We start from the raw sequence: 57,671 nt of genomic DNA on the forward strand, positions 1-57,671 counted from the left end.
GAGGGCCTCGACACGCGCGTCACGGCGAGCATCGGGATCGCGCTCTATCCCTCCGACGGGACGGACATCGAGACGCTGATCAAGAGCGCCGACATGGCAATGTACCAGGCCAAGCGCGACGGACGCGGCACCGCGCGCCTCTGCACCTCGTGGATCACCTCGCGCGCGCTCGAGCGCGCCACGCTGCGGGAGCAGCTCGGCCGCGCCCAGGCACAGAACGAGCTCGAGATGTGGTACCAGCCGCTGCTCGCGCTCGACGACGGCACGGTCACCGGCGTCGAGGCCCTGCTGCGCTGGCAGCACCCTGAGCTCGGGGTGCTGGAGCCCTCGAAGTTCATCCCGATCGCTGAGGAGTCCGGCCTGATCGTGCCGATCGGCGACTGGACGATCCGCGCCGCCTGCGACCAGAGTCGCCGCTGGCAAGCGGCGGGCATGGCGCCCTTTCCGGTGGCCGTCAATGTCTCCGCCCGCCAGCTCCGCCATCCGCAGCTGGTCGACACCGTGCAGCAGGCGCTCGCCGAGGCGCGGATCGACGCGGCCTGCCTCAACCTCGAGCTGACCGAGAGCGCGGTGATGGAGGACATCGAGCGCTCGCGCGCGACCCTCGTCAAGCTGCATGAGAGCGGGGTGCGGATCATCATCGACGACTTCGGTGCCGGCTACTCCGCGCTCAGCCGCTTGAAGGAGCTACCGATCTACGCGCTCAAGATCGACCGCTTCTTCATCCACAACATCATCGACGACGACCGCGATGCGGCGATCGTCGTGGCGATCATGGCCCTCGCGCATTCGTTGAACATCCGCGTGATCGCCGAGGGGATCGAGACGCGGCAGCAGGTCGAGCGCCTGCGCGAGCTGCGCTCCCGGCCGCTGATGGAGCCCCGCTGCGACTCGATCCAGGGCTTCTTCCTCGGCCGCCCGATGCCGGATCGCGAGATCACGGCGCTGCTCAACGAGAAGCTCGGACGCTCCGTCACTGGCCACGGGCTCGCGCAGGTCGCTGCCGGCGGCGCAGCCCGCGCCGAGCGGGAGTAGGGTCGGTCGCTGGGATGCTGCGATGACACTGCGAGGCAAGCTGATCACCGTGCAGATCGCCGTCATCGCCATCCTGGCGGTGGCCTTCGGCGTGCTGATCGCCGGCTTCTTCTCGCGCACGCTGCCGATGCTGACGCAGGGCCTGGCGACGAAGACCCATTCCTGCCTGCAGGGCGTGCTGCGCGACGCGGACCTCGGACTCGGCGCGCAGGACCAGGCGCTGCTCGCCAGGGCGATGGACCGCTGCAACCACGGGCAGCTCAAGGATCCGGATCTCGCCTTCGTGGCGGTGCTCGACCGCGAGGGCAAGCTCGTGGCGTCGCGCGGCCGAGCGCCCGCGCGGCTCGGCCAGGGCCTGCCCAGCGCGCCCTACCTGGTGCTGCGCGCGGCGCACGGCTTCCGCGGCTATGCGGAGGTCGCGCTCGAGGGCATGCGCCTGGGCACGGTCGTCGCCGAATACAGCACGGCGCGGCTCGAGCAGTGGAAGCACCTGATCGTGCTCTTCTCTGCCAGCGCGCTGGTGCTGGTGCTGCTCTCGACGCTGGCCTCGGTGGGCTTCGCGATGGCGCTGGTCAAGCCGCTGCGCCACATGATCCGCTTCGTGCATCAGGTCGCGCAGGGGCGCTTGGAGAGCCGGCTCGAGGTGCAGGCCAGCGACGAGCTCGGCCTGCTCGCGGAGGACCTGAACACGATGACGACCAAGCTGCGCCGGTCGCGCGAGCTGCTCGCCGAGGCCTCGCGCGGCGCCGGCATGGCCGAGGTCGCGATCAGCGTGCTGCATAACGTCGGCAACGTGCTCAACAGCGTCAACACCTCGACCTACGTGATCGGCGACCAGGTGCGCCGGTCGAAGGCGAGCACGGTCGCACGCCTCGCGGAGCTGATCGATGGCCACGCGGCCGACCTGCCCGCGTTTCTCAGCGAGGACGAGCGCGGCAAGCGCGTCCCGGCGCTGCTCTCGGCGGTCGCCGAGCAGCTCGCCACCGAGCGGACCGCGCTGCTCGACGAGATTCGGCGCCTCCGGGAGAGCGTCACGCATATCAACACCATCGTCGCCACCCAGCAGCAATACGCTGGCGCCAGCATGATCGAGGAGGGCGTCGATCTCGCCGAGGTCGCCGATTCGGCGCTGCAGCTCAGCGACGACGCCTATCGAGAGGGGCAGGTCGCGGTCGTTCGCGACTACGTGCCTCTGCCGCGGGTCGCGACCGACCGCCACAAGGTCGTCCAGATCCTGGTCAACCTGCTGCGCAATGCGCGCGAGGCGCTGGGCGCCACCGAACCAGAGCGGCGCGAGGTCACCGTGCGCCTGCGACCCGACGGCGAGCGCGTCCTGATCTCCGTGACGGACACCGGCGTGGGCATCCGCGAGCAAGATCTGACGCGGATCTTTCGCCATGGCTTCACGACGAAGGAGCATGGTCACGGCTTCGGCCTGCACTACAGCGCCAACTCGGCCACCGACCTCGGCGGCTCGCTCGACGCGAGCAGCGCCGGCCCAGGTACCGGAGCGACCTTCACGCTGGTGCTGCCCCTGCCAGAGAGCGCGGCGGCGCCTCAGCGCGTCGACGAGACGCCGTGCTTGAGCAACAGCCGGGAGAGATAGGTCCGATCGGTCTGGGCCAGGCGGGCCGCCTGCGAGACATTGCCCCCCGTGTGGCGTAGCAGCGCTTCGAGGTAGGCGCGCTCGAAGCGGCCCACCGCCTGCTCCTTGGCCTCCCTGAACGAGACCGCGAGGTCGAGCGCCAGGCTGCTGGGCGCGGGCTGCGCGGCGCCGCCGCCCAGCCCTCCCGCCAGCGCCGCCCCCGCGCCAAGGCTCTCTGCGGCCCCGAGCGCCAGGCGACGGAGGTGATTGCGCAGCTCGCGCACGTTCCCCGGCCAGGCGTAGCCCCTGAGCTGCTCGTTGAGCGCCGGGTCGAGCGCCGCCCTCCCGCCCGCCCCCAGCTCATCGAGGAGCAGACGCGCCAGCGGCTCGAGGTCCTCGGGTCGCTCGCGCAGCGGCGGCATCCGCACCTGAAAGACGGAGAGCCGATAGTAGAGGTCGGCGCGGAAGGCACCGCGATTGACCTCCTCCTCCAGACAGCGGTTCGTCGCGGCGATGATGCGCAGGTCGAGCGCCAGGTCGCGACCGCCGCCGACGCGGCGAATCGTCCGCTGCTCGACCGCGCGCAGCAGCCGGGTCTGCAGCTCGAGCGGGAGCTCGCCAATCTCGTCGAGGAAGATCGTCCCGCCCTCCGCGCGCTCGAAGGCGCCGGCGTAGTCGCTATGCGCCGAGGTGAAGGCGCCGCGCGTGTGGCCGAAGAGCTCGCTCTCCAACAGGTTGGGCGGGATGGCCCCGCAATCGACGACGACGAAGGGTCGCTGCGCGCGGGGGCTGCGCTCGGCGATCGACTGCGCGCAGAACTCCTTGCCGGTGCCCGTCTCGCCGGTGATCAGGACCGTCTCGTCGGTGGGCGCCACCCGCTCGAGCAGCGCGAAGACGGCGCGCATCGCCGGGCTGACGCCGATCAGCCGGCCGAAGACGGGCAGCGCGCTGAGCGGCTCGGCGACCTGCTCGGCGAGCGTCTCGACCCTGACCTGGGAGCGGCCGACCTGGACCAGCGTGCCTGAGGGCACGAGCGCCTCGCGCAGCCGCACGTTGCCGGCGAGCCAGCTGCCATTGGTCGAGGCCAGATCGCGCAAGGCGAGGCCGTCGGCGCGCGGCGTGATCGCCAGGTGGATGCGCGAGACGGCCTCGTCACGGAGCTGCAGCGTGTTGCCCGGCTGCGTGCCCACGTGGGCCAGTCGCGCCTCGGTCACCGCGACGGCGCCGAGGTCGATGCCGGCCATCACCTCGAGCCGCAGCTTCGGGTGCAGCAAGGCCTGCGTCGGCGCGCTGATCACCGCCGTCTGCGCCGCGCCTGTCGGTTGGTCGAAATCGCCGTTCATCGGCCCTGCTCCGGCGACACTCGGCTCCGAGCGTCCTCGCTACTCGACGACGGCGTCGGCCTCCAGCTCGATCAGCCAGTCAGCGCCGATGAAGCCCGCGACCTCGACGAAGGTGCACGCGGGGCGAATCGTGCCGAAGACCTCGCCATGCGCCCGCGCGGCCTCCTTCCAGCTGGCGATGTCGCGCAGCATCAGGCGGGTGCGGATCACCTGCTCGAGGCCGCCACCAGCGCGCTCCAGGGCATCGCGGATGATCTCGAGGCAGCGGCGCGTTTGCCCGTAGAGGTCGCCGGGACAGGCCGTGCTGCCATCGGCGGCGATTGGTGCCGTGCCGGCCACGGCGATCCACGGCCCATGTCGCACCGCGCGCGAGAAGCCAATCGAGGGCTCGAAGGCGGAGCCCGAGGAAATCAGCGTTCGACCCATCGCAATCCTCCTTGGCGAGACCCGGCATTGTGCGTCGAGAGGGATCATCGCGTCCAGCTCCGCGCACCGCGCGGGCCCCGCGCGCCGCCTCGTGCGGGCGCTGCGGCGGCCGTAGCGATCGTTCCAGGCTGAACGACCCAACCCGCTGCACAACGCGCAACGGCACAACGCGCTCAACGGCTTGTCGGCGCGCGGCCGCTGGCCCATGCTGCCGCGCGTCGCGCGAGCTGCTGCGCGCAGGGTGGGAGCGATGTCGCAGTCGATGCTGGATGCGGTGCGGGGCGAGTGCTCGGCGCGCACGTGGTCGCGTGGGGTCGAGCTGGCGCGGCGCGGCGCCGTGGTCTTGCTGCGCCACGATCCGAAGGAGGCGCTCTTGCGCGTCCAGGTGGTCGGCCGCGCGGTAAGCCCGTCGGTGCGGCTCTTTCCCGGCGACGACGACTGGTCCTGCGACTGCCGTGGCGCCGACGACCCCTGCGAGCATGTGGCAGCGGCGGTGATCGCCTGGCGGCGGGGTCTCGACGAGCGCCCCGACGAGGCCGCCTCAGCCCCCTCGAGCACCGCGGCGCGGGTGCCCGCGCGCGTGGGCTACCGCCTGACGCGCGAGCGCGAGCGCAAGGGCAGCGTCGGGCTCGGCCTGCAGCGTGTAATCGTCGACGCGGCCGGCGAACGCCCGCTGCAGCAAGCGCTCGTGCGCCCCTCGACCAGCGACGGACGCGCGGCCATCCACTGTGAGATCGCCGCGTCACGGGCCGATCTGACCGTAGAGCTGGCGCTCGGCGGACCACGGCGCCTGAGCGGCGGACGCCTGCCACCGACGACCCTGCGCGAGGTCCTGGCGGCGCTGCGCGAGGGCGAGGATCTGACGCTCGACGGCCAGCCCGTGCAGATCGGCGAGCCGCGCCCGGCGCTGCGCGCCCTGGTCACGGAAGAGGGTGGCGGCTGGCTGCTGCGCATCGAGCCAAACCCCGAGGCGGGCGAGGCCTTCGACAACGGCGCCCTGCTCGATGGCACCGTGCTCCATCCGAGCAGCGAGCCGTCCCTGACCGCCGCCGAGCTCGAGCGCTTGCGCAAGGGCCGCCACCTGGGCCCGACGGAGGGCACCTGGCTGGCCTCCGAGCTGCTGCCACGACTGCAGGCGGAGCTGCCCGTGCAGGTGCTGAGCCCGCGACTGCCGCGCGCCGCAAGCCTTCCGCCGCACCTGCAAGTCCAGCTCACGCGCGAGGGCGACACGCTGCTGGCCTTGAGCACGATTGTCTACGGTCAGCCGCCCGCGGCCCGGGTGATCAATGGCCGGCTCGTGGCCACCAGCGGCGCCAACCAGGTGCCGCTGCGCGACCTCGAGGAGGAGCTGCGCCTGACGCGCTGGCTCGAGCGCATGACCCCACTGCGGACGGGGCGCAGTGAGCGCTTCCCGACGGCCGCCGCCCTGGCGCTGCTGCCCGCGCTGCGCTCGGCGCGCAAGGTCGAGCTGGTCGATGCGGGCGAGGCCGTCGCACGCTGGCTGACGCCGACGGCGCCGCTCCTGCCCTGCGTGCGGATCTCCGCCGAGGGCTTCCACTGCGACTTCACGGTGACCGGCACCGCCCCGCCTGCGGCCGCTGGCGCGCCAGGGGGCGGGGCGACCGTGCTCGCCGCGGCAGGGGAGCGACGGGTCGCCGCGCGGGCGGTGCTCACCGCCTGGGAGCAGGGGCAGCAGTGGTTCGCGCTCGACGGGGGCGGACTGGCGCCGCTGCCGCACGACTGGCTCGAGCGCTACGGAGCGCAGGTCGCGGAGTTGCTGGCGGCCCGCGACGAGCGCACGGAGAAGGTCCCGCCGGCGGCCCGCCTCGAGCTGGCGCGCCTCGCGGCCGCGCTCGATCTGGTCGTGCCGATCGAGCTCGCCGAGCTGCGCGCGCGCCTCGAGGGCACGCAGGCCCTACCGGCGCTGACGCTCCCCGCGGACCTGAGGGCGGAGCTCAGGCCCTATCAGCAGGAGGGCGTGAGGTGGCTGACGCTGCTGCGCGACGCCGGCATCGGCGCGCTGCTGGCCGACGACATGGGCCTGGGCAAGACGCTGCAGGCGCTCTGTGCGCTGCGCGGCCGCACCCTCGTCGTGGCGCCCACCAGCGTCTTGCGGGGCTGGGCCGCCGAGGTCGCGCGCTTTCGCCCACGCCTGAGCGTCTCCCTCTACCACGGCCCGGGGCGGCGCCTCGACCCCTCCGCCGACGTCACGCTGACCAGCTACGCCCTGCTGCGCCTCGACGTCGAAGGGCTCGCGGCGGAGCAGTGGGACTGCCTGGTGCTCGACGAAGCGCAGACCGTGCGCAATGCCGAGAGTCAGGTGGCCCAGGCCGCCTTTCGACTGCGCGCGACCTGGCGCCTGGCGCTCACCGGCACGCCGGTCGAGAACCGCCTCGAGGACCTCTGGAGCCAGCTCCAGCTCCTCAACCCTGGTCTGCTTGGCGGGCGCAGTGACTTCACCGAGCGCTACGCTCGCCCGATCGGCGAGGGCAACACCGCCGCGGCCGAAGGGCTGCGCCAGCGCACGCGACCCTTCATCCTGCGCCGCCGCAAGGCGGAGGTCGCGCGCGATTTGCCCGCGCGCAGCGAGCGCGTGCTCTACGTGCAGCTCAGCGCCGAGGAGCGCCGCAGCTACGACGCCGTGCTCGCCGCGACGCGGCAGGAGGTGCTGCAGCAGCTCGGCCAGGGCGGCAACGTGCTCGGTGCCCTGGCGGCGCTGTTGCGCCTACGCCAGGCGGCCTGTCATCGGGGGCTGCTGCCGGGCCTCTTGCCCGACGGGGCGACCCCGCCGAGCTCGTCGAAGCTCGAGCTCCTGACCGAGACGCTGCGGCAGGCGCTGGCCGAGGGCCATAAGGCGCTGGTTTTCTCGCAGTGGACCTCGCTCCTCGATCTCACCGAGCCGCTGCTGCGCGCGGCGGGCATCGACTTCTTGCGCCTCGATGGCGCGACCCGCGACCGCCAGGCGGTGATCGACGGCTTTCAGCGCGCGGGAGGGCCGCCGGTGCTGCTGATCTCGCTCAAGGCGGGGGGCGTGGGCGTGACGCTGACGGCGGCCGATCACGTCTTCCTGCTCGACCCGTGGTGGAATCCCGCCGTCGAGGACCAGGCTGCCGACCGTGCCCATCGCATCGGCCAGACGCGCCCGGTGCTGATCCACCGACTCGTCACCGAGGACACCGTAGAGGAGCGCGTGCTGGCGCTGCAGCAGCAGAAGCGCGGCCTCGCCGCGGCCGCCCTCGACGAGGGCGCCGTGGCCACGGCGCTGACGCGCGACGAGCTGCTCGCGTTACTGGACTAGTTGGCGGACTGGTTGCTGACGTAAGGGCCCGTGGATCGATTGCTCGGGTCGCAGTGCCGTGCCTGGCGACGGGAGCAATCGATCCACGGATGGCCAAGCAGCGCGGCGCGCTCCGGCGAGCCTCCAGCCACGCCCACGCCCTCGCCCTCGCAGCCCTCGATTCTGTTGCGGCTCGAACCCTCGAGCCCCAGCGCCTGAGCCAAGGTCGGAGGCTAATTGTCGCTTGGGCCTTGCGGTGCCACTGCGCGTCAGCTACCGAGGATCGGTCCATTGGGCGGGCTCGGCCGCTGAGGCCGTGACCGCTTCGCGACGAGGAGGCTGCTTTGCCGGCGCAAGAAACAGGGCGCGAGCTGAGGGATGCGGAGGTCATGTGCCTGACCCAGGCGGGCATCTGTAACCTGACGCCCAGCCCGGCTAGCGGAACCAACACCGACGGCCACGTCACCTACCAAGTATTTCAGCGGGGAGCCCCAGAAGCCCCGCACAATCCTTCGGCCCTCGCGGCCCAGATGCAGCGCGGCGCGGGCCCCTTCCAGAGGGCGGTAGACGAGTTCTACGAGAGCCTTCGCGAGTCGCTCGCGGCGGGCCAGGTCGCGCGAGCCATGGGCCCCCCGCCCTTCAGCAGCCCAGGCTCGCCGGACCTGGACAACGCCTCGCCCCTCCTCAGGACCGCGGTCGCGACCGCCGCCGCGGCCTATGTGCAGGCCGCTCGAGAGCAGGGGAGCGTCCTTGGCAAGGGCTCGCGCCCGCTGGCCCTCGCGCACTTCGAGCTCGGCGAGCTCCTTCGACCAGCTCTAACCCACTTCGCACTGGGCCGCGTTGCTGAGGCCCTGGAGGCCGCGGCAGCGCGTAGCCGGCGCGAGGTGGCCCTAGGGTGGAGTAAGGCCTTTGTGTGGGAGCTCAACGGCCCCAAGGGGGCGCGACTGACGCTCTTCGCCTCGCAGCCCTCCAGCGCTGGGTCGGACCGGCCGTCGGCTGCCACAGTGGCGCAGCTCACGGCGGCGACGGCGGCGGCGTTCGGCGGGTCGGATACCAACACGATCCTCCCCGTCTCAGCGGCGGTCATGGCTCTGACGCTGCACCGACGCGGCGGCTTCTTCTTCGCCCTGGAGTTTCCCCTCTAGCCCTCCAGGCGCCCGACCCCCTGGAGGAAGAGCCCTCGCGGGGGGCCGCGCGGAGGGCGCGGGGGGCCCGGCCGACGGGCCCCCGACTGGCCCCCCGACTGGCCCCCCGACTGGCCCCCCGACTGGCCCCCCGACTGGCCCCCCGACTGGCCCCCGGTGGCGCGGCGAGGCTATCATCCGCCCCGTAGCGGGGGGCGGGCGCGCGGTGGGCAAGGCAACACGCATTCTCGAGGTCGACCAGCTCCTGGCGACGCTGCAGCGGCATCCGCGCCTCGTGCACCAGGGGCTCTTGGCCAGCGCAGAGCAAGAGGCACGCCTGCACGCCACGCTGCGGCCCCTCGTGGCCTTCGCCCGCGCGAGCTACGTCGGCTGCATCGCGGTGCTGGACTGGGATCATCGCCTGCCCTCGCAACAGGCGGTGCTGCGCCTCTACGCCTACTACTCGCCGAACGCCTTCGACCAGGGCGCAAGTGCCCTGGCGGCCCGCAGCGCGGCGATCGCCGAGCGTGACCTGCAGCCCGAGTTCGACGTGCCCGACTACACCGGCCTCGGCGCCGATGAGGTCTACGAGGGCGAGGTCGACGCCGAGGGCACGGTCGTGCCGATGCGACTGGTCAGCGGCTGGCGGCGCGAGATCAACCCCAAGGACGCCCGCAGCGCCCTGCGTGCGGCGCGGCAGTCCGAGCAGTTCCAGCGGCTGCTGGCAGCGACGAAGGGGAAGCGTCCCAATCACCTCGGCGAGCTCGAGGCGGTCGCCTGGACGCCGCCTTGCGAGACCGACTCGACGCGCTGGACGATCGACGTCTGGTACCTGATGCAGCTCGACCACACGCTGGGGCGTGGACACAGCTTCCTCGTCGACCCCGAGCAGCAACGGGTGCTGGCCGAGCGCGAGTTCGTCGTGCGCGGCGGCTGAGGGCGGCGTGCGTCGGGCGTGCGCGGGGACGCCCGGCCTCAGCCGGCGGCGACCTGCGCGCTGAGGCCACGGCGCTGCGCGATCAGCGCCGCCGCCCCCTGCTCGCCCGCGCGATAGGAGCTGCGCACCAGCGGGCCGGCGTGCACCAGCGCGAAGCCCAGCGCGCGCGCCCGCTCGGCCAGCGCCTCGAACTCCTCCGGCGGCACGAAGCGCTCGACGGCGAGGTGCTTGCGACTCGGGCGCAGGTATTGCCCCAGGGTGACCCAGTCGACGCCGGCCTGCCGTAGATCGCGCAGGGCCTCGACCACCTCGTCGGTGGACTCGCCCAGCCCCAGCATCAGCGAGGACTTGATCAAGCGCGTGGGATCGGCGGCGCGGTAGGCGCGCAGCACCGCCAGCGAAAGCGCATAGCTGCAGCGCCGGTCACGGACCTGCTCGCTGAGCGAGGCGACGGTCTCGAGGTTATGCGCCAACACCTCGGCACCGGAGCCCGCCACGGCGGCCAGCGCCACGGCATCCCCCTGGAAGTCAGGCGTCAGCAGCTCGACGACGGCTGCCGGTAGGCGCTGCTTGAGCGCGCCCACGACCGCGACGAAGTGCCCGCTGCCCTGATCTGGCAGCTCATCACGGTCCACCGAGGTCACGACCACGTGGCGCAGCCGCATCGCCACCGCGGCCTCGGCCACCCGCGCCGGCTCCGCCGGGTCCGGTGGCGAGGGCGGGCGACCGGAGGTGACATCGCAGAAGCGACAGCCGCGAGTGCAGACCTTGCCGAGAATCATGAAGGTCGCCGTGCCGCCGCCCCAACACTGGGAGAGGTTCGGGCAACGCGCTTCCTCGCAGACCGTATGCAGACCCTGGGCCCCGAGCCGCTCACGCACGGCATAGTACTGGCCGCCGCCGGGCAGCTTGACGCGTAGCCAAGGGGGAAGTCGTGGCTCTGGCACGGGACATCGGCTCCGCGGAGACACGGGCTCCGCAACGAGGGTCGGCAGCGGTCTAGCGCGAGCGAGGCCGACCTTCAAGCGACCAGGCGCCGGTCGATCGGCGCTGCCTCAGTCGATGGGCACTTCCATCGTGGCCAGCTGGTTGGGGGACCAGCGAACGTCCGGCCAGGCGCAGGCCTGCTGGGCGCGGGCCGCCACCTCGGGCCGCGCGTCGGTGCAGAGCGCCGCGACCTCGCGCGCCGCCTCGTCGCGCACCGCGCAGAGGTGATGGAGCACCGGCTCGACGAGGTTGAGTCGCGGCTCCTCGAGGATCTCCCGGGCCATCGCGCGCGCCTTCTCGCCGGTCAACTGGCGCACCAGCGCCGCCGCATCGAGCGCATCGGGCGCCTCGCCGCGCCGCCCCTGGGCCAGCGCGCGGTTCGCCGAGGTGAGCTGCGAGCGGCTGCGCAACATCTGGTCGACGAGGCCGGTCGGTCCGCCGACACGCAAGCGCTCGCCGAGCAGCGCCAACAGGCTGCGCCCGAGCTTCGAGGCGCTGGTCCACGCCAGACCGTAGGAGAACCCCGCGCCGCCACGCTGCACGCTGAGCGTCGCCAGCGGCACGAGCGCGGGACAATCCGCGCTGTGCTGCATCGCGAGGTCGAGCGCGCCCATCGTCCACTCGGGCGTGGCGGCCGCGAGCATCCGCGGCAGCAGCGCGGCCGGCGGCTCGGGAAGGCGCGCCAGATAGAGCAGCGTGCCAGGGACGCGCGCCAGCAGCGCCAACGCCAGGTTGATCAGGTCGGGATCGACCAGCTTCGCGCGCCCGAGCGCGTTCCATTCCTCGGGCGTGGTCGGCGGGGAGCGATGCAGCGCGGTGGTAAAGGTACCGAGAGTCCCAGCGCGTGCGAGCGCGGTCATCAGCTCGCCGCGACTGCCGTCGCTGCTGGCGAGCTGCCGGCGAATCGTCTGACCGGCGGCCGGATGGTCGACCCAGGCGGGGTCCGCCTCCTGCAGCACGCGATTGAGCATCTGCCGCCGGGAACCCTCGGCCGTACGTAAATGGCTCAGGGCACTTTCGACCAGCCCGCTCCCCATCTGGCGCGCCAGCGCCAAGAGCAGCGCGTCGGCGGGCACCTGGCCCGCCAGCTCGAGGCAGCACTGCACCTTCTCTTCGTCCGTCGCGATGGTCGACGCGGCCTGACGTAAGCCGATCCAATCGGGTTGCCGGCTACCGCGCAGCGGGACGGTCTGGCTACCGACGACCGCAGCCACGAGCGCGGCGCTCCACCGCTCCGACTGCAACAAGGCCAAGAAGGCTTCGCGACGGCGCTCCGGGTCAGGGGAGGCCGTGGCCTGATCGATGAGCTGATGCGCGGACAAGGCCAAAAGCGTACCTCGAGTGTCGGCGGATTGTAGGAACCGAAGCCAAGTCTGTCCAGGAGCGGAGCGCCTCGCGCTCCCCTCTCCGAGCTGCTAGGCGTAGGTGCGAAAGTCGATCGTCGGAAAGATGTTCTCGGCGCGCTCCCGTTCGCCGAGCCAGGCCTCGTCGATTGTGCCGCCCGCGACCTGCTCGGTCAAACGCGCGAAGTCGCCCAGATGCGCCTCCGTCCGCCGCGTGGCGTAGTCCACCGCCGTATTGCTGCGCATGATGAAGGCCCAGTCGCTGGCCTGCGCCAAGAGCAGCAGGCGGGCCGCGTGGTTGAGCGCGCGCCTGACGAGGGGCGCGGGCGCGACGTGGCGGCGAGCCAGGGCGATCATCTCGGCGGTGGCACGGTGCAGGCGCGGATAGATCCACGCGTTGGTGCCATCGAGCCAGTATTGATGATATCCGCCGGCGCCCCAGCTCGACTCGGCCGGTCGCAGCAGCTGCTGCGTGGGATGGCGCCGCAGGTAGCCCGCGAGGTGCGTCAGCGTCGGCGCCCCACGCGGCTGGGTCGCCAGCAAGCGAATCACCTGCTCCAACCAAGCGCAGCCCTCGTGCCACCAGTGACCGAAGAGCTCGGCGTCGTAGGCCGCGACGACGACGACCTGGGGCAACACGGCGCGCAGCCCGCTGAGCTGCGCCAAGCGCTTGTCGACGAAGTCCTGGGCATGCCGATGCGCCACGCGCAGCGCTGCGGCCGGATCGTAGAGCTGCTTGAGGTCGCCGTTATGGCCGGTAATCCGACGGTACTTGAGGCCCGTGCGCCGCCGCTGGCCATCGGGAAGCACGAAGGCGCCGAGCTCGGCAAGGGAGCGCTCATCCGCCAGGTCGTGAAAGAAGTCACGGTAGGCAGGGTCGCCCGGATAGCCGCGCTCGCGGCTCCAGACCTGCTCGCTGGGCTCCGGGTCGCGGGCGAAGACCGCCACGCCGCTGTCGGCGCAAAAGGCCGGCGCGTGATAGCCGCAACGCGGGCGCGGTCGGGCCAGCAGCAGCGCCCGCGTGTCGCTGACGAAGTAGCGCAGCCCGGCGGCGCCGAGCAGACGGTCGAGGCCCTGCGCATAGCCGCACTCGGGCAACCACAACCCGGAGGGCGGCCGTCCGAAGCGACGCGTGTGCTCGGCGACGGCGACCGCGATCTGCGCGCGCGCGGCGGCCGGCTGCGGCGCCATCAGCGGCAGGTAGCCGTGGGTTGCGGCCGAGGTGATCAGGTCGAGGTGGCCGGTGTCCTGCAGCCGGGCCAGAGGCGTGAGCAGATCACCGTCGAGCGCGGCCCAGGTGCACATCGCGGCGCCGAGGCGACGACGATGATGGGCGACGACCGCGGCCAAGGGCGCGTCGCCCTGAGCGCGCGCCTCCTCGCGCGTCAGCAGCGCGTCGAGATCGGCAGCGTAGCGCGCGTAGCGCTGCCGCAGCAGCGTGTCGCCGAGCATCGTCTGCAAGGGTGGGCTGAGCGAGAGCGTGAGCTGAAAGGCTACATCTTCTTGCTGCAGCCGCAGCAGCATCGCGATCAGCGGCAAGTAGCTCTCGGTGATCGCCTCGAACAACCAGTCTTCTTCGAGAAAGACCTCGTGCTCCGGATGCCGAACAAAGGGCAGGTGCGCGTGCAGCACCAGGGCAAGGCATGCGGGGCCCTCCATCGCCGACTCAGCCGCCGGGCCCGTCGCTGGCGGCGGCAGGAACCACGAAGGCCGTCGAGCCGCCGGCGAGCGCCTCGCAAAGCGGCGCAAAGGGCGGCAGGGGCAGGAGCTGGCGACCGCCCTCGTCGAGTCGCCACCTCGACCCCGACCGTGCGCCCGCGGCGCCAGGCGCAGGGGCGGGGCGCGCGCGCGCGGCGGCGCCTGGCCCTGTCGCCAGCGGTGCTGTCGCGAGCGGAGGGCGCGCGCGCGCGGCGGGCGCCTCGCAAGCCTCGGCGACCGCGTCGGAGGCGCTCGGCGCGCGCGCGGCAGCCGCGCCGGGCATCCCGGGCAGGGGCTTGCGCAAGAGCGTCCCGTCACGCCGGTCCCCCGCGGCGAGCGGCGCCGCGAGGGGCGGGGGCGGCACCTCCGCCAGCGGGGGCGGTGCGTAGCCGGAGAGCGTCGTTTCCCAGTCGATGGTGACGAAGCGATCGTCGATCCAGCTCGAGGGGGACGCTGGCGGCGTCTGCACCGCGTTGGATTCGAGACGCAGCTGCCAGCGGTCGAGCGCGTCGTAGGAACCGAGCTCGGCGCGATACCTGCGCTCGGGCGAAACCTCCGTCACCTGACCAGCCTGCGCGCCGACCGGGCAGCTGTACTCGATGGTGGCGGCCGGATTGCGCGTGGTCAGATCGAAGAGCCGGAGGGCCCAGCGCGACGCCGCGCCCTCCACCGGCAGCGGGAAGAGCTCCCAATGCGCATAGAGTGAGGTCGGGTCGCGGACCAGGAGCACCAGCCGTCCACCGCTGTCCGAGGCGGTGGCGTCGCCCGGATCTCGCGGGATCCCTCCAGCCTCCGATGATCCCCCGCTGCTGCTGCTGACTGCCGACATGCGCCCGGAGTCTAGCACCGGCGTTTCATGATCAGAACCTGCTCGGCAGGGCAGAGCCGGGCCCAGCGCGGCGCCGGCCGGGACGCCCGCCACGGGCGTTGCGCGGCCCTCAGCGCCGCTTTCTCGTGGAGAATCGCTGCAACTCCCCGACGAGCCGCTGGCGAGGCCGGTACGCACCTCCGAGCGCAGGCGAAAAAAGCAAGCAAGCTCAATGACATCCGGAACTGCTGCGAGGCTCATTTTTTTACTCTTTACAAATTCTGCAGGCTAGCATACCTGTTAGGCATCAACCATAGGCGAGGTGCCCCGTGCTACTGCCTCAATTCGTCCGTCAGGGGGGATCGGGTACGGCGCTGCGGGTGGCTCGCCTCGGGGCCTTGGCCGCCCTGGGATTGCTGGTCGGCTGCGAGGCCCTCGTCGACGACAGCGACCTCGCGCCACCGCCGGCCGTGCGGGCGCAAGCCAGCATGAACGCGATGAACGCGATGAACGCGATGAACGCGATGAACGCGATGAACGCGATGAACGCGATGAACGCGATGAACGCGATGAACGCGATGAACGCGATGAACGCGATGAACGCGATGAACGCGATGAACGCGATGAACGCGATGAACGCGATGAACGCGATGAACGCGATGAACGCGATGAACGCGATGAACGCGATGAACGCGATGAACGCGACGAACGCGATCACCTTCAGTAACAGCGTGCCCACCTCCGTGCTGCCGCACGTCACCTTCTCCAAGTTCACCTTCGAGCAAAACGCCGCGCTCTGCCCGGCGACGCGCATGGGCCCGGTGACCGTCGCCGGCCAGCCGGCCAACATCGTTCTGCCGCGCTGGATCGTGCTCAAGAAGCAATTCGAGCGGGTGCGCGTGAAGTGCGCCGACACCAACCTGGCCACCTGCGGCAATGGCGTCGTCGACGCCGGCGAGGCCTGCGACACGGGTATCGCGCTGGGGCAGCCGGGCGCCTGCCCGACGGTCACGCTTCCGATGGACGAGGACTTCGACGGCAACGGCACCTTCAATCCCGCGGGCGGGATCGACAAGACGGTCAACTACGAGGTCTTCGCCGGCCTCGGCCTCGCCTGCGCCGACAAGGGCTACCGTCCCTTCCTGCTGCACCCGGTCGATGGTCCCGAGGTCCAGGCGCTCAACGGCGACGGCACCATCCCCTCCTTCACCACCTACTTCCGCTACCTCTGCATCCAGTCCTGGGATGTGGCGCTGAACAAGGCCACCTACCGCTGCGGCAAGGGGCGCGTCGCCGAAGGGGTCAGCGGCTATGCGGTAAAGGAAGGCACGAACTCCCCGCGGCCGATCTACCTCTCGAGCCTGACCTGGAAAAGCAACGTCTGGGATAAGCACTTCCAGTTCATCAACGGCCACCTGGCCTCGATCGTCGAGCCCAAGCAGGGCAACACGGCCGTTGCCGGCTACGCGCTCGATGACGCCTGGGGCCTCAACCCGCGCGACGTGCATGCAGGTACCTCGACCAAGAAGGAGGCCGACTACCTCGCCGCGATCGCGGTCAAGACCGCCACCAGCCGCAGCGGCGTCGCCGTCAGCCCCTATAACCGGGCCAACGTCACGGGTGGGCTGGCCTTCAGCGCCAACGAGCTGAACCAATGCGAGGCCGGCTACAAGAGCTACCCCGACCTGGCCTCCAAGGGCACGCTCAGCGGGATCGCCATCGACCTGAGCGTGGCTCCCTGGTACACGCAGAACTGCACCTGGGCCAGCGACTGGGGCCTGCCCGTGCTGACGCCGCAAACGGCCTCCGGCTGCAGTGTCTTCCCGATCGGCACCGCCGCCAACCAGGCGCTGCTCGGCCTCAACATCGGCGACACGACGCCGCGGCGCTGCCCGAGCTTCGCCACCTGCGAGCCGGGCCAGAGCTGCTGTATCGGCAAGTTCGCCGCAGGGTCGGGCGTCTCCTGCGCGGTGAAGAGCGACACCACGCTCTGGTGCTGGGGCTTCAATGACTACGGTCAGCTCGGTCGTTTCGACGGCGGCACGGCGCTTCCGGGCCCCGTCCTGATGAGCGCCGGCGGCGCCCCGCTGACGGGGGTGCTCGAGGTCGCGCCGGGCCTGCACACCTGTGCCCGCACGAGCGATGGCAACGTTTGGTGTTGGGGCGCCAACTGGTACGGCGAGCTCGGCGACGGCACCTATGACAGTCGCACGGGCCCCGCGCGCGTCACGGGTCTCGGCACCGCCCCCTCGGTCGACCAGCTCGCGATGGGCCTCTTCCATAGCTGCGCCAAGAAGAGCGACGGGACCGTGCGCTGCTGGGGCGCCAACGGCAAGGGCGAGCTCGGCGACGGCACGACCATCAACCGCCCCAACCCCGTGCAGGTGACGGCGATCGCCGCCAACGCGATCCAGCTCGCGGCGCACTACGCCTACACCTGCGCGCGCAGCAAGACCTCCCAGTTGTTCTGCTGGGGCGCCAACGAGCACGGCCAGCTCGGTGACGGTACGACCGTGGCGCGCGCTACGCCGACGCAGGTGACGGCCTTCGGCACCCAGGTCTACGAGGTGAGCCTCGGCCAGTACCACGGCTGCGCTCGGCTGCGCGACGGCAAGGCCTGGTGTTGGGGCGACAACAGCTATGGCCAGCTCGGCGACGGCACGACCGTGTCGCGGCTGACCCCCGTCGTGGCGACGGCGCTCACCTCGCTGACCCAGCTCGCGGCGGGGAGCTTCGCGACCTGTGCGCGTCGCTCCACCGGTGAGCTCTACTGCTGGGGCGCCGGCGGTTGGTGGCAGCTCGGCAATGGTTCGGGCCTCTATTCGTATCCGAACGCGCTGACGCCCACCAAGGTGTCGGCGCTCGGGTCGACAGTCGCGGAGGTGCGCGTCGGCCAGGACCACACCTGCGCCCGCCTCATCGATGGCACGCTCCATTGCTGGGGAGTCAACACCGGTGGCTCGTTGGGCACGGGGACGATGGCCCTGGAGAAGACCCCCGCGCGGGCCCGGGGGCTGAGCTGCGACTGCGGCGACGGCGTCTGCAGCCGCACCGAGACCAAGCAGAGCTGCCCGGCCGACTGCCGCGACGAAAGCTGCGGGGACGGCCGCTGCACGGGCAGCGAGACCGAGAGCACCTGCGGCCTCGCCCAGGGCAAGACGGACTGCCGCCGCACGCCCTACGTCGAGATCGCCGTCGGCTCCCATCATAGCTGCGCGCGCCGCAGCGACGGCACCCTCTGGTGCTGGGGCCAGGGGAACATGGGCCAGATCGGCGATGGCACCTTCCTCGACCGCGAGAGCCCAGTGCAGGTGACCTCGTTCGGCACGACCGCGCTGGAGCTCGCGCTCGGCGACAACACCACCTGCGTCCGAACGCGCGACGGACGCCTCTCCTGCTGGGGCCACAACGGTTACGGCCAGGTCGGCGATGGCACCGCCGACACCCGCTTCTCGCCCTACGTGATCACGGCGCTCGGCACCAACGTCGCCGAGATCGCGGCGGACGATGAGTTCACCTGCGCGCGCCGCTCGGATGGCACGTTGTGGTGTTGGGGCCGCAACGCCTACGGGCAGCTCGGCGATGGCACGACGATCCAGCGGCTCACGCCGGTGAAGGTCACCGCCCTCGGCACCACCGCGACGCGCTTCGCCCTGGGCAACGACAACGCCGGCAACCTCCCTGAGGGCAACGGGCACGCCTGTGCGCGCCGCGCCGACGGAACGCTCTGGTGCTGGGGCTCCAACGACTGGGGCCAGCTCGGCGACGGCACGACGATCAACCGCCTGCAGCCGGTCAAGGTCACGGCGCTGGGCACCATCGTCGCCGACGTCGCGACGCACGGCGGCCACACCTGCGCCCGGCTGACCAACGGCACGCTCAGGTGCTGGGGCAACGGCGGCTTCGGGCAGCTCGGTGATGGCTTGGGCAGCAACAGCAGCCTGCCCCGGGCGGTGACCGCGCTCGGCACCACCGTCGCCGAGGTTGTGACCACCGACTGGTCCACCTGCGCGCGGCTGACGACGGGCGCGCTGTGGTGCTGGGGCTCCAACGACGGCCGCCTCGGCGACGGCACCTGGGGTAATCAGTACGAGCCGGTCGCCATCACCGCGCTGGGCACCACCGTTGCGGAGGTCGCACACTTCGCCATGCACGGCTGCGCGCGGCGCACGGACGGAACGATTGCCTGCTGGGGCTCCAACGGCTACGGCGCGCTCGGCGCACCCGCGGGCGGCACCGCCATCGTGCCGGTCTCGCTCTCGAGCTGCGGCGATGGCCTCTGTGCGCTCAACGAGGCAATCAACAATAGCTGTGCCCTCGACTGCGCCACCACCTGCGGCGACTGCGTCTGCGATGGCGCGCTGGAGACCGCGGCGAGCTGCCCGGCGGACTGCGTCGCCGGGAATACCTGCACCCCGGCGGTCTGCGGTAACGGCGTCTGCAACGCCGGCGAGAGCTGCCGTGACTGCCCCGCCGACTGCGGCACCTGCTACTAACGCCGAGCCGACCCCCCTAAGCCGCCCTCGACGAGCCCTTGCGCGTCGACGCCAGCTGCGCAACGGTCCACAGTACTGACGCAACCGAGGCGGCGACCCGCCCACGGGCGCGGAGGCACAGAGGAGGACCAGCGATGCAGGCTCAGACCTATGGTTACGAGAAGCGGATCACCGGGGCGTCGCTCGACGTGGTGCGGGCCAAGGTGACGGCGGCGCTCGCCGCCGAGGGCTTCGGCGTGCTGACCGAGATCGACGTCAAGGCGACGCTGAAGAAGAAGCTCGAGCTCGACTTCAGGCCCTATGTCATCCTCGGCGCCTGCAACCCGACGCTGGCCCACCGGGCCCTCGAGGCCGATCCGCAGGTCGGGCTGCTCTTGCCCTGCAACGTGGTGCTCCAGCAGGCCGAGGGGGGAATCCTCGTCTCCATCGTCAACCCGCAGATGATGTTCAGCGTCGTCGCCAAGCCCGAGCTGGAGCCGATCGCGAAGGAAGCGGACGAACGACTGCGCCGCGTCCTCGCCGCCCTCGGCTAGCGCTGGCGCGCCGACCCAGCGTGGCGCAGCGCCGCCAGCAGCTCGGGCAACGCGATCAGCGCGAGGCTGACGCCCTGATCGGAGCAGCCGTAGGGCAGCACCAGGGTGTCGCCGTGGATCATGCCGCCGCAGGAGTAGAGCACGTTCGGCACGTAGCCTTCGCGCTCCTCGTCGTCCGGCGCCAGCAGGGGCAAGGGTAGCGCACCGATCACCCGCCACGGATCCGCGCGATCGAGGAGCAAGGCGCTCAGCGTGTAGCGCCGCATCGGCCCGACGCCGTGCGTCAGCACCAGCCAACCCGCCTCGGTCTCTAGCGGTGAGCCGCAGTTGCCGATCTGCTGCAGCTCCCAGAAGCTCGACGGCGCGTGCAGCGCGGCGACGTCGTGCCAGAAGCGCACGTCGGTCGAGCTCGCGAGGTGGAGGTTCTCGCGATCCTTTCGCGAGAGCATCAAATACTTGCCGTCGACGCGACGGGGAAAGAGCGCCATGCCCTTGTTCTGGGCCGCCGCACCATTGAGCGTCGAGATCGCGAACGAGACGAAGTCCTCCGTCTCGATCAGCTGGGGAAAGATCTCGAAGCCGTCGAAGGCCGTGTAGGTCGCGTAGTACTTGACCGCTCCGTCGTCCTCGACGAAGCGAACAAAGCGAGCATCCTCCATCCCGCGCGTCTCATTCGGCCCGGCGGGGAAGATCACGCGCTCCGCGAGCTCGGAATCCGCGGGGAAGCGCGTGACGTAGCTCGAGGCCGCGAGGACGCGAATCAGCTTCGCGGTTTCGTAGCGCAGGGCGGGCGGCGCGCCCTCCCGCTCCAGCAACGCGAGCGCGCGCTCCAAATCCTCGGGCGTGAAGCGATCCGCGAGGCTGCCGAGCACCTCTCGGGAGAGGCGATTATCGGCGCCGAGCTCGGCGAGCTTGGCGCAGAATTGCTTCTTGTCGTAACTCGTCGGCGAGGTGCGCTGCCCGTTGACGAGCATCGAACCGACGGCGTCGAAGCTGACGTGATTCGCGCTGTCGATCGTGCCAGAGCGGAACTCGATCGACGAGACATGCCCTTCGCCGACCGCCCGGAGGCTCATCAGGAAGCGGCAAGCGCCGGCGGCAAGCCCGCGCTGATCGGGCGCGAGGACCATCGAGGGGTTGAAGAGCGCGGCGGCCTCCACCGAATACTCATGGGTGAAGTAGGCGCCGATCAGCAGCCTTCGCTCGCGACTGAGGCCGGCTCCCGCGGGCAGGTGGTGCGCGACGCGCTCGAAGTGGCGCTCCAGGAGCTGCTCGAAGGCCTTGTGGCGCGAGGCGAAGTCGGCCATGACGCCGGCGAGCGCCGTGGCGACCTCTGGCTCCGCGAGCGCGAGGATCCGCTCCAGCAGCAGCAGCGCCCGCGACTTGCCGCCACCCACGATCTCCTCGCCCGGAAGAAAGGGTCTGGCGAGGACCCGGCGCGGATCGGGCCGCAGGACGAACCCGCTTCGGCTTATCACCAGCCCCGCGCCGCTCACGCCTGAGCCCCTGGCACGCCGCCGGCAAGCGGCGCGAGCGCGTACTCCAGGCCCTCGCCGGCGAGGTCGAGCATCTCCACCAGCGCGAGCAGAAAGCAGATCGTGCTCTCCGCGCCTTGGTTCTTGTTGACCTCGGTGGCACCGAGCCCGTCACAGCAGCCCGCCGTCACGGGGTCGTAGAGAGCCACGCCGAGCCGGTTGGCGCCGAGGAACCAGGCGAAGGCCTGACGCATGCGCCGAAGGTAGTGATGGTCTCCCGTGGTGATGAAGGCGCCCCGAAAGCCGAGCACAAAGGCCGCCGCGTCGATCGCCTGCTCATCAGCGGGGGGCTTGCTTCCGCCGCGGCAATGCCAGCCCGCGTTCCCCACCAGGGTCAGGCGCCCCTGCTCGAAGCAGGTACCTTCGAGGAACTCGAGCGACTCGCGCGCCACGCGCAAGCTCGTCCGCTCGCCGGTGACGGCGAAGGCCTTGAAGAGCGCTAGGGGAAGGACGGCATTCTCATAGGTCAGCGTCGGCTCGAACCAACGCCAGTCGTCGCTGGCCTCTTCCTCGTAGCGCTTGACGAGCTTCTCGGCCATTTGGCTCAGGCTACGCTTCGCCGCCTCATCGGCGGGTTCGGCGGCGACCAAGCTCGCCAGCCCGAGGATCGTCGAAGCGGTGCCGCGCGGGCCGAGGTCCATCGCGCGCGGCAGGGCCCGCTCGAGCATCTCCCTCGCGAGCAGGCGGCAGCCCTCGTCGCTGCCGAGCGCGACCGTCGTGCCCAGGGCCCAGATCGCCCGACCGAGGCAGTCCTCCGAACCGGGACTCAGCGCCTGCGTCCGATCGTAGGCCATGAAGTTCTGGAAGTCGCCCGCCTCCGTCTGCGCGCAGTGCAGGTAGCTGAGGTAGGTGGTCACCAGCGCCGTGGTCTTGGGGTCGCTGCTCAACCGCGCCGCCTGGAGCGCGACCATCAGGGCGCGCGCGTTATCGTCGACGCAATAGCCGCTGTTTCGGGCAGGCACGCTGTAGCGCGCGTGCTGGATCACGCCCGTGTCATCGGTCAGGCGGAGCAGATGATCGAGGCGCAGCTCGGGGAGACTGCTGGCGCGCAGCGGCCTGATCGGCGTCGACCGCGTCGGCAGCGCTTCCGCCAAGACCCTGCTCCCGAGCGCGAGGTGCGCCCGTCTGATCCGCGGCCAGAGCATCGGACGGGTGAACTCGAAGGCGCGGTTGCGGATGCGCTCGATCTCGGCCGGGGAGTCGAAGAGGGCGACCAGCGCGGCGCCCAAGGCCTCGTGATCGCCGAAGGGAAAGAGCTGCCCATTGCCGTCGTCGAGGAGCTCCGCGGCGTGCCAGTAGGGCGTCGAGACGACGGCCGCGCCCGCCCCCATCGCGTAGGAGAGCGCGCCGCTCGTGACCTGCGCCACGTTTTGGTAGGGGCTGATGTAGAGGTCGGCGGCCTGCAGATAGTTGCAGAGCTCGTCGTTGGCGACGAATTGGTCACGGAAGACGACATGCTCGCGCACGCCGAGACGCTCGGCCTCGCGCTCGAGCGAGGTCCGGTAGGCCTCGCCGTGCCAGCGCACGATCATCGGATGCGTCGCGCCGACGACGAAGTAGACCACATCGGGAAACTTCGCGACCACGCCGGGCAGCGCGCGGATCACCGTCTCGATCCCCTTATTGGGTCCGAGGAGCCCGAAGGTCAGCAGCATCCGCCGGCCGGCGACACCGAACTTGGCCTTCAGCCGCTCTGGGTCTCGCGGCGCCATCTCCGGGATCCCATGCGGGATCAGCGCGAGCTTCTGCTCGTCGACGCCGTAGGACGTCGTCAGTAGCTCCGCCGCCACCTTGCTCATCACGACGAGGCGTGCGCACTCGCGGGACATCGTCTGGATGATCGCGCGCTGCGAAGGCGAGGGCTGCTTGAGCACCGTATGCAGGGTGGCGATCGCCGGCGCGCGGAGCGCCGTCAGCAGGTCGAGGATGTACGCGCCGTCGTCACCGCCGAAGATGCCATGCTCATGCTGAATGGAGACCAGCCGCACCTCCGAGTAGTTGATGAACTCGGCGGCGCGGGCATAGTCGCCCCTGCTCCCCTGGCGGATCTCGTACTTCACCTCGGACGGGTACTCGTACCGACCTCCGGGATCGCTGACCGCGATGATCATCGGACAGACGCCCTCGCTCGCGGCGCCGCCCGCGGCGGAGAGGTCCCGGGTGAAGGTGGCGATGCCGCAGCGCCGTGGCGGATAGGTGCCGATGAAGGCGACGGGCAGCGCTGCGCGCGGCGGCGCCAACGGGGTGGCGAGGTCCTGGGGCGGCGCGCCGTGTTCTGAGCCTTCACGTCCATCCTGGCTCATCGTCGACGCCTCCGTGCTCGTGTTTCAGATTCCGCTGGCGCCTCGGTGAACGCTGGCGCCTCGGTGAACGGTCACGCCTCCGTGAGGGGCCCTGGCCGTGCCAGGGCCCACGTTGCAGGCTCGACTCGGCCTGAAGCCCGGCGCGATCACGCGCAGGCCCGATTCCGTCGAGCCTACGCTTAGCCTTAGCGTCCTTGTAGTAGCCTTCGCCGGCGCGGGCAAGCGCGGCGCGCCTGGCCTTTGCCATCGGCCAGGGCGCGTGGCACGAGAAAAGGGTGATCACGCCGCGCGCAACTGGGCTCGTCGCGACGAGGGCAGCGATGAGCGCGCCTTGGCGCGTGGGCGCCACCTGGCTGCTGCTCGTCGGCAGCCAAGCTGCCCAGGGGCGCGCGCTGGCACAGCCCCTGACGCCTGCCGCTCGGATGAGCCCCGCGCAAGAAGAGGCAGGTCCTGCGCCCGCGCTGCCCACGCTGCGGCGGATGGCTTCGCCCCGGGCGGCGCTGCGGGCGATCCTCCGCCAAGAGCAACCGAGCGTGATCGGCATCGGCGAATATCATCAGCGGGCGGGCCAGCGCGGCGCGGCCTCGTCGTTGCACCGCTTCACCCGAGAGCTCCTGCCCTTGCTGGCGCGGCGGACCTCTGACCTGGTAATCGAGACCTGGATCACGGATGGGAGCTGCGGCGCGACCGAAGCCCAAGTGGTCAGCGACGTGGCCCGGACGATCGCGCGGCCCGCTCGCACGGAGGACGAGCTGCTCACGCTGGTCAAGCGGGCACAGCACTACCGCATCCGTCCTCAGATCCTGACGGTCGGCTGTGCTGACTACGCGCGCCTGCTCGCGCCCGGCGCGGTCGACTACGCCGGCCTGCTCGCGCTGACGGCGAACAAGCTGCGCGAGAAGCTCACGGCGCTGCTGGGCGTCCGCGCCGATCCGATTCGCCGGGCGGCCGACGACGCGCTGCGTGAGCTGAGCGGCACGCTGGCGGGCGGCCGCGAGCTCGTGCTGGTCTACGGCGGCGCGCTGCATAATGAGCTGCACCCGACACCCGAGACGGCGACGATCAGCTACGCACCCGCGGTCAGTCGCGCCGCCAACGATCGCTATCTCGAGCTGGACCTCTTCGTACCGGAGTACATCGAGGAGCCCGACTCGCTCCTGCGCACGGAGCCCTGGTTCCCCCTCTTCGAGCGCGCCTCGTCGCCACGCCACACGCTCTTGATCCAGCGCGCCGAGCGCTCCTACGTGATCGTCTTTGCGCGGCAACGATCGAGCCACCACCGCTGACCTGCAGCGGCGTCGCGCCCGCCCGGCGTGCCTGCCTGCGTGCCTGCCTGCCTGCCTGCCTGCCTGGGGCTGCATGCCTGGGGCTGCATTGACAGGCTGGGGACCCGGCGCCAGACTGCTCCTCGATGCACGCCTGCCGCCCTTTAGTGGCCTTCCGCGAATCGGCGACCCGATGATGGCCCTGCCCCCGACCGCGGCGCTGCCAGGTCCGGCGCGCCGGGCGCCGCTCGTCAGGGCGCTGCTCGCCGGCGTCTTGGCCGTCGTATTGGCCGTCGTATTGGCCGTCGTATTGGCCGTCGCGTCCGGCTGCGAGCCGCGCGACGGCGGCAGGGGCTGTGACGACTGCGCGGGCTGTTGCCGCGGCGGCGACTGCCTCGCCGGGATCGCCGACGACGCCTGCGGCGTCTTCGGCGGCGCCTGCGAGAGCTGCGGCTCGGGGCAGCGCTGCCAGACCGGGAGCTGCGTCGGTGGTGGCGCGAGCTGCGGTTGCCGCGATGCGAGCGGAGGCTGCCAGCCGGGGACCAGCGCGCAGGCCTGCGGCGCCACGGGTGCCACCTGCCTGACCTGTCCGCCTGGCGAGGGCTGCGTCGGTGGGCTCTGTCAGGGCGGGTGCAGCTACGCCAACTGCCTCGGCTGCTGTGCGAGCGGGCGCTGCGTCACGGCGGTCGGCGCGTCGGCCTGCGGGGCGGGCGGCAGCACCTGCCAGAGCTGCGCGGCGGGCAAGTCCTGCGTCCTCGGCGAGTGCGTGGCCCAGGGCGGCGGCTGCGCCGCTTGCAGCGGCTGCTGCTACCAGGGCACGAGCTGCCTGCCGGGCAGCGCCGCTACCGCCTGCGGCCGCAACGGAGCCGTCTGCCAGACCTGCGAGCTCGGCTCGAGCTGTAACGGTGGGACCTGCGTGCCCGGCGGGCTGAGCTGCTCGGCGACGAGCTGCCCGGGCTGCTGCGATCGCGGCGGGCGCTGCGTCGCGCTCGCGACCCAGGGCCCAACGAGCTGCGGCCGCGGCGGCGAAGCCTGCCAGAGCTGCCCGGGAGCGAGCTGCGCCGCCGGCGTCTGCGCCTTCGGCAATGAAGACTGCCTCCGTAGCTGCGCCCAAGGCTGCTGCGACCAGGCCGGACGGTGCGTGGCGCTGGCGGCGCAGAGCGCCGGCGCCTGCGGCCAGTTCGGTGTCTGCACCGCCTGCGGCGCCGGCGCAGACTGCGTGCAGGGCGTCTGCAGCGGCAACACGAGCTGGACCGTCGGCGTGCGCACGCTCGAGGTCGCGTCGCGACGCCCCGATGGGCAACCCTGGGACCCGACCGGCGATGGGGCGCCCGACGTCTACTTGCGCGCGACGCTCGTCGGCACGCTCCGCGCGGGCATCATCTGGCCGCCGCCGACCTATGACAGCTTCGCCCCGAACTTGGAGGGCAACGTCCTGCTCAGCGCGACCGAAGCGGACCTGACGACGCACGACCTGCGCCTCGAGGTGCTCGACGCCGACGCCTTCGTGCCCACGGTCTTCGACGACAGCGCGGGCCAGTGCACGATCACGGTCACCACGGGGATGCTGCAGGCGGGGAGCCACACGCTCGCCTTCTGCGGCAGCGCTACCACGGCGCTGCTCTTGACCTTCGCACCCCAGTAGGGCCGCCGGGCAGCCATTGCGCTGCAGGTCTGGGCGGACGCCGACCGCGCCGCTCAGGGCGCGCCGTAGTGGAAGCCGAGGTCGACGACGCCGCTGTCGGCGACGCCGTCGCTGCGCGTGTGCCGCGCCGTGAGCCCAGCGACCGTGGCGAGCACGTGGCCGGCGTCGACGGCGGGGCTGGTCGCGGCCTGGCCGGCGCTCTGCTGGCCGAGATAGTAGCTGCCAAGCGGGCCGACGACGAAGCGCGGGTCGGCCGCGAGGTTATGCGTGCCGAGCTGCGCGTGGGTCTGCGCCCAGCCCCCATAGGCGCCACCCTCGTTGCCCCAGCTCAGGTTGTAGTCGACGAGCGCGCTGTTGTCGGCGGCGTCACCGACATAGAGCCCCTCGCCCCCCGCCCCAGCCAGGCCGCGGCGATTGCTCGCGAGGATGTTGCTCTGCAGTACGGCTGCGGCGCGGTGGTAGAAGCCGTCCTTGGTGCCGAGGGCGATCCCGCCGCCAAAGTCGGCGGCGTTGTCGACGAGGGTGTTATTGGTGATCGTCGGCGTCGCGGCGTCGATGAAGCCGCCGACGAAGATTCCGCCCCGTGGCCGCCAGCGTTGCCGCCAGCGTAGTAGGCCGTCGCGCTGTTGCCGAGGATCAGGTTGTTCTGCACCGTCGGCGCGCCCTCGTCGCAGCTCAAACCACCTCCGTGCCCGACGGAGCCGGCGCCCGTGCGGTTGCCGCGAATCGTGTTGCCCCGCAGAACCGCCTGGCAGTGCTTGCAGGCCACGCCACCGCCCCAGTATTCGCTGTTGATGTTCTCGCCGATCAGGTTGCCCTCGACCGTCGCCGTCGACGCCCTGTCGAGGAAGAGGCCTGCGCCGCCATAGCGGCTGTGGTTCTCGAGCAGCTGATTGCCGCGGAGCTGGGCGGCAGAGCGCTCGCCGATGCAGACCCCGCCGCCCGTGGTCGCGAAGTTGTCGCGCACGATATTGCCCTCGATCAGCGGCGAGGCCTCGTCCTCGATGCGCAGCCCGCCGCCACAGCTATCGACGCCGTTGCCGCCGCGGATCGTGAAGCCCTTCACGACCACGCTGGCGTCGACGCCCGTTTGCACCCAGACGGTGTGCACGCAGCCACTGCCGTCGATCACCGTCGCCGCCGCGTCTTCGCCGCGCAGGATCATGCGCTGGTGGCCTTGGTTCACCACGACGCACTCGCGGTAGGTGCCAGCCAGCACGACGAGCTCGGGCTCGGTCTTGCGCTGCAGCAGCGCATGCGTGATCGTGCGCCAGGGTGCAGCCCGCGAGCCGTCGCCGCCGACATCGTCACCCGTCTGCGCGGCGACAAAGAGCGCGCTCGCGCTGGGGCCGTCGGGGCCGCCGTCCGCCAGCACCGCGGGACGATCGGGCGGCGAAGCGTCGCGCCGCAGGTCGGGGCGATACGCGTCGACGCGCGCGTCGCGGCCCGCGTCGATCTGCGCATCGCGCAATACCCCGGCCTCAGCCGCGGGCAGACCGAGCTCGCCGCTGGAGGGGGGGCGCACACAGCGCTGGCTGGAGAGGTCGCAGCGCCAGCCCGCCAAGCAGGGGCAGGCCCGACCGTCGAGCGCCAGGCGATCGACGCAGCCACTGGCCCCCGCCAAAGCGCCGAGCAGGAGCGCGCTAACCAGGCCGCTCGCGCTTACCCCGCGCGTAGGGCGAGGATGCTGTGCGGGCCGCGCGCTCGGCCGCTTCGCGTCGCGCTGCGACGCGCGCTTGGCGCAACGCCGCCTCTGGCCATGACGCCGCCTCTGCATCAGGAGCTGCCCTCCAGCATCAGTAGCTACCCTCGAGCGTTAGCGTCCATCCCGCAGCCGCCGGCAAGAGCGCCGCGCCCGCCACGCCCGCGGTGCGCGACGGACTCGCGCGAAACCACCGTGGCCAGAGCAGCGCCAAAGCTCCACCGGCCAGGGCCGCGCCGCTCACCCCATAGAGCAGCGCCGCGGCGCGCTCGCTTCGCGTGAGTTCCCGATTGCGCGCGGCCGCCTCGAGCTGCGAGAGCGCGTCGTTATCGCTGCTGGAGCGCGACGCAGCGCGCCCGGAGAGCGCAAGGGCGGCCGTCAGCGCCGCCACGCCCGTGCCGACCGCGCTCCAACCGAGCCAGCGCCGGAGCGCGACCCGCGACCCTCGCTCGGCCGCAGCGGCAGCGGGATCGACCCAAACGAAGCGCTGGACGAAGCCCTCGTCGAAGGGCAGCGAGAACACGCGCTGGAACGCCTCATGCGCGGCACCGCGGGCACGCACGGCGCTCGGTCGCGGCTGCAGGGCCGCGAGCTGCACCACGCGGCCCGCGTCGCGGATTTCATATTCGTCGCTCGCCGCGCCCAGCCGTTGCAAGAACAACACCTGGGGACCCGCGGGTCGCACGAGCCGCACCGCCTGTCCGGGAGCGCTGTGGAAATCAGCCAGCCGTACGCCCCGGCCGTCCTCGAGCACGTAGCGCCCATGCAAGCGGGCTGCGACCTCGATCGTGCGATGGGCCGAGCGCAGGTCGAGCAGCGCCGAGACGCCGCGCGGTGGCCGGGCAAAGACCTGCGGGCGAAAGCGTTCGTTGTCGATCGCCTGATTGGCGCGGGCCACGAAGGCCACCAGCTCACGGTAGCTGACGCGCCCGTCGCGATCGGCATCGGCGGCGCCGAAGAGGCCCGAGCGCACCTCATGGCTGAAGACGCCCGCCTGGAAGCCCTCCCACTCGTGGCTGGCACGCGCGGTCGAGGTCGAGAGCAAGAGCCCGACGCGCTGATCGGGAAAGGCCTGCTCTAGCTGCGCGAAGCCGCGGTAGGGGCGTCGCCGGCCGCCCGGTCCGCGGCTGTAGGCGAGGTAGTAGGAGTTACAGGCGTCGACGATCAGGTGGGTCTCGTCGGCGCCGACGCGCTCGATGATCTCGCGGCGCAGCATCGCGCCCGAGAGGCGGCGATCCTCGAGCAGCACGAAGCCCTCGCTGCGCTCGACCTGGCCGTGACCCGCGTAGACGACATAGAGCAAGACGCGCTGGCCCTGCTCGTGGGCCCGGCTGGCCGCGCTCGCGAGCAGGGCGACGGCCGCACTCAGCTCTCCGCCCCGCGGGCGGTAGGCCTCGGCGGCCACGTCGCGATGCAGCCGCTCGGTGTTGGCGTCGAAGCGCGTCAGCAAGAAGGTGCGAAAGCCGAGCGCGCGAAAGAGCGCATCGTAGCGCGCAGCATCGTCGTCGGCGTAGTGCAGCTCGGGCAGCGAGGAGTCGCTGGCGCGGTTGACACCGATGATCAGCGCAAAGCGACTGGGGTCGGTGCCGGAACCGGTGCCGGTGCCGGTGCCGAGCGCCGCCGCGGCCCGCGGGACGACGCTGGGCGTCACCGCCGAGGCTCGCCGCGCCGTTGTAGCCGCCGCCAGGGCTAGCGCCAGGGCCAGGACGCGGGCCACGCCGCCGCTGGCACCGCTTCGCTTGCTGTAGAAGGCTCGCCCTGCCAACCCTGCTCCCTCTCCGCGAGGCGCGCCCGACCTTCGCGCTCGCGCCCTGATAACGCCCGCGGGCCGCGCTCCGGACCAATCGCCCGCTCGGGCGAGCGCCCCGCATTATCCATGGAGCGAGCGGCGCCGATCAACCATGGCCAGGGCCAGCTGATCAATCGCGCCTCGCGGGCGGCATAGCAGAGCCTCCGCGCTGAGCCTCGGCGCGGCCGCCGGAGCGTCGCCTGGAGCCGCGCGGGCACCGCTCTCGAAGAATTTTGGTCCGCCGCGCAGCGCGCTGCGTTTAGCTTTTACGGTCCATGATGGTTGCTTGTTCGCGCGCGTTGCCATGTAATTCGCTGGCGATGAGTGCGGCCTGCAATGATGCGGCGACGGAAGCGGAGTGGTTGGCGCGCTTCCACGCCGGCGACCGTGAGGTGCTGGCCGCGTGCTATCGCGACCACTACCGGACGGTCGAGCAGTCCTGCGGGACCATTCTTGGCGGAGCCGATCGCGAGACCGTCATCCACGAGGTGTTCTTGGCCTTGCTCTCGCAGCAAACAGTGCGCGCAAGCTTCAAGGGTGGCTCGCTGGGCGCGTGGCTGCGCACCCTGGGGCGGCATCGCGCGATCGACTTCCAGCGCCGGCACCGACGCGAGGGACCGCTGCCGGAGGCGGGCAGCGAGCCGGTCGCTGTCGACGGCGACCCCTTCCGCGAGGCTGAGCGCAGCGAGGCCGAGCGCCTGATCGACCGCTTTCGCCGCGAGCAGCTCCCCGCCAAGTGGGCAGCCGTTTTCGAGGCACGCTTCATCCGACAACTCAGCCAGCGCGACGCGGCGCGCGCGCTCGGCATGCACCGCACCACCCTGGCGTATCAGGAGCAGCGGCTGCGCTGGCTGCTGCAGCGCTTTCTGCTCGGAGGGGCGGAGCGATGAGCGGCGTGGAGCGGAAGGCGAGCGCCTCGCCGGGCAGCGCGCTGCCGCGGCGCCTGCGACGCATGATCGACCGGCACTTCGCTGGCGGTCTGGGCCCTAGCGCGGAGCGCGCTTTGCGCGCCGAGCTTCCCGACCATCCGGCGGCACGGGCCTACTACGAGCGGCGCCAGCTCCTGGCCCGGCTCGATCCCCGGGCACTTGGTGGCGAGGAGCGGCTGGCGCGCGGACTCGGCCTGGCGGTTCCGCGGCACCGCCGGCGACCGCTGCTGCTCTGGGGGGCGGTAAGCGCAGCGGCGGCGGCGAGCCTCGTGGCCCTGCTGATCAGCCAGCGGCTGCCGCTGATGACGGGGGGCGGCGGGCAACGTGCAGCCGGCGATCGAGCGGAGTCCTTCACCGCTCGCGGGGTCAGCGCGGCACCGCCGGCGCTGGAGATCTTCGCGATCGTGGCCGGCGCGCGATCCACCCCGGTGCGCGACGGCCTCGCTGCCGATGCCGAGCTCGCCTTCGCCTACCGCAACCCAGGGCAGCGGGCCTATCTGCTGCTCTTCGCCGTCGATGCGCAGCGCCGGGTCTACTGGTACTACCCGGCCTGGGGCGATCCGCAGGCGGACCCCGCGGCCGTGCCGATCAGCCGCGCCGCGGGACTGCATGAGCTGGGCGAGGCGATCGCGCATCGCTACCACGGACCAACGCTGGCGATCCATGCGCTCTTCAGCGACATCAGGCTGACCGTGCGCACGGTCGAGGCCGCGCTCGCCCGCGCCCCACGCGGCGTCGATCGCGCGCTGGCGCTGCCGGAGGTCGAGGACCACGTGACGCTGCTCCGTCTGCGCCACTGAGCTGGAAGCGAACCATGAAGCCCTTTCGACCCGAGCACCTCACCATCGACGCGGCGGCGCTGCATAGCGACCAGCCCGGGGGGCGCTTCGTCTTTCTGCCCGGCTCGCCGACGCGGGCCCGCGCGATCGCCGAGCACTTCGAAGATCTGGTGTGCTTCTCCAGCCCGCGCGGTCACGATGTCTTCAGCGGCCGGCTGCGCCACGGCGACCAGTGGATCGACGTCGCGACGGTCTCCACCGGGATGGGCTGTCCGAGCGTCGATATCATCGTCACGGAGCTGATCCGGCTTGGGGCCCGCCGTCTGCTGCGCGTCGGCACGGCCGGCTCACTGCAACCGGCGCGGGTCAAGGCCGGGGACCTGGTGATCGCGACGGGCGCCGTGCGCGACGAGGGGACCTCGGTTCACTACGCCCCGCTCGAGCTACCCGCCGTCGCCGCCTGGCAGCTCGTGCAGGCCGCACAACGCGCCGCGGCAGCGCTGCCGCAGGCGGCCACGGTTCACGTCGGGCTGGTCCACACCAAGGACTCTCTCTACGCACGCGAGCTCGGGGCCGGCCCGCGCGCCGAGGAGCACGCGCGCTACCGGGCGCAGCTCAGGGCCTTAGGCATCTTGGCAAGCGAGATGGAGGCCGCGCACCTCTTCATCCTCGCCCAGGCCTACGGTGGCGGCAGCGGCGAGGCGCTCTGGGCCGGGTGCATCCTCGGCGTCGTCGGCGACGAGACGCCCTTCGGCGAGGCAGCGCAGCGCGAGCAGACCGAGGCGGCGGCGATCGCGCTCAGCCTGGAGACTGCCCGGCTGGCGATAACGCAGCCCGGCTGATCAGCGCGCGGCCTCGTCGACCAGGCGCAGCGCGTCGAGCAGGAGCCCCTGGGTGTCGAGCGCAAGATCGCTGGGCACGGCCGGGCGCGGCGTGAGGGCCTGCGGATCGGGGTCGAAGGCGAAGCAGCCGCTGGTCCAGCCGATCAGCTCCACGAGCGTGGCGAGCGCCTGCTCCTCCAGCACGGCACGAACGGCCTCCGCCTCGACCACACCCTGACGCACGAGGATCACGCCCAAGAGCTCGTTGGGGCACTCGCGGCGCTGCAGGCGGCGCGCCGTGGCGAGCTGGCGCGGCGCGATCAGCTCACGCTGCACCAGCCGGTGGCCGAGGCTCGCCGAGCCCGGCGAGACCGCGCCGGTGATCATCCCCGCACGCAGGTGGATCGCGCCCACCCCCTGACTCGCGCTGATCACCAGCGTGCCGGTACGGCGGCTGACGCGCAGAAAATCGAGCAGCTCGGGCAACCCCAGGGCGTCGAGCGTGCCCGTGAAGGCCGCCGGTCGCACGGCCGCCGCCGCCCCGCCGCGCAGGACGCGCTCGAGCCGCCGCGCCAGCGGCCCGACGAAGGTCGTATCCAAGGGCAGGCTACCCGCGGCCTCGAATTCATCGGCCGCGTCGCCAGCCAGCGCGCCGCCCGCCGGCACGCCCGCGGGCGTGTCGCTCCGCTCCCGCGCCGGCGCGAGTATTCCCAGACGCGCCGGCAGCGTCGTCACCGACGCGATCGCCTGCAGCCGGATGCCCGTCTGGCGCTCGCGGTTGTTGAGATTCGCTAGACACGCCAGGCCGAGCCTGACCGAGGTCAGCACGTGCGGCGGCAAATTATCGTGACCGCTCAGCGCCTCGAACTCCTGCGCCGCCTGCTGCACATCGCCGCGCTTGAGGCGCGTCCAGGCCAGCAGCTCCCGCAGCTCGACAAAATACGGTGCCCGACGCGCCAGCGTTTCGATCTCGGCCAGACGCTCCGCCCCGAGGGGCCCACCGCGCAGTCGGCAGTAGGCACTGATCGCCTGCTCCGGCACCTCATCGCGACGGGCCAGCTCGACCAGGTGTTGCGCACGCGCGATCTCCAGCGGCATCGGCTCGACATGCGGAAAGAGCCCGAGCACCCACTCCGCCTCGTCGAGGTCCTCGGCGATCAGGGCCTGCTCAGCGAGAAAGAGCACGGGCTCTGGCGCCTGCGGATCGGCCTGACGAGCCATCGCCGCGAAGTCGGCCGCGGCCACTTGCTGCCCCGCCGCCGCCTCGAGCCGTGCGCGACTGAGCAGGAGCAACGAGAGCGCGCGTGGCTCCTCGGCCAGCTCCCGGCATTGCTGCGCGTGCTTGAGGCTGCTGCGCGCGAGATCGTGCTGCCCAGCCAGCGTCTGCAGCTCGGCGAGGTGCGCCATGGTCAGGGCGCGGGCCTGCTGGCCGAGCGCCTCGGCCGTCTCGAGGGCTCGAGCCGCGAGGCGCAACGCCTCGTCGAGCTCACCACATTCGGCCGCCGGGCGCGACCGCCAGAGGGCGGCCGCCCAGCGCAGCGTCGGATCGACCTCGTCGTCATAGACCAACGCCGCGAGGCCGGTGGAGGCAGCGGCGTAGTCGCAGTCGAGCACGCGCTGGATCGCCTCGCTGAGCTGCCCGAGCCCGGCGATGAAGCGCGTGCTGCCCGAGCGCAGGGGCTTGCCCTCACCTTCCCAGACGCGGAAGACCGCCGCGATCAGGTCGCCGATGCGCGTCGCCTCGACCAGCCGCCCGCGCGCCAGGGCCTCGCGCAGCTCAGCTCTGGCCTGCTCGACCCAGCCGGCGGCGCCGTCCGGCTCGGCGTGGACCAGGTCGATCAGCGCGCCCTCGGCCCCGCTGGCGTGTGATAACTCTCGCCGCAAGCGCAGGTACGCCTCGCGGTTTCGCCCCGACAGCTCGTTGTTCATCGCCACAGCTTAACGAATTCACGCTGCAGCGCGCCAGCTCGCTGGGATCCTCGGCAGCCTTGGAGCGGCCGGGCGCCGACGGCGCAGCGAGCGATCATGCCCGCAACGCGGAGCGCGCCGACGGCGGGTCGCGCGGCGCTGCGTCTCAATGGCGCCGCTTGAGTGAGCGATAGAAGGCGCGCGCGTAGGCCAGCAAGGAGGACTCGGCGCGGTAGAGGGCGAAGCGCCGGCGCGGCGCCGCTGCCGGGGGCGGGGGCCAGAGCGAGGCCTCCCAACCCGCGATCCGCGTCGCCGCCGCGGAGGGCTTCGGCCCGTGCCGCATTAGCAAAAGGTAGCGACCCTCCAGCGGCTCCGCGGCGCCCCGCGCCAGTACCGCAAAGCCCGGCCAGCGCGGCCCGAGGCTCAGTCGCAACGGCCGCTGCAGGCGCGCGCCGCCTTCGAGGCCCCCAAGGAGCACCTCGTCGGCCTCGAAGTCGAGCACGATGCGAAGCAGGCGCGTGTCGCGCGTGACGCGTGAGACCAGCCGGAAACCCCCGACTGCCACGACCTCGGCATAGCCGATGCGCTGCAGGAAGAGCGTCTCATCGGCGCGACTCCACGCGGCTCGCGGCAGGGGAACGAAGGGAAGCGGCCAGGCGCCGTCAAAGAAGGGTGCCAGCGTGGCCCGCCAGGGCAGCGCCCGTGGACCGCGACAGCCGGCGCTGAGCGCCAAGGCGAGGATGACCACGGAGGCTGCCAGCAGCCCGGCGGACGCGTCGAGGCGCAGCCGCCGGGGACGGAGGCCGCCCGACGGTCTCTGACTCGGCGACAGCGTCGACGGCAATCGGCACGGCATGGCGACCTTATAAGGGCGCCCCCGCGGCGCACTCGCGCCCGACTCTAGCATCGCGCCCGAGCCGGCGGCGATTTCGACCGCTTCCAGCCGGTCGGCACCGGGTCCGCACCGGGTCGGCACCGGGTCGGCACCGGGTCGGCACCGGGTCGGCGCCGGGTCGGCATGCGGTCGGCATATGGTTGGCACCGTCCTTGACGCGGCGGAAAGGTTGCCAGCAAGATGCCGCTTCTTCCGGCACCTCTGATTCAGCGTTCTGCGGAGAGGCGATGGCCAGCGATCAAGAGGCGGCGCCCGCGCGGCCCGCAGCCTTCGAGCTCAAGGGCACTGTCGCCAGCCTGACAGTGATCCGGCTGCTCGTCCCCGAGCTGTCCCGCGTCGAGGCCCAACTCGGCGTCCAGGTCGCGCAGCTGCCGCGCTTCTTCGAACAAGCGCCCGTCGTGGTCGACCTCGAGGCCCTGGGCGAGGCTGCTGCACGCGTCGAGCTTGGCGAGCTGGCGGCCCTCCTGCGTCGGCATCGGCTGGTGCCCGTGGCCCTTCGTCATCTGGCCGTGGAGCGGGAGGCCGAGGCGGCGAGCGCGGGTTTCGGACTGCTGCGCGGACCCGCCGCGCGCGGGATGGGCGGGGCTGCGGAGGCGCCGGCGAGCGTCGGCGCGAGCGCGGAAGCGCCAGCGCCGACGGCGCGAGCAGCCCGTGGCACCGCGGCGTCGGCGCCAGCCGAGGCCCAGGCCCACGACGCCACGCCGCCACCACCCTCGGGCACCCGCCCCCGCGCTGTGGCCGAGCCAGCCCCGTTGCCCGCGGTCTTGGCGACGGCAGAGGCGCTCGGTGGCATGCTGTTGACGCAGCCGGCGCGCGGCGGCCAGGTGATCTACGCGGCGCAGCGGGATCTCGTGCTGCTGGCCCCGGTCAATGCCGGTGCCGAGCTGATCGCCGACGGTCATATCCACGTCTACGGCGCGCTGCGCGGTCGCGCGCTCGCCGGCGCGCATGGCAATCAGGCGGCGCGCATCTTCTGCAGCAGCCTCGAGGCGGAGCTGGTTTCGATCGCCGGCGAGTATCTCCCAGCCGATCGCCTACCCGAGCGCTTTCGCGGCAAGCCGACGCAGATTCACCTGCAGGACGGCGAGCTGATCTTCCGCCCGCTCTGACCTGAAGCGTCCAACGCACCGCTTTCGACCTACATCGGCCTACACAGTTCGCGGGCTGGCGCAAATTTTTCGGCAGAAAATTTGTGCGCGATCACCTTTTCGCCTTTTATGGACTCGGCGCTGCGCTGTCGGACAGCAGCGCCGCACCAAGGAGGCTCCCCGTGGCACGAGTTGTCGTCGTAACGTCGGGCAAGGGCGGCGTGGGTAAGACCACGACGAGCGCGAGCGTAGCGGCCGGTATCGCCCTGCTCGGCTATAAAACGGTGGCGATCGACTTCGACGTCGGTCTGCGCAACCTAGATCTCGTCATGGGCTGTGAGCGACGCGTGGTCTACGACCTGGTCAACGTGACCAAGGGCGAGGCCAGGCTGAGCCAGGCGCTCATTCGCGACAAGCGCGTCGAGGGGCTCTTCATGCTCCCCGCGTCGCAGACGCGCGACAAAGACGCGCTGGACTTCGCCGGCGTCGGTCAGGTGATCGAGGAGCTGAAGAGCCAGGGCTTCGACTACATCATCTGCGACTCGCCGGCCGGCATCGAGAAGGGCGCGCTGATGGCGATGTACTTCGCCGATGAGGCGCTGGTCGTGACCAACCCCGAGGTCTCGTCGGTGCGCGACTCGGACCGCGTGCTCGGACTGCTCGACGCCAAGACCCAGCGCGCCGAGCTCGACCTGGAGCCGGTAAAGACGCACCTGCTGATCACGCGCTACTCGGCGCAGCGGGCCCGCAAGGGACAGATGCTGAGCGTCGAGGACGTGCTCGAGCTGCTGGCCATCCCGCTGCTCGGGGTGATCCCGGAGTCGAGTGTCGTGTTGCAGGCGTCGAATCAGGGCACGCCGGTGATTCTCGAGGAGACGACCGAGGCCGCTCAGGCCTACCTCGACGTGGTGTACCGCTTCCTCGGTCAGGAGCGCCCGCACCGTTTCATCGACGACGAGAAGCGCGGCATCTTCCGCCGCCTATTCGGCTAGGAGGGGGACCATGCGCTTTCTCGACTACTTCTACCGGGGTCGTCGCAAGTCGGCGTCGGTGGCCAAGGACAGGCTGCAGATCATCGTGGCGCGCGAGCGCAACCGCGCTGGCACGCGCGATTACCTGCCGCTGCTGCACCAGGAGCTGCTGCAGGTCATCGCCAAGTACGAGAGCATCGACCTCGAGCGCGTCTCGGTCAACCTCGACCGGCGCGGCGACTGCGAGGTACTCGAGCTCAATGTCGTGCTGCCCGAGGGCGGCCCGGCCCAGGATGCCAGGCCCGCGCGGCGGAGCACGAGCGGCCTGCTGAACCTCGGCGCGCCCAGCTAGGGGCGCTCCGCAGCGAACACGGGAGCCCCAGTAAGAGACCGCGGACGTGAGGGACCTCAGCACTCCCGGCGCGGGACCTCTGGCAGCTCAGGCAAACCTTCGTTGGTAAACGAGCCCAGCCTGCCGGTGCGCTCGATGCCGCATCCTTCGCCCACCCCTACGAGCCCTGGGCCTGACCGCCGGAGCTTGGGTGCCAGGCACCACCTCGCTGGGCGGGCGATTGAACTCGGTTTCGGGAAAGAGCGCCGGCAGCTGCTTGGCCTGGCCCGGGGCGAGCTCAAGCACCAGGTCGAGGTCTTGGGTCATCCGCGGCTCGCGGTAGATCATGGCGGCCACGGACCGGACGACCCGATAGGGAATGCCTCCGCGCTCGATCAGCGCATAGGCCCGCTGGTCGAGCTGGCGCTCATCCAGCGCTGGGTAGCGTTGGCGCAGTTGGAGCCGCTTGGTTTCGTAGGCAAAGCAAAAGAGCTCGGCGGCGAGCCGACCACCGGTCGAGCCTGCGGTACGGCCAGCGCGCGCTTCAACTCCCCTATGGTGCGGCAAACCTGGAAGCGGCACAGCTCAACACCTACGGGACCAGGGACCGGCGTCGCGTCCTTTCATGCCCGGCCGGGGACAGCGGGGCACCGCGGCAGCGGGGCACAGCTCTGCGACTGAGAGTTCGCCGGATCACTGGATCACTGGAGCTCGAACAGGCCAAGGTGAGCCTCTCCGTCGCTAAAGGACCTGACCGGGTTGAGCGTGGGGTGGGACTGCTTCTCCGGCGTGACCTGATAGCACTGCTGGTACGGCGTCCTCAGACAAAAGGGCGGGAGGTCGTCGTCGAACTGACGACCGTCGACCCTGATCATCGAGCTGCTCTCGTCGACCGCATAGCCGTACTCCTGATAGGGGCCGAAGGTCTTGCTCGAGCGCGCGTCGATGCGACCGCGATGAACTGCATGGAAGCCATAGGCACGGTTGTTCCAGGCCGCAGCGCGGTTGGCCCCCATCTCCGAGTCTCTCCAGGCTGAGAACCCAATCGCGTTGTTGAAGGCGTTGCCATCGTGCACCGTGATCCGACTGCCATAGCGCGCGTCGAAGCCGATGCCATGCCCATAGCTGCCTGCCGGATAGACATTCGGCTTGTCCCCGGATAGCTGCGTCTCGGTCAGCGGCCTTCCCTCCGCGTCCCGGCCCTGATTGTTGTAGGCTAGGGCGCCGTTGACGGTCATTCGGCCGCCCAGATTCGCCATGAAGCCACCGCTCAAGTTGTCATGGCTGACCGCCTCGGTCGCCTCGATGGTGCTCCGTTCTCGGTCATCGATCAGCGCGGCCGCAACCACGAGGCAGGCGTGATAGCTCTCGCTTCCCCTGTCCGTGCCACAGTCACCGTAGTGTCGGCCGTGATCGGCCGTCTCTGCGACAAAGCCGTAGCCGAGGCGCCGCGGAAGGTCCGCGCTGTAGGCGGCCACCGCCCCTGCCAGAAACATCTTCCCGCCGCTGTAGGTAAAGAAGCCCGCATCGCCTGCTTCGAGTACCCGAACGTCCGAGCCCTGCATCGTCGCCAGGCTCTCGGCCGTCAGACCATAGTAGAAGCCCCGCACCTCTACGCCCGACGCCACGAGGATCGTGCCCTCGCCCTGGGCCAGCAGCGCCTTGTTCCAGCGACCGGCGTCCTGCCTCAGACCATCGGCATCAGTCCGCGGCACTCTTGCTTGCCGATCGACCCAGCCGCTGTACGCCCCGCGGATGGTCAGGTCGGACACGTGAAGCTCCGCGCTGGAGTCGCGCACAGTAAAGGCCGCCCCGCCCGGCAGCTGCAGGTGAGCGCTGAAGTCCAGGATGGTCCTGCCTTTGCCTTGCCCCCGAATGACCACCCGCTTGAGCTCGCGCACCCCGACCAGGTCCAGGCGTTCGGGCGCGTGAAAGCGGGTCTCGCTCTCGTCGAGAAACCGCAGAACAACCTCATCGCGGCCCCGGCTGATTGCCACGCCCTTGGCCGAGAGCAGCGCGATCAGGCTGTTCAGCGTCTGATTACTGTAGCTCACCGAGGACGCATCGGGCTGAGGAGACCCGCCGACCGCCGCATCTGCGCCGGCCGCATCGCGCGCAACGCCATCGTGGCTGCCCGCATCACGCGCGACGCCATCGTGGCTGCCCGCATCACGCGCGACGCCATCGTGGCTGCCCGCATCACGCGCGACGCCATCGTGGCTGCCCGCATCACGCGCGACGCCATCGTGGCTGCCCGCATCACGCGCGACGCCGCCATCGACCGCGGTCGCGATCGCCACTCGCAGGTCGGGGCGACCCCTAGCGTCGTTGAAGCGAAGCGAAGCGTCGTTGAGTGGGCGGCCATTGTCGCTACAGGCTGTCACGGCGCCTAGCAGGGTAACGACGAGGAGCAGCGCTCTCTGCACTGAGCGACCAACGCCTCTGCTCAAGGCGCGCGCATCGGTAACTCGCCGAGGTTGGGAAGAAGTGTGGCCTGTGGTCAGCGGCGAGCGGGCGTGCACGGGCATCGTCGGAGCTCCTTGTTCATGCCCCAGAGTCTTCCACTGGCGCGCCAAGCTTTGCTTGCGCACGGGCCATGGTCGAGGCTCTGGCGTCTGCACCTGCCGTGCCGGCTCCGGGCGACAGCCCGCTGCTGTGCCCGCTGCTTGATATCTCTGGCCCTTTGGCCGGTGGTGAGCCGGGCGCGCCTGGAGCCCCGATGCCCCAGTCTGACGCGTTCATGCAGCGTCCTCGGGGTGGGCGTCGCTGCCCTGCGCAGCTCGCGCACCGGATTGATAGGCCAAGCGTTCATGGCTAGTTGATGACCAACAGACAACACAGAACCGCGTCGCAACCGCGTCGCACCGCGTCGCCGCACCCGGGTTGATGCGAGAACCGCGTCGCAACCGCGTCGCCGCACCCGGGTTGATGCGCGGGCCTATCCCAGGGCCGGTCCTCCGGCGGAACCGGGACCGAAGGTCGGACGGAAGGCGCAGCGCTTTGGGCTAACCGTTCAGAATCATGCGGCAGCATGATCGGCACGTCGTCTGCAGTCGCCCCGGCGCTACATGAGCCTGCCGCGGCCTGTAATCGCTGGTGAGACGCTGATGGTGACGCGCCGCTGCGCGCAGCGGCAGTTTCTGCTGCGGCCGTCGGGCGCGGTCAACGGCATCATCGGCTACTGCCTGGCGGTGGCGGCCGAACGCTATGGCGTGCGGGTGCACGCCTTCTGCGTGCTCTCCAATCACCTGCATCTCGTGGTCACCGACGTCCGCGGAACGCGGCCGGAGTTCTTCCGCTGGCTCTTCGAATTCACGGCGAAGTGCCTCAACGCGCACTGGGGACGCTGGGAGAACCTCTGGGCGAGCGAGCCCCCGTCGGTGGTGCGCCTGGTCGATGGCGAGGCCCAGCTCGCCAAGGTCGTCTACACGCTGACCAACCCGGTGGCAGCGGGCCTGGTGACAGAGCACCATTACTGGCCGGGGCTGATCAGCCGGCCGGCGCGGATCGGGCGCGCCGAGTCTTTCAAGCGGCCGAAGCGCTTCTTCCGTGAGCGGGGGCCGCTGCCAGCAGAGGCCAGTTTGACGGTAGCCCCGCTGCCAGCGTACGCGGCGCTGCCGGCGGCGCAGTACGTCGCGCTACTGAGGGACGCGGTCGCCGCGCGCGAACTCGCGCTTGCAGAGCAGCGCCGCGTGGAGGGCAGGGGCGTGCTGGGGCGCCGGGCGGTGCTGCAGCAGTCGGCCTTCGACGCGCCACGCCGGCCGGAGCCAAGGCGTCAAATGAGTCCCCGGGTGGCCGGTGGGAACAAGTGGGCGCGCATCGAAGCGCTGCAACGCCTGCGCGATTTCGTCGCGGGCTACCGCGATGCTTGGCTGCGCTGGCGCGAGGGCGACCGGGGCGCAACCTTTCCCTTCGGCACCTACGCGCTGCGGCTGTACGCCGGCGCCTGTTGCGCCCAGGCACCCTGAGGCCAGGTCCACGCGGCCCGCGCGCTCCCCGCTGCCCTCGTGCCTCGCGCCTCGCCACGCTGAGATGGGCTAGCTGCGTTCAGGCGTGCAAAAGGCGCCGCCTCACGCGCCTGAAACCAGCGTCAGTCGGCGCCGTCGTGGTCAATCGCGTCCCGCGTCTGGCCCCTGTCACGCACCTTCGCGCGTCGCACCTCCGGTGCACCCTGACCGCGCGTATCCCGAACCCATCAACCCGGGTCGGGGTTCTTCTTTCGCACCTTCGCGCGTCGCACCTCCGGTGCACCCTGACCGCGCGTATCCCGAACCCATCAACCCGGGTCGGGGTTCTTCTTGGAACCCATCAACCCGGGTCGGGGTTCTTCTTTCGAACCCATCAACCCGGGTCGGGGTTCTTTTTTGGATCATCAACCCGGGTCGGGGTTCTTGGAGGGTTCTTGGATCTTTCTCTCAGGGCAGGGCGCTGTAGAGCGGTAGGGCGGCTGGGGCGGGGAAGAAGGCGAGGTCCTCGGCGTAGCCGAGGCTGGCGCCGGCGATGATGCGCTCGGGCGTCGTCGGTGCGCCCGCCCCGCTGCTGACGCCGAGCTGAGCCGGCGAGAGGCGCGCGACCTTGCCCTGGCTATGGGTGACCCAGAGGCCGCCCCCTTCGTCGAAGGCGATGCCCTCGATTAGCGCCAACACGCCGAGCGTGATTTGCGCCGGCGGCACGACCTCCCTCGATGCCGCCGCCCCGACGAGCTCGGCCTGCGGCAGTCGAAAGATCACGTTGCCGCCGAAGTCCGTCGACCAGAGGTCGCCGTTGGCGTCGAAGGCCAGCAGACCGGGATTCAGCGCGGCACCGCCCGCGGTGCGCTTTGGTTTGAGCACCAGCTTGGGGCTGGGCGACGCCGTGCCGAGGTCCGCGGCGTCGAAGCGCGCCAGCTCCTCGTCGCCCGTGCTGGCCCAGAGATTTCCGCTGCGGTCAAAGGCCAAGGTGATGACGGCGGCGAAGTCGATGCTGCGCGTCGGCGTCGGGTCGCCGGACGCGCCAAGCTGCGCCGCGCTGAGCTTGAAGAGCCGACCCTTACAGGCCGACGCGACCCAAAGCGCGCCATCGTGGTCGAAGGCCAGGCCGCTGATCGCCGGCAGGCAGTCGAGGCCCGTGAGGTTGATCTTGAGGTCGGGCTCCCGCGCGCCCGAGACCCCCATCGTCGTGGCCGGCAGGCGCAGGAGATGCGGATCGGCGGTGGTGCCACCGCTGGCCCAGAGGTTGCCGTCGCGGTCAAACGCCAGCCTGCGGCCGGCCCCGGAGGTTATCGCCACGCTGGCCGCCGGAGCGCCCGCGGCGGCCAATACTGACGAGGCGAAGCCCTGGGTCCCGGCATCCCCCGGGGCGTTGCTCACGGCGATCCAGAGCTTGTTGCTCGCAGCGAGGGGCGCGTAGCTCACGTCCACGGTCTTGCCGGCGGTGCCCAGACAAATCCGCTGCTGCGCCGCGGCGATGCTCGCAGCGAAGACGGTGCGGACGATCGCATCGGTCTGTACGGCGTGCTCGGCGACGATCTCATAGGCTCCCGCCGCGCTCCCGCTGAGGGTCTGCGAACCGATGAGGTGCTGCGGGCCGCCTGGGCCCGTCAGGGTCACCTTGGCGTCCACACCCGCGGGCAGTCCGGTGACGTTGACCGTCAGGGTCCCCGTGCCCGTCCCGGGGCAGAGGCCGCCGTCGACCGACGCGCCGCCACCGGCGTCCGAGCAGCCGATCGAAAGGCCGGTGAGCAGCAGCAGTCCGTGCGCTTTGCGCGAGCGGCGATGGGTTCCCATTTCGCGACCTCCGGTCAGCAACAGGTGGGCTGGGGGCAGTGAGAGCGACGAAGGCTGCCGCAGAGGCCTGCCAAACGCAAGCGCCGGCGACGCGGACACATGCTCTGGGGGCCCCGCCCGAGGGCTGGCCCCACGGGCGCGCCTACCACGCCGTGTCGTGTCAAGGATGCGCCGCTAGCTCAGGATCCGGCACGATGGAGTCGGCAGGAAGGATCGGGCCGGCCGCTACGCCCAATCGCTCGCAGCGGGGCGGCTTGACGCGTTGGTGCAGGCCTGTGACGAGGCAGAGATTTCTGTGCACCCGAACTCTCGAGCTAAAGCCGCGCAGCCTCAACCGAAACCTGGAGCTCCGCGGTCCGTGGAGTGAAGTATAACTCAGCAGTTACGGAAGCTTGCGCTCTGCGCGCGGCGGTCGGCCAACGCGCGCGGAGGGGTGCTCTGAACCCACGATCTGTGCCTGATATGCTATTTGCAACAACGTGTTACAGGTTGCATATTATTATTGCTGGCAAAAGTTTGGCTTCCCAGATTACTCTGCGCGTATGTCCTTTATGTTGGTCCGTCACCCCAGGAGAGCACCATGATGCAAACACAAACATATCGGGAACGAGCGTCGCCACTGCGCGCGATGGCGACCTGGGCCGGGCTGGCCTTGCTGGCCGCAGGATGCGGGGCGCCGCTGAGCGATGACACCGAGCTGAGCCCGCCCGTGGCGAGCCGCGGCCAAGCGGCGATGAACGCCTCCAACGCGATGAACGCGATGAACGCGATGAACGCGATGAACGCGATGAACGCGATGAACGCGATGAACGCGATGAACGCGATGAACGCGATGAACGCGATGAACGCGATGAACGCGATGAACGCGATGAACGCGATGAACGCGATGAACGCGATGAACGCGATGAACGCGATGAACGCGATGAACGCGATGAACGCGATGAACAGCGTCAACGTCGGCAGCGTCCTGGCGCAGAGCACGGTGATCGAGAGCTTCTCCGACTACACCTTCCAGCAGATAGACAACCTCTGCCCGGCCACGCGCCTGCCCTACACGCTGCCGAACGGCACGGCGGTCGACCTCGTGTTGCCCAAGTTCCTGACCGTCAAGGACCAGCTCGAGGTGGTGAAGGACGTCACCAACACCGAGGTCAGGGTCACGATTACCGAGGGCAGCACGCCCACGGTCTACCGCGTGTTCTCGGGTCGGGGACTGGCCTGTGGCGACCGCGGCTATCGGCCCTTCTTCCTCAGCCCGACCCCGATCGGCAGCACGACGCTCAAGACCTATGAGGTCACAAGCGCGAAGGGCGGCATCCGCTACATGTGCCTCAAGCTCAAGGATCCCGCTGACGGCGTGGCCAAGTATTTCTGCGGCAAGGGCATGCTCGCCGACGGTGTAACCGGCTACGCCCTGAAGAGCGGCACGCAGTCGCCGCGACCCTTCTTCATCTCGAGCCTGACCTGGGGCGCCAACACCTGGACCCGCCACTTCGAGTTCCTCAACGGCGGCCTCGGGTCGATCGCTGAACGCATTCCGACGGGCAGCCAAACCGGCTATGCCCTCGATGAGGCCTGGAACCTCAATCCCCGCGACAAGCACGTGGACAACATCACGAGCAAACAAGCCGCCTACCTGGGCGCGCTGGCCCTCAAGACGGCCACCAACCGCAATGGCGTCTACGTCAGCCCCTACAAGAACGCCAACATCACCGGCGGCAAGGCCTTCGCCGCCGCCGAGCTGAACCAGTGCGAGGTGGGCTACAAGCTCTATCCGGACGTCGCCGCCGACGGCCTGCTCGAGCAAACCATTCTGCCCAAGCTGTGGGTCAACGACTGGTATGCCAACCCGTACAATGGCTGTAGCTGGGCGGCCGACTGGGGTCTTCCGACCGCGGCGCAGAAGACCGTCAGCGGCTGCACCACCTTCGACATCAAGACCGGCAACCCCTTCACCATCGGCCTCAACCTGCACGACAGCGCGCAGCGTCGCTGCCCGACCTGGAGCAGCTGCGACGTCGGTAGCTTCTGCTGTGCCTCCAGCGTCTCGACCACCAACTACACGAGCTGCGTCGCCAAGTCAGACGGCACGGCGTGGTGTTGGGGACGCAACGTTGCAGCGGGTTATGGCAACGGCATGTTGGGCAACAACTCGACATTCGACTCGACCACGCCGGTGCAGGTCATCAAGTCCGACTGGCAGCCGCTGCTCGGTGTGCTCTCCGTGCACGGCGTCGCGAACAACACCAAGGGGTATAGCTGCGCTCGGCTGCGCGACGGTACCCTCTGGTGCTGGGGCGGGCAGCCCGGAACCTCGACGCCCTACGCCTCGCCCGTGGCCGGCCTGAGCGGCGTCGAGAAGGTCGCCCTCGGTCGCGAGCACACCTGCGCTCAGAAGACTGACGGGACGGTTTGGTGCTGGGGCAGCAACAGCAACGGCAAGCTCGGCGTCGGCTCGACACCAAGCTCGACAACCGTACCCCTACAGGTCACGGCGCTCGGCACGACCGCCGTCGACGTGGTCGGCGGCGCCTATCATACCTGCGCGCGCCGCGCCGACGGGAGCCTCTGGTGCTGGGGCGAAAACGCGCTCGGCAAGCTCGGCGACGGCACGACGATCAATCGCACCCTGCCGGTGCTCGTCAGCGGGCTCAGCGCGGGCGTCCTCGGCGTAGCGCTCGGTGAGACCCACACGTGCGCGATCAAGGCCGACCGCACGCTCTGGTGCTGGGGCGACAACATGAAGGGCCAGATCGGCGGCGGGATGAATTCGTACCCACGCGCTCCTAGCGTGGCCAAGAGCTACGTGCCGATCCTCGCCGACTACTGGCTGACGGGCGTCGTCGAGGTCGCGGCTGGGACGTATCACACCTGCGCGCGCAAGAACGACGGCACGGCCTGGTGCTTTGGCAACAACGCCAAGGGTGAATTGGGCAGCGGTTCTTTCCAGACCTACGACGCCCTGCCGAATCAGGTCTCCGGCCTGAGCAGCGACGCTGTTGACCTCGTTGGACAGCATCAGATGTGCGCCCGGCGGAAGAGCGACGGGAGCCTCTGGTGCTGGGGGAACAACTCCTACGGCAACCTCGGAAGCGGGACAGCAGGCAGCTACTTTGCGGTCCCCGCACAGGCCACCGTCCTGACCTGCCAATAGCCTGACCTCCCCGCGCGCCGGTCCGACTTCGGCCGGCGCGCCCCACCCACCGCGTCGGCCGAACCTTCCGCAGCTGGCCTTCCCCGCGCCTCCGGCCATCCGGGGCCCTTCGGGCGCTTGGGCGCGAGGCGCCGCCTCGCGTGCGCGCGCGCCTCGGCCGTCCTGACATCGCGTCCCTCAGCGGCGCGAGGTACGGCTCCGTCTGCAGCGACGCGCACGCAGGCAGCGGCTCTACCGTCAGCCTTGCCGCTGCCGGCAGCGGGCTCTGCTCTCGGAAGAGGCGCCTGGGCTGCTTGAAGAACTCGGCGCCCGAGTCACGCAGGCTGGCTGATGATCCCGGGCCAGTGATGGTGCTCGGTCACCAAGCCCACAGCAACAGCCAGGCAGTAGCCGATGATGCCGTTAGCCGTCGCCGACGGCCGCAACAGAAACTGCCGCTGCGCGCAGCGGCGCGTCACGATCAGCGTCTCACCGGCGATCACACGCCGCGGCAGGATCATCCTGCCACGGGATGTCGGCAGACGACGTCCCCATCACCCCGCTGCCTAATCCCGCGAGGTTAGCCCTAAGCGCTGCGCCTTCTGTCCGACCTGCGGGCCGCCCCCGCCGGAGGCTGGCCCTTTCGCCAATGCTCCAGCATCCTCCCGCGCGGGCGGGGCGTCGGACCCCATCGCCAACCATCAACCCCGGCCAATCATCAACCCGGGTGAGACGCCATTAATCGGCCAATCGTCAACCCAATCGACCAATCGTCAACCCGACTGCGGCGCCGGGCCGGGTGCGGCGCCGGGCGGGATGCGGCACGGGGACGCGCTGGAGCAGCAGCTCGTGGTTATCCATAAGCCGGAATGCCGTAGTACGCGGTTAGCGTAAAGGTCGTGCCCCAGTTTCCTGATAGCTCGTGCAGTTGCGCCCCGTCGGCGCAGCCGGTGCACCACGAGTCGCTGATGCGACCGGCCTGAACGACGTAGAAGGGCTGGGCCGCCACGACGAATCGCGCTCGACTGAAGTCAAAGGAGAGCCCGGGCTCGAACTCCAGGCGCGTCTCGTTGCGTAGCACGTTGAAGCCGTCGAAGAAGCATCCGTGGCGACAGGCCAGTGGGTGTCTCGCCTCGTCTGGCGACTCCAGGACCCGCCGTTGTTTGCCGAAGGTAGCGCTGACGCCGACGAGGGCGCGAAGCCATGAGGTCAATCGTGGCTGGGCTGAGAGCCCCGCTCGTGCCTCCCAGGCAAAGCCCTCGGAAATCAGCCCCGCCAGGCCATCGCTCTGAGCCCCGAGCCTGAGGACCAGCGGCGCCGCTGCCTCGGCGTTGTTGAGCGCGCAGCGTAGCTCTGCGCCCCAGCCGGCGAGACTGAAGTGCACGATGTAGTTCCAGCGTTGGCTTAGCGCCTGGGTGAAGGCGACCCTCGGGTCGAAGAAGTACGGCTCGCCCGCAGGTACAGCGCCCTGCCCATGCCGGAGCAGTTTCACGCTTCGACCATCGGGAAGGGTGACCCAGCACGCATCGGTGTGTAGCTCCCGCCAACGGTCGCGCCGAGGCCGGCTCTTTGGCCGCTGCGAGGGATCAATGGTGGGGAAGCGGCAGGTACACGCAGGCGCCAAGCGTGAGCGATAAGGACATCCAGACCAGCGGCGCTCGGGCGCGAATCATGTGACCATCTCCTCAAGGGCCTTGCAGGCCCTTTCTGCGGCAAGAGCAAGCGGCGCGCCAGACGGTCGCTGCAGGGTTTCCGATGAGTTGAGTGCAGCGTTGGGGCGCCGCGGAGCGAGGCATGCCCCCTCGACCGCGACATTCGTGTCCGGAACCACCCGCGCGCGTGGAGCCATCGAGCGCAGCTCTGATCAAGGCGCGACCGCTCGCTCGCCAGGTCCGCCCAGTCCCCGCCGCGACGATACGCGCCAGCGTCTGGACCCAGACTTCTATCGCAACGTTGGATTTCCGGAGAAGGGCATCGCATTCCTTTTCAGTGAAGCAACGCCCATCTTCTTCGCGTCAAATCAACCCGGGTCGGGCGTCCCGTCGCGTCCCCTTCGCGTCAAATCAACCCGGGTCGGGCGTCCCGTCGGGCGTCCCGTCGCGTCCCGTCTGGGGCGTCCCGTCTGGGGCGTCCCGTCTCACCGGCGATTGCGGGCCGCGGCAGGCTCATACAGCGCCGGGACGTCTGCAGACGAGGTGCCCAGCCCCCCGCTGCCTAATCCCGCGCGGTTAGCCCTGGCCGCGACCGGGTTGGGGCCGCGAGGGTTGGGGCCGCGTACCTTCAGTACTGCCGCGATCTGCTCCGTCGTCACCTCGCCCTGGAGTAATTCGATCACCCCGTTGCTCGCGTCGACAAAGTAGACGCCGGGCGGCACCATGAGCGGCTTGAACATCGTGTAGGCCTCGGCCTGCGCCGTCTGGGTGTCGACGTGGATGCGCTCGACCGGCAGCGTTGCGGGCGTCCCGAGCGCAGCCTGCATGGCCGCCCAGGTGTCCTCGATCCGCTTGCGCGTGCAGTCGCAAGCGTTCTCCTTGTCGATGAACACGATCTTCGCGACCGTCGCGGGGCCGTTCGTCGTCGCGGCCGAGGTGCTGGCTACGGCCTGCCTGGGAGCAGGCTTGGTGCGCTCGCAGGCCACCACGGCCAAGGTCAGGGCGAGCGAAACGAGCATGGCGATGCGCATCGCACTTCCTTTCACGCGAGCCCCCGATAAGCGAAATACGCGCCCACAAGGATGATCAGGACGCCGGCCGCACGGCGAAGGACCTCGAACGTGCGGGTAGCCTTCTTGTTCTCGATCAACGTTCGCGCGGCTCCCATGGAGGTTCCGGCGAGCAGGATGAGGACGCTGTGGCCGAGGGCGTAGACGAGCAGCAGGAGCCCGCCATACGGGATGGATGCCCCGGACCCGGCCAAGTAGGTCAGCAGCACCACGAGAAGGGGCGCCGCGCACGGCGCCGACACCACGCCGAACAGGAGCCCGAGGACCAGCGCTCCGAGCAGCCCACGCGTCTTCGGTTGGAGCCTTCCTCCGAGCGAGGGGATCGGCACGGTCACGAGTCCGGTGAGGTGCAGGCCCATGAGCACGCAGACCGCCGCCACCACCCAGTTCCAGGTGCTCGACACCTCCCCGTACATCCTGCCGGCGAGCGCGGCGACCATACCAAGCACGGTGAACGTTGTTCCGAGGCCGACGACGAACACGGACGAGAAGAGGAACGCGCGCAGCACGCCGGGCCTTTCCTCGCGGCGGCCCGCGACGAAGCTCATCATCAGCGGGATCATCGCGAGCACGCACGGGTTCGACGCGGTGAGCATCCCGCCGACGAAGACGGCGACGACCGCCAGCCACGGACTCGTCTGGATGTACTGGCCGGCGTTACCGACGAAGGTCGCGAACACGCGTCACTCGTTCTTCGCGGCGGCGGTGGTCAGCCACGACACGATCTCGGGCGCCTGCGGAATACGGCCCGAGCATTTGACCTCGCCGTCGACGACAAGGGCCGGGGTCGTCATCACGCCGAACTTCATGATCTCGTCGATCTTCTCGACCTTCACGAGCGACACGGCGACCCCCGACGCGGCGACGGCTTTCTCGGCCTCGGCGTAGAGCTTCTTGCACTTGGCGCAGCCCGTTCCCAGCACTTTCACGTCCATCTTCGACTCCTCAAAGCACCACGTTGAACACGCCTCCGACTATCAAAATCCCGATGGCAACGACGCCCGCGAAGGTCACGATGAGCGGCCACTTCAGCACCTTGCGCAGGATGACCATCTCGGGCAGCGAGAGCCCGATGACTGACATCATGAACGCCAGCACCGTTCCAAGCGCGGCGCCCTTGCCGAGCAGCGCCTGCACCACGGGAATGATGCCGGCGGCGTTCGAGTACATCGGCACGCCGATCAGCACCGCGAGCGGCACGGACCACCAGGCTCCCTTGCCCATGATCGAGGCCATGAAGTCCTGGGGGACGTAGCCGTGGATGCCAGCGCCCACGGCGATGCCCGCCAGGACGTGGGGCCACACCTTGCCCACGATGTCCTTGACCGCATCGCGGCCGAAGCGAACGCGGTCGCTCCAGCTCAACGCCTCTTCCACGCCGCCGGAAACGGCCCCCGGGGTCGTCTGGTACACCCAGCCTTCCACCCAGCGCTCGAGGTGCAGCCGTCCGATAACCCAGCCGGACACCATGGCGATCACGAGCCCGGTGCTCATGTAGAGCGCGGCCACCTTCCAGCCGAACAATCCGAACAGCAGCACGAGCGCGACCTCGTTCACCATCGGCGCCGAGATCAGGAACGAGAACGTCACACCGAGCGGCACACCGGTGGTCACGAAGCCGATGAAGAGCGGGACCGCAGAGCACGAGCAGAACGGCGTGACGACGCCCAAGAGCGACGCGAGGACGTTGCCAGCCGTCTCGCGCCTGCCGGCCAGCAGTCGTCGCGTGCGCTCCGGGGTGAAAAACGAGCGCACGACGCCCACGCCGAAGACGACGACGGTCAGGAGCATCAGCACCTTCGGCGCCTCGAAGATGAAGAACTCGACCGCGGGCGCGAGGTGGCTCCCGGTGGTCAGGGAGAACACGCCGTAGGTGAGCCACTTCGCGAGCGCTTCGAGGTTCCGGTAAAGCACCCACCACACCGCGGCCGCCAGCAGCACCAGCAGCATCAGCAGCACGCGGAGCACGACGCTGGGCCGAGCGGGCAGCGCCTGGGTCGCGGAAAGGGCCGCCTGGGTGGTCGGCTGTTCCATCGTCGTCATCTGCGCACCAGCGCTTCCTCGACGGCCCGCGAGAGCTCGGGGAAGTCCACGAAGCCCTCGTGCCGCCAGAGCTCGTTCCCCGCGCCGTCGGCCAAGACGATGAGCGGCCTCGCACGCCTGTGGTATCGGACCGCGAGCTGTTCGTTGCGTTCGTCCCGGATGTCGAGCAGGTGAACCTCGACAGCAGCTCCGTGCTGGCGCGACGCGCGCTCAATGCTCGGCTTCATCTTCTATCTTCTTGCACTGCTCGCAGACGCCCATCCCGAAGTCGAAGAGCTTCGGGCGACCGTTGGCCACAGCGACGACGGCTGGAAGCGTGGCACTCCGACGATGAGCGGAGAACCATGCGCCGCCGGCCGCGAGCACGCTGACCACCGGGAGGAGCCAAAGGCGTCGCGCGGGGGTGCTCATCGCAGCGGCTTGGTCCCCTCTATGGTCGCGGAGACGACGTACTTCTCGGCGCCGGACCCGGGGAACCAGTCGCGGATGACCGCGCGGCTCTCCTCCTTGCGATCGACCCGGACCTGGTCGAAGCCGACCGCCTTCAGGATCTCCCGCACCTTCTCCGCGGGCACAGCCCCGGAGATGCAGCCCGTGAGTGCCTTGACGTTTCGCGCCAGCTCCTCGGGGATCGGTGCCGTGGCGATGATGTCCGAGATGGCCAGGCGACCACCGGGCTTGAGCACCCGGAAGGCCTCGCCGAAGACCGCCTCCTTGTCCGGGGACAGGTTGATGACGCAGTTCGACAGGACGACGTCGATCTCGCCGTCCGCTACGGGCAGGTGCTCGATCTCCCCGAGCCGGAACTCGACGTTTGGCACCTCTGCCTTGCGGGCGTTGGCACGCGCCTTCTGCACCATCTCAGGCGTCATGTCGACGCCGATGACGCGACCCCTGGCGCCGACCTTCTTCGCCGCCAGGAAGCAGTCGAAGCCGCCGCCTGCTCCGAGGTCGAGAACCGTCTCGCCCGCGCGCAGGGCGGCGATGGCCTGCGGGTTACCGCACCCGAGCCCCAGGTTGGCGCCCTCGGGAACGTTGGCGAGTTCCTCGGGAGAGTAGCCGAGCGCGAGGCTCGCATTCGGCGCGGGCGCGCAGCAGCCCGGCGAGCAGCAGGAGCTCGAGCTTTCCTTGGCGACCTCTCCGTATTGGTCACGCACGGCGGCGCGCAGCTTGTCGTGTTTCTCGTCGTGGGTCTTCTTGCTCATCGTGAGTCACCTCGCCGGCCGGCGTCAGCCGCCAGGCAATTGACCCTGTGCTGCAGCTCGGTGCGCACTTCCCGGAACGCGGCGAGACGTGCGGCCTCGGACCCCGTGACCGCCGCGGGGTCGGGCAGCCCCCAGTGAAGCCTCTCGGCCTTGCCGAGGAAGAGCGGACACTCCTCCTCGCCACAGAGGGTGATGACGGTGTCGACCTCAACGGCCGCAATCTCGGCCACGGCCTTCGAGCGGTGAGCGGAGATGTCGATGCCGATCTCTTTCAAAACGGCGATGGCCTCGGGGCGGACGTTGGTCGGGCGAGAGCCCGCCGACCACACCTTCACCTCGGGAGGCAAGCGCGCCCGGGCGATGCCCTCGGCCATCTGGCTGCGCGCCGAGTTGGCCACGCAGAGGAAGAGGACGCCCTTCATCGCGCCACCTCCTGCCTGCCGTAGTACTTGCGACCGAGCCAGAGCGCGACGTTGACGAGCCCGATCATCACGGGCACCTCGACCAGGGGTCCGATGACGGCGGCGAAGGCCGCGCCGTGGCCAATCGTGAAGGTCGCGACCGCCACCGCGATGGCCAGCTCGAAGTTGTTCGACGCCGCGGTGAACGAGAGCGTCGTCGCCTGGCCGTAGGTCGCCCCGACCTTCTTCGAGAGGAAGAAGGACACCAGGAACATCACCACGAAGTAGATGAGCAGCGGGATGGCGATGCGGAGCACGTCGAGCGGCAGCTCGACGATCTTCTCGCCCTTGAGCGAGAACATCACCACGATGGTGAAGAGCAGCGCCACCAGCGTGATCGGGCTGATCTTCGGAATGAACTTGGTGTGGTACCAGTCCTTGCTCTGCGCCTTGATGAGCGAGAACCGCGTCATGAGCCCGGCCAAGAACGGAACGCCGAGGTAGATGGAGACGCTCTTCGCGATCTCGCCGATGGTGATGTGGACCGCCACGCCCTGGAGGCCGAACCAGGTCGGCAACACGGTGATGAAGACGTAGGCGTAGACCGAGAAGAAGAGCACCTGGAAAATCGAGTTGAACGCGACCAGCCCGGCGCAGTACTCGGAGTTGCCCTTGGCGAGGTCGTTCCAGACGATGACCATCGCGATGCAGCGGGCGAGGCCGATCATGATCAGGCCGACCATGTACTCGGGCTTGTCGTGCAGGAAGACGACGGCCAGGCTGAACATCAGGATCGGGCCGATGACCCAGTTCTGGACGAGCGAGAGCCCCAGGACCTTGGGGTTGCGGAAGACCGGCCCCATCTCCTCGTAGCGAACCTTCGCCAGCGGCGGGTACATCATCAGGATGAGCCCGATGGCGATGGGCATGTTCGTCGTACCGACGTTGAAGTGGTTGATGAAGGGCACGACGCCCGGCACGAGGTAGCCGGCGCCGACCCCGGTCGCCATGGCGGCGAAGATCCACAGCGTGAGGTACCGGTCCAGGAAGGACAGGCGCTTCGCGACGTGCTCGGCGTGGGCGCCGGCTGCGGCAGCGGACTCGGCGCTCATCGGGTGACGCTTTCTGGCGGCGCTCGCCGCACCCTCTTCGTTGTCTTCTTCGCGGTAGCGCACACGCTGCCCTGGGCGCAGAGCGCAGCGCGGTTCTTGGCCTCCAGCGACGCGTGCAGTTTGGCGAGCAACAGGATGGCATCCGGCCGCTTGGCCAAGCTCGCCTGGAGAAGCTCGAGGTGCTCACGCGCCATCGCGTCCTCGACTGGACGGAGTGCGTAGTACGACCAAAGCCCATCTTTGCGGTCGGTGACCAGGTCGGCGTGCCGCAGCGTGGAGAGGTGCCGCGACGCTTTCGACTGCGTGATCTCGAGCGCCGCCATGATGTCGCAAACGCACAGCTCCCGGTGGTTGAACAGGAGCCACAGCATCTTGAGCCGAGCCTCCTCGGCGAGAACCTTGAAGAACTGAGCGGCGTCTCTCACGGGCACCTCCACGTGGGCGTTCTGCGTATAGCCGGTTATACGGATGTTGTCACGCTCTCGGACCCTCTCGTGTAGCAAGCAAGTGAGCTCGGACCAGACCCGGGTTGATGCTTTCCGGAGGCTTGCCGCGCCTGTGAGCTCGGACCAGACCCGGGTTGATGCTTTCCGGAGGCTTGCCGCGCCGGTGCAGAGCGTGTGCGCAGCGCGAAGGTGCGTGCGACAGGGGCCAGATTCGGGACGCAATATGTCCAGGACGGCGTCCGCCGAGGCCGCTTTCGACGCGTGGAGGCGGCGCCTTTTGCACGCTTGAACGCAGCTAGCCCATCTCAGCGTGGCGAGGCGCGAGGCACGAGGGCAGCGGGGAGCGCGCGGGCCGGGTGGACTCGGCCTCAGGGCGCCTGGGCGCAGCACGCGCCGGCGTACAGCCGCAGCGCGTAGGTGCCGAAGGGAAAGGTTGCGCCCCGGTCGCCCTCGCGCCAGCGCAGCCAAGCATCGCGGTAGCCCGCGACGAAATCGCGCAGGCGTTGCAGCGCTTCGATGCGCGCCCACTTGTTCCCACCGGCCACCCGGGGACTCATTTGACGCCTTGGCTCCGGCCGGCGCGGCGCGTCGAAGGCCGACTGCTGCAGCACCGCCCGGCGGCCCAGCACGCCCCTGCCCTCCACGCGGCGCTGCTCTGCAAGCGCGAGTTCGCGCGCGGCGACCGCGTCCTCAGTAGCGCGACGTACTGCGCCGCCGGCAGCGCCGCGTACGCTGGCAGCGGGGCTACCGTCAAACTGGCCTCTGCTGGCAGCGGCCCCGCTCACGGAAGAAGCGCTTCGGCCGCTTGAAAGACTCGGCGCGCCCGATCCGCGCCGGCCGGCTGATCAGCCCCGGCCAGTAATGGTGCTCTGTCACCAGGCCCGCTGCCACCGGGTTGGTCAGCGTGTAGACGACCTTGGCGAGCTGGGCCTCGCCATCGACCAGGCACCACCGACGGCGGCTCGCTCGCCCAGAGGTTCTCCCAGCGTCCCCAGTGCGCGTTGAGGCACTTCGCCGTGAATTCGAAGAGCCAGCGGAAGAACTCCGGCCGCGTTCCGCGGACGTCGGTGATCACGAGATGCAGGTGATTGGAGAGCACGCAGAAGGCGTGCACCCGCACGCCATAGCGTTCGGCCGCCACCGCCAGGCAGTAGCCGATGATGCCGTTGACCGCGCCCGACGGCCGCAGCAGAAACTGCCGCTGCGCGCAGCGGCGCGTCACCATCACCGTCTCTCCAGCGATCACAGGCCGCGGCAGGCTCATCCGGCCCCGGGACGTCTGCAGACCACGTGCCCATCACCCCGTTGCCTAATCCCGCGAGGTTAGCCCTTCGCGCTGCGCCTTCCGTCCGAACGTCGGATCGGCCCCGCCGGTACACCGGCCGCCCGTCGCTGCTCCCGAGCTCGGACCAGACCCGGGTTGATGCTTTCCGGAGGCTTGCCGCGCCGGTGCAGAGCGTGTGCGCAGCGCGAAGGTGCGTGCGACAGGGGCCAGATTCGGGACGCAATATGTCCAGGACGGCGTCCGCCGAGGCTGCTTTCGACGCGTGGAGGCGGCGCCTTTTGCACGCCTGAACGCAGCTAGCCCATCTCAGCGTGGCGAGGCGCGAGGCACGAGGGCAGCGGGGAGCGCGCGGGCCGGGTGGACTCGGCCTCAGGGCGCCTGGGCGCAGCACGCGCCGGCGTACAGCCGCAGCGCGTAGGTGCCGAAGGGAAAGGTTGCGCCCCGGTCGCCCTCGCGCCAGCGCAGCCAAGCATCGCGGTAGCCCGCGACGAAATCGCGCAGGCGTTGCAGCGCTTCGATGCGCGTTCACTTGTTCCCACCGGCCACCCGGGGACTCATTTGACGCCTTGGCTCCGGCCGGCGCGGCGCGTCGAAGGCCGACTGCTGCAGCACCGCCCGGCGGCCCAGCACGCCCCTGCCCTCCACGCGGCGCTGCTCTGCAAGCGCGAGTTCGCGCGCGGCGACCGCGTCCCTCAGTAGCGCGACGTACTGCGCCGCCGGCAGCGCCGCGTACGCTGGCAGCGGGGCTACCGTCAAACTGGCCTCTGCTGGCAGCGGCCCCGCTCACGGAAGAAGCGCTTCGGCCGCTTGAAAGACTCGGCGCGCCCGATCCGCGCCGGCCGGCTGATCAGCCCCGGCCAGTAATGGTGCTCTGTCACCAGGCCCGCTGCCACCGGGTTGGTCAGCGTGTAGACGACCTTGGCGAGCTGGCCCTCGCCATCGACCAGGCGCACCACCGACGGGGGCTCGCTCGCCCAGAGGTTCTCCCAGCGTCCCCAGTGCGCGTTGAGGCACTTCGCCGTGAATTCGAAGAGCCAGCGGAAGAACTCCGGCCGCGTTCCGCGGACGTCGGTGATCACGAGATGCAGGTGATTGGAGAGCACGCAGAAGGCGTGCACCCGCACGCCATAGCGTTCGGCCGCCACCGCCAGGCAGTAGCCGATGATGCCGTTGACCGCGCCCGACGGCCGCAGCAGAAACTGCCGCTGCGCGCAGCGGCGCGTCACCATCACCGTCTCTCCAGCGATCACAGGCCGCGGCAGGCTCATCCGGCCCCGGGACGTCTGCAGACCACGTGCCCATCACCCCGTTGCCTAATCCCGCGAGGTAAGCCCTTCGCGCTGCGCCTTCCGTCCGAACGTCGGATCGGCCCCGCCGGTACACCGGCCGCCCGTCGCTGCTCCGGCGCTATCCGCGCGACCAGGGCGCGTCGCACGGGGCGTCGTGGGTTCGCCCGGCGACCCCGATCATCAACCCGGGTTGGGGCTGCTGTGGGTTCGCCCGGCGACCCCGATCATCAACCCGGGTTGGGGCTGCTCTGGGGGTTGGGGCTGCTCTGGCACGGGGCGTCGTGGGTTCGCCCGGCGACCCCGATCATCAACCCGGGTTGGGGCTGCTCTGCCTGAGGCGCGCGATACGCTACGGCCTACGGCCGCCGCTATCGCAAAAGCGCCTCAGCCTGACCCCGGATGCAAAGGTGCGCCTCAAGCTACGTAAACCGTTAGCCAGCGGCCGAACCGATTTGCTGTTCGAACCGGTCTCTTTCTTGCGCCGTCTTGCCGCTGCTATTCCCCGGCCCAGGCAAAACATGTTGCGCTTCCATGGACTCTTCGCGCCCAATGCGCGCGCTCGGACTGCTGTCGCTGCCTTGGTGGACAGCCAGCAGCGACCGTCCCTGCAGCAGCAACCCGGCGCAGTCCCGCTAGCCTTGGCGGGCAACGCTGTCCAAACGGATGATCCCAAACCCGTACCCAAGCCCTATCGCCGGCCTTGGGCTGAGCTGCTTG

45 protein-coding genes and 2 pseudogenes (2 of these 47 cut by a window edge) are annotated in these 57,671 nt (G+C 70.2%); 18 read left to right on the forward strand and 29 right to left on the reverse strand.

The window, feature by feature from the left end; translation table 11 throughout:
• Positions 1-1,035 carry the 3' portion of an EAL domain-containing protein gene (locus tag IPL40_05625; GenBank protein MBK8480638.1) on the forward strand. The gene continues 945 nt to the left of window position 1, outside the view, so 1,035 of the gene's 1,980 nt are visible here — the last part of the coding sequence; its start codon lies off the left edge, out of view; its stop codon occupies positions 1,033-1,035.
• A 22-nt stretch (positions 1,036-1,057) separates the two neighbouring features.
• Positions 1,058-2,641, forward strand: a complete 1,584-nt coding sequence (locus IPL40_05630; GenBank protein MBK8480639.1) for a HAMP domain-containing protein — start codon at positions 1,058-1,060, stop codon at positions 2,639-2,641.
• Here the strand turns inward: IPL40_05630 and IPL40_05635 are convergent.
• Both IPL40_05635 and IPL40_05640 read right to left on the reverse strand, forming a co-directional pair.
• Positions 2,593-3,963 (reverse strand): sigma 54-dependent Fis family transcriptional regulator, encoded by a 1,371-nt coding sequence (locus IPL40_05635; protein MBK8480640.1) that lies wholly within the window; start codon positions 3,961-3,963, stop codon positions 2,593-2,595. The two genes, IPL40_05630 and IPL40_05635, sit on opposite strands and share 49 nt — an antisense overlap.
• A 39-nt stretch (positions 3,964-4,002) precedes the next feature.
• Positions 4,003-4,389, reverse strand: a complete 387-nt coding sequence (locus IPL40_05640; protein ID MBK8480641.1) for a RidA family protein — start codon at positions 4,387-4,389, stop codon at positions 4,003-4,005.
• 250 nt (positions 4,390-4,639) lie between these two features.
• Here IPL40_05640 and IPL40_05645 point away from each other — a divergent pair, with 250 nt between their 5' ends.
• From IPL40_05645 to IPL40_05655, 3 genes are all read left to right on the forward strand, one after another.
• Complete coding sequence (locus IPL40_05645) at positions 4,640-7,687, forward strand: DEAD/DEAH box helicase (GenBank protein MBK8480642.1); 3,048 nt, start codon at positions 4,640-4,642, stop codon at positions 7,685-7,687.
• 323 nt (positions 7,688-8,010) lie between these two features.
• The gene (locus tag IPL40_05650) at positions 8,011-8,811 is read left to right on the forward strand and encodes a hypothetical protein (GenBank protein MBK8480643.1); all 801 of its coding nucleotides are present in this window, start codon (positions 8,011-8,013) and stop codon (positions 8,809-8,811) included.
• Positions 8,812-9,016: 205 nt separating this feature from the next.
• Positions 9,017-9,727 (forward strand): hypothetical protein, encoded by a 711-nt coding sequence (locus tag IPL40_05655; protein MBK8480644.1) that lies wholly within the window; start codon positions 9,017-9,019, stop codon positions 9,725-9,727.
• A 38-nt stretch (positions 9,728-9,765) separates the two neighbouring features.
• Here the strand turns inward: IPL40_05655 and lipA are convergent, their stop codons facing one another.
• The 4 genes from lipA to IPL40_05675 form a co-directional block, all read right to left on the reverse strand.
• On the reverse strand, positions 9,766-10,674 hold the full coding sequence (lipA, locus tag IPL40_05660; GenBank protein ID MBK8480645.1) for a lipoyl synthase: 909 nt from the start codon (positions 10,672-10,674) through the stop codon (positions 9,766-9,768).
• Positions 10,675-10,782: 108 nt separating this feature from the next.
• Complete coding sequence (locus IPL40_05665; protein MBK8480646.1) at positions 10,783-12,036, reverse strand: hypothetical protein; 1,254 nt, start codon at positions 12,034-12,036, stop codon at positions 10,783-10,785.
• Between the two features lie 93 nt (positions 12,037-12,129).
• Complete coding sequence (locus IPL40_05670; protein ID MBK8480647.1) at positions 12,130-13,716, reverse strand: DUF1957 domain-containing protein; 1,587 nt, start codon at positions 13,714-13,716, stop codon at positions 12,130-12,132.
• Positions 13,717-13,723: 7 nt separating this feature from the next.
• On the reverse strand, positions 13,724-14,584 hold the full coding sequence (locus tag IPL40_05675) for a DUF4912 domain-containing protein (GenBank protein MBK8480648.1): 861 nt from the start codon (positions 14,582-14,584) through the stop codon (positions 13,724-13,726).
• A 308-nt stretch (positions 14,585-14,892) separates the two neighbouring features.
• Between IPL40_05675 and IPL40_05680 the strand changes: the two genes are divergently transcribed.
• Together IPL40_05680 and IPL40_05685 are read left to right on the forward strand one after the other, a co-directional pair.
• Positions 14,893-19,059 carry a hypothetical protein gene (locus IPL40_05680; GenBank protein MBK8480649.1) on the forward strand — a complete coding sequence of 1,389 codons (4,167 nt, stop codon included), beginning with the start codon at positions 14,893-14,895 and terminating at the stop codon, positions 19,057-19,059.
• 134 nt (positions 19,060-19,193) lie between these two features.
• Positions 19,194-19,592, forward strand: a complete 399-nt coding sequence (locus IPL40_05685) for a DUF302 domain-containing protein (GenBank protein ID MBK8480650.1) — start codon at positions 19,194-19,196, stop codon at positions 19,590-19,592.
• On the opposite strand, the gene IPL40_05690 is transcribed toward IPL40_05685, so the two are convergent.
• Positions 19,589-21,073, reverse strand: coding sequence for a glycoside hydrolase family 130 protein (locus tag IPL40_05690; protein MBK8480651.1), 1,485 nt, complete (start codon positions 21,071-21,073; stop codon positions 19,589-19,591). The two genes, IPL40_05685 and IPL40_05690, sit on opposite strands and share 4 nt — an antisense overlap.
• An 11-nt stretch (positions 21,074-21,084) precedes the next feature.
• The gene (locus tag IPL40_05695) at positions 21,085-23,430 is read right to left on the reverse strand and encodes a glycosyltransferase (protein ID MBK8480652.1); all 2,346 of its coding nucleotides are present in this window, start codon (positions 23,428-23,430) and stop codon (positions 21,085-21,087) included.
• A 320-nt stretch (positions 23,431-23,750) separates the two neighbouring features.
• On the opposite strand from IPL40_05695, the gene IPL40_05700 reads away from it, so the two are divergent.
• Positions 23,751-24,716 carry a hypothetical protein gene (locus IPL40_05700; GenBank protein ID MBK8480653.1) on the forward strand — a complete coding sequence of 322 codons (966 nt, stop codon included), beginning with the start codon at positions 23,751-23,753 and terminating at the stop codon, positions 24,714-24,716.
• A 172-nt stretch (positions 24,717-24,888) separates the two neighbouring features.
• Positions 24,889-26,340, forward strand: a complete 1,452-nt coding sequence (locus tag IPL40_05705; protein ID MBK8480654.1) for a hypothetical protein — start codon at positions 24,889-24,891, stop codon at positions 26,338-26,340.
• 328 nt (positions 26,341-26,668) lie between these two features.
• Here IPL40_05705 and IPL40_05710 read toward each other — a convergent pair whose 3' ends face one another.
• A complete protein-coding gene (locus tag IPL40_05710; GenBank protein MBK8480655.1) occupies positions 26,669-27,865 on the reverse strand; it encodes a right-handed parallel beta-helix repeat-containing protein in 1,197 nt (398 codons plus the stop codon).
• Positions 27,866-28,136: 271 nt separating this feature from the next.
• A complete protein-coding gene (locus IPL40_05715; protein ID MBK8480656.1) occupies positions 28,137-29,807 on the reverse strand; it encodes a hypothetical protein in 1,671 nt (556 codons plus the stop codon).
• A gap of 344 nt (positions 29,808-30,151) precedes the next feature.
• Here IPL40_05715 and IPL40_05720 point away from each other — a divergent pair, with 344 nt between their 5' ends.
• The 3 genes from IPL40_05720 to IPL40_05730 are packed head-to-tail and all read left to right on the forward strand — an operon-like array spanning position 30,152 to position 32,381.
• A complete protein-coding gene (locus tag IPL40_05720; protein ID MBK8480657.1) occupies positions 30,152-30,721 on the forward strand; it encodes a sigma-70 family RNA polymerase sigma factor in 570 nt (189 codons plus the stop codon).
• Positions 30,718-31,560 carry a hypothetical protein gene (locus tag IPL40_05725; protein ID MBK8480658.1) on the forward strand — a complete coding sequence of 281 codons (843 nt, stop codon included), beginning with the start codon at positions 30,718-30,720 and terminating at the stop codon, positions 31,558-31,560. Before IPL40_05720 ends, IPL40_05725 begins: the two co-directional genes overlap by 4 nt.
• Positions 31,561-31,574: 14 nt before the next feature.
• Positions 31,575-32,381, forward strand: a complete 807-nt coding sequence (locus IPL40_05730) for a uridine phosphorylase (GenBank protein MBK8480659.1) — start codon at positions 31,575-31,577, stop codon at positions 32,379-32,381.
• Here IPL40_05730 and IPL40_05735 read toward each other — a convergent pair whose 3' ends face one another.
• A complete protein-coding gene (locus IPL40_05735) occupies positions 32,382-34,289 on the reverse strand; it encodes a DUF4388 domain-containing protein (protein MBK8480660.1) in 1,908 nt (635 codons plus the stop codon).
• A gap of 145 nt (positions 34,290-34,434) precedes the next feature.
• Entirely contained in the window at positions 34,435-35,124 is a 690-nt protein-coding gene (locus IPL40_05740) for a hypothetical protein (GenBank protein ID MBK8480661.1), read from the reverse strand.
• A 266-nt stretch (positions 35,125-35,390) separates the two neighbouring features.
• On the opposite strand from IPL40_05740, the gene minC reads away from it, so the two are divergent.
• From minC to minE, 3 genes are all read left to right on the forward strand, one after another.
• Complete coding sequence (gene minC / locus IPL40_05745) at positions 35,391-36,272, forward strand: septum site-determining protein MinC (GenBank protein MBK8480662.1); 882 nt, start codon at positions 35,391-35,393, stop codon at positions 36,270-36,272.
• Between the two features lie 161 nt (positions 36,273-36,433).
• Positions 36,434-37,243 carry a septum site-determining protein MinD gene (minD, locus tag IPL40_05750; protein MBK8480663.1) on the forward strand — a complete coding sequence of 270 codons (810 nt, stop codon included), beginning with the start codon at positions 36,434-36,436 and terminating at the stop codon, positions 37,241-37,243.
• A 10-nt stretch (positions 37,244-37,253) separates the two neighbouring features.
• Positions 37,254-37,574, forward strand: a complete 321-nt coding sequence (minE, locus tag IPL40_05755) for a cell division topological specificity factor MinE (GenBank protein MBK8480664.1) — start codon at positions 37,254-37,256, stop codon at positions 37,572-37,574.
• An 87-nt stretch (positions 37,575-37,661) separates the two neighbouring features.
• On the opposite strand, the gene IPL40_05760 is transcribed toward minE, so the two are convergent.
• Together IPL40_05760 and IPL40_05765 are read right to left on the reverse strand one after the other, a co-directional pair.
• Positions 37,662-38,135: a hypothetical protein gene (locus IPL40_05760; protein ID MBK8480665.1), complete on the reverse strand. Its 474-nt coding sequence runs from the start codon at positions 38,133-38,135 to the stop codon at positions 37,662-37,664.
• 119 nt (positions 38,136-38,254) lie between these two features.
• Positions 38,255-39,853 carry a hypothetical protein gene (locus IPL40_05765; GenBank protein ID MBK8480666.1) on the reverse strand — a complete coding sequence of 533 codons (1,599 nt, stop codon included), beginning with the start codon at positions 39,851-39,853 and terminating at the stop codon, positions 38,255-38,257.
• A 768-nt stretch (positions 39,854-40,621) separates the two neighbouring features.
• On the opposite strand from IPL40_05765, the gene IPL40_05770 reads away from it, so the two are divergent.
• Entirely contained in the window at positions 40,622-41,521 is a 900-nt protein-coding gene (locus IPL40_05770; protein ID MBK8480667.1) for a hypothetical protein, read from the forward strand.
• Positions 41,522-41,968: 447 nt separating this feature from the next.
• On the opposite strand, the gene IPL40_05775 is transcribed toward IPL40_05770, so the two are convergent.
• Entirely contained in the window at positions 41,969-43,318 is a 1,350-nt protein-coding gene (locus tag IPL40_05775) for a hypothetical protein (protein MBK8480668.1), read from the reverse strand.
• 583 nt (positions 43,319-43,901) lie between these two features.
• On the opposite strand from IPL40_05775, the gene IPL40_05780 reads away from it, so the two are divergent.
• Entirely contained in the window at positions 43,902-46,472 is a 2,571-nt protein-coding gene (locus IPL40_05780) for a hypothetical protein (protein MBK8480669.1), read from the forward strand.
• Positions 46,473-46,786: 314 nt separating this feature from the next.
• On the opposite strand, the gene IPL40_05785 is transcribed toward IPL40_05780, so the two are convergent.
• The 14 genes and pseudogenes from IPL40_05785 to IPL40_05850 form a co-directional block, all read right to left on the reverse strand.
• Positions 46,787-46,972 (reverse strand): hypothetical protein, encoded by a 186-nt coding sequence (locus tag IPL40_05785; GenBank protein ID MBK8480670.1) that lies wholly within the window; start codon positions 46,970-46,972, stop codon positions 46,787-46,789.
• 332 nt (positions 46,973-47,304) lie between these two features.
• The gene (locus IPL40_05790; GenBank protein ID MBK8480671.1) at positions 47,305-47,943 is read right to left on the reverse strand and encodes a hypothetical protein; all 639 of its coding nucleotides are present in this window, start codon (positions 47,941-47,943) and stop codon (positions 47,305-47,307) included.
• Between the two features lie 645 nt (positions 47,944-48,588).
• Entirely contained in the window at positions 48,589-49,134 is a 546-nt protein-coding gene (locus IPL40_05795) for a hypothetical protein (GenBank protein ID MBK8480672.1), read from the reverse strand.
• An 11-nt stretch (positions 49,135-49,145) separates the two neighbouring features.
• Positions 49,146-49,853 (reverse strand): cytochrome c biogenesis protein CcdA, encoded by a 708-nt coding sequence (locus IPL40_05800; GenBank protein MBK8480673.1) that lies wholly within the window; start codon positions 49,851-49,853, stop codon positions 49,146-49,148.
• A 3-nt stretch (positions 49,854-49,856) separates the two neighbouring features.
• Entirely contained in the window at positions 49,857-50,108 is a 252-nt protein-coding gene (locus IPL40_05805; protein MBK8480674.1) for a TM0996/MTH895 family glutaredoxin-like protein, read from the reverse strand.
• Between the two features lie 10 nt (positions 50,109-50,118).
• Positions 50,119-51,207, reverse strand: coding sequence for a permease (locus tag IPL40_05810; protein ID MBK8480675.1), 1,089 nt, complete (start codon positions 51,205-51,207; stop codon positions 50,119-50,121).
• A gap of 5 nt (positions 51,208-51,212) precedes the next feature.
• Complete coding sequence (locus tag IPL40_05815; protein MBK8480676.1) at positions 51,213-51,443, reverse strand: hypothetical protein; 231 nt, start codon at positions 51,441-51,443, stop codon at positions 51,213-51,215.
• A complete protein-coding gene (locus tag IPL40_05820) occupies positions 51,427-51,627 on the reverse strand; it encodes a hypothetical protein (GenBank protein ID MBK8480677.1) in 201 nt (66 codons plus the stop codon). The genes IPL40_05815 and IPL40_05820 overlap by 17 nt, the downstream gene beginning before the upstream one ends.
• The gene (arsM, locus tag IPL40_05825) at positions 51,624-52,421 is read right to left on the reverse strand and encodes an arsenite methyltransferase (protein MBK8480678.1); all 798 of its coding nucleotides are present in this window, start codon (positions 52,419-52,421) and stop codon (positions 51,624-51,626) included. Before arsM ends, IPL40_05820 begins: the two co-directional genes overlap by 4 nt.
• Positions 52,418-52,843 (reverse strand): arsenate reductase ArsC, encoded by a 426-nt coding sequence (locus tag IPL40_05830; GenBank protein ID MBK8480679.1) that lies wholly within the window; start codon positions 52,841-52,843, stop codon positions 52,418-52,420. The genes arsM and IPL40_05830 overlap by 4 nt, the downstream gene beginning before the upstream one ends.
• The gene (gene arsB, locus IPL40_05835) at positions 52,840-53,934 is read right to left on the reverse strand and encodes an ACR3 family arsenite efflux transporter (GenBank protein MBK8480680.1); all 1,095 of its coding nucleotides are present in this window, start codon (positions 53,932-53,934) and stop codon (positions 52,840-52,842) included. Before arsB ends, IPL40_05830 begins: the two co-directional genes overlap by 4 nt.
• Positions 53,931-54,359: a metalloregulator ArsR/SmtB family transcription factor gene (locus IPL40_05840; protein ID MBK8480681.1), complete on the reverse strand. Its 429-nt coding sequence runs from the start codon at positions 54,357-54,359 to the stop codon at positions 53,931-53,933. The genes arsB and IPL40_05840 overlap by 4 nt, the downstream gene beginning before the upstream one ends.
• Before the next feature lie 389 nt (positions 54,360-54,748).
• Positions 54,749-55,644: pseudogene (locus IPL40_05845) on the reverse strand (hypothetical protein).
• A gap of 390 nt (positions 55,645-56,034) precedes the next feature.
• A pseudogene (locus tag IPL40_05850) lies at positions 56,035-56,933 on the reverse strand (hypothetical protein).
• A 302-nt stretch (positions 56,934-57,235) separates the two neighbouring features.
• Between IPL40_05850 and IPL40_05855 the strand changes: the two are divergent.
• A protein-coding gene (locus IPL40_05855) for a transposase (protein ID MBK8480682.1) crosses the window boundary here: on the forward strand, positions 57,236-57,671 show its 5' portion. 230 nt of this gene lie beyond the right edge of the window; only the first 436 of its 666 coding nucleotides appear in the window; it begins with the start codon at positions 57,236-57,238; the stop codon falls past the right edge of the window.

This window comes from Pseudomonadota bacterium (genome assembly GCA_016711215.1).
GTDB lineage: Bacteria > Myxococcota_A > Polyangia.

Coding starts and splice junctions, on each gene's coding strand:
- IPL40_05630 (MBK8480639.1), top strand. CDS start 1,058: ATGACACTGCGAGGCAAGCTGATCACCGTGCAGATCGCCGTCATCGCC.
- IPL40_05635 (MBK8480640.1), bottom strand. CDS start 3,963: ATGAACGGCGATTTCGACCAACCGACAGGCGCGGCGCAGACGGCGGTG.
- IPL40_05640 (MBK8480641.1), bottom strand. CDS start 4,389: ATGGGTCGAACGCTGATTTCCTCGGGCTCCGCCTTCGAGCCCTCGATT.
- IPL40_05645 (MBK8480642.1), top strand. CDS start 4,640: ATGTCGCAGTCGATGCTGGATGCGGTGCGGGGCGAGTGCTCGGCGCGC.
- IPL40_05670 (MBK8480647.1), bottom strand. CDS start 13,716: ATGGAGGGCCCCGCATGCCTTGCCCTGGTGCTGCACGCGCACCTGCCC.
- IPL40_05675 (MBK8480648.1), bottom strand. CDS start 14,584: ATGTCGGCAGTCAGCAGCAGCAGCGGGGGATCATCGGAGGCTGGAGGG.
- IPL40_05685 (MBK8480650.1), top strand. CDS start 19,194: ATGCAGGCTCAGACCTATGGTTACGAGAAGCGGATCACCGGGGCGTCG.
- IPL40_05695 (MBK8480652.1), bottom strand. CDS start 23,430: ATGAGCCAGGATGGACGTGAAGGCTCAGAACACGGCGCGCCGCCCCAG.
- IPL40_05700 (MBK8480653.1), top strand. CDS start 23,751: ATGAGCGCGCCTTGGCGCGTGGGCGCCACCTGGCTGCTGCTCGTCGGC.
- IPL40_05705 (MBK8480654.1), top strand. CDS start 24,889: ATGATGGCCCTGCCCCCGACCGCGGCGCTGCCAGGTCCGGCGCGCCGG.
- IPL40_05720 (MBK8480657.1), top strand. CDS start 30,152: ATGAGTGCGGCCTGCAATGATGCGGCGACGGAAGCGGAGTGGTTGGCG.
- IPL40_05725 (MBK8480658.1), top strand. CDS start 30,718: ATGAGCGGCGTGGAGCGGAAGGCGAGCGCCTCGCCGGGCAGCGCGCTG.
- IPL40_05730 (MBK8480659.1), top strand. CDS start 31,575: ATGAAGCCCTTTCGACCCGAGCACCTCACCATCGACGCGGCGGCGCTG.
- IPL40_05735 (MBK8480660.1), bottom strand. CDS start 34,289: ATGAACAACGAGCTGTCGGGGCGAAACCGCGAGGCGTACCTGCGCTTG.
- IPL40_05740 (MBK8480661.1), bottom strand. CDS start 35,124: ATGCCGTGCCGATTGCCGTCGACGCTGTCGCCGAGTCAGAGACCGTCG.
- minC (MBK8480662.1), top strand. CDS start 35,391: ATGGCCAGCGATCAAGAGGCGGCGCCCGCGCGGCCCGCAGCCTTCGAG.
- minE (MBK8480664.1), top strand. CDS start 37,254: ATGCGCTTTCTCGACTACTTCTACCGGGGTCGTCGCAAGTCGGCGTCG.
- IPL40_05770 (MBK8480667.1), top strand. CDS start 40,622: ATGAGCCTGCCGCGGCCTGTAATCGCTGGTGAGACGCTGATGGTGACG.
- IPL40_05775 (MBK8480668.1), bottom strand. CDS start 43,318: ATGGGAACCCATCGCCGCTCGCGCAAAGCGCACGGACTGCTGCTGCTC.
- IPL40_05780 (MBK8480669.1), top strand. CDS start 43,902: ATGCAAACACAAACATATCGGGAACGAGCGTCGCCACTGCGCGCGATG.
- IPL40_05785 (MBK8480670.1), bottom strand. CDS start 46,972: ATGATCCTGCCGCGGCGTGTGATCGCCGGTGAGACGCTGATCGTGACG.
- IPL40_05795 (MBK8480672.1), bottom strand. CDS start 49,134: ATGCGCATCGCCATGCTCGTTTCGCTCGCCCTGACCTTGGCCGTGGTG.
- IPL40_05805 (MBK8480674.1), bottom strand. CDS start 50,108: ATGGACGTGAAAGTGCTGGGAACGGGCTGCGCCAAGTGCAAGAAGCTC.
- IPL40_05810 (MBK8480675.1), bottom strand. CDS start 51,207: ATGGAACAGCCGACCACCCAGGCGGCCCTTTCCGCGACCCAGGCGCTG.
- IPL40_05815 (MBK8480676.1), bottom strand. CDS start 51,443: ATGAAGCCGAGCATTGAGCGCGCGTCGCGCCAGCACGGAGCTGCTGTC.
- IPL40_05820 (MBK8480677.1), bottom strand. CDS start 51,627: ATGAGCACCCCCGCGCGACGCCTTTGGCTCCTCCCGGTGGTCAGCGTG.
- arsM (MBK8480678.1), bottom strand. CDS start 52,421: ATGAGCAAGAAGACCCACGACGAGAAACACGACAAGCTGCGCGCCGCC.
- IPL40_05830 (MBK8480679.1), bottom strand. CDS start 52,843: ATGAAGGGCGTCCTCTTCCTCTGCGTGGCCAACTCGGCGCGCAGCCAG.
- arsB (MBK8480680.1), bottom strand. CDS start 53,934: ATGAGCGCCGAGTCCGCTGCCGCAGCCGGCGCCCACGCCGAGCACGTC.